Here is a 57,671-nt window from a genome sequence, read left to right as displayed (position 1 = left end):
TCTGCCGCTTCATTTCCAATTTGCATCCAAGAGCTAAGCTAATAACAACTCTCCTAATTGGCTGATCTATCAGATGGTATCACTATGTTTCTGACTTACTGAAAGACGCAGAGTTAAAAAAGAAGACAAAAAGTTGTTATGGAAAAACGAAAAAACTCAGAAAGTTTCAGCAATACATAGGCTGTTGATCATATGGAGAAGTATTGTAAAACAGGCAGTGCTAAAGAGGTTCAGGGCTTTATAGATAAACGTAGTGACAATATTCTCGATGATATTAAAGACTTTTCCGTTCGTTTAACTAGTGTTCATAAAAGTTTTAAGACTGGAGAACAAGGATGTAGGAGAAAAATATTGCGGATCTTAATAATCTGAAAAAGGTCACCCTCAGATATGTAATCGTAATCATACAGAGTTTACTAATTTCTAAACAGGAATATACTTTGAAAGTAGGAAAGTAAAAATGAATTATAATGACACATATTATTTAATGTCTCCGAATTATGAAATAGAAAACGAAGCATTTCATGTTGTGCCAACAGAAGCTACAGCACAGAGGCGATTTCACTACAGAGAGCTTGTATATGGGGAAGTATCAGTCAAATTTAATGCCAAAACTGATGATTTTCTTAGTTTAGATCCTATGATGCTTTTTTGTATTCCAAGTTTCATTGTTTCTAAAGATTTAAAAATTATAATTGATGATCATATCTATGGAGGTAAGCTTTATCCTGCCGTTGTAGAATTTCAAAACAAGTCATCAAGTGATTTTTATTTGATAAATATTTATCAAGAATTAGATTGCTGGGATAGAAACTCTTCTCTTTATAAACAAAAAGACCCTGATTATTATCCGAGAGTTTATAAGTATAAACTGGATTCTACTATTTTAGATAAAATACCTGAAAATGAAAGGTTGATATTTAAAATGGGAGGTACAGATTTATCTTCTATCTTTATACATGAAAGCCTGAAAATTAAATTGGAAAATGTATTAAAAAATATAAAGTTCCTAAAAGTTTCAGAATATGAATTTGGCGACGAATTTTAAGTTAGGCGTACTCTTTCGGCAATATCGTCAACTGCGAGAATCACTAATCAGACTTTCCCTTATAGCGATGCAAAATATTCCATGGAATAGGGCATAGGTGGTGATTCTCAGGATGGCGAGTGAGGTGGTGCTGATGCTCGTCATCGCTGGGGACAAAATTCGTCAGTGGTAATACTTCTAACGCGATTTTATCGGCATCTTCTCGTGCAGCAATAAAATGACGTGCAGCTAACAGGTGGTCGGGATGTTTACTGTATACCCCTGTGCGGTACTTCTCGCCGACATCTGGTCCTTGCTGATTGACGCTGTAAGGGTCGATGATCTCAAATAAATGCTCAATCAGTCTTTCAACGCTTAACACGTGTGAATCAAACTCAATCCGCACACATTCGGCATAGCCATCGTAGTCAGCCTGTGTCGTTTGACTTGTGCCATTGGCTCGCCCTGCTTGGGTATCCAATACGCCCGGTACGTACTTAATAAATTCTTGTACGCCCCACAAGCATCCGCCCGCGAGATAAATTTCTTGTTTCATGAAGTTGGTAGCCAGTGAAAGAAGACGCCATACTAACATGGCGTCTATCTTGTTGCATTGGAAGTAGGAAGCCTATTCGCCTTTCAACCACTGCTTTTGACTGATAACTGAGCGAACGTGCTTATTAAATTCTCGCCCTTTTTGACGCCTTTCGGCAAGGGTTGAAGTATTAAAGGCTTGCTCTCGTTGCAATTTGGCATAGTTTTCAAGTCGCCTTACATCAAGAGAACCTTGCTGTATCGCCTGTTGAACGGCGCAGCCTGGTTCCGTCTGGTGCTGACAATCACTAAATCGGCATTGTTCGCTCAACGCTTCTATATCACCAAATGCGTGCGCGAGGCTTTGCTCAGAACCGGCAAGTTGCAGCTCACGCATTCCTGGCGTATCTATCAGCAATGCGCCCATGGGCATTTTATGTATTGATCGCGCGGTGGTGGTGTGGCGACCTTTGCTATCATCCTCGCGTATGCCGCCGGTTTGCTGAGTCTCAGACGCTAATAACGTATTAATTAATGTCGATTTGCCAACACCAGATGAACCTAACAGCGCCACCGTTTGCCCAGTTTGGCACCATGCCAATAAGCCTTGCACGCTTTGTGCGTCCAGCGCATTAACCGTTTCTACCATTAAACTGACATCGAGTTTTTGCACTTGATGGCACAGGGCGTACACGTCATCGGCTAAGTCTTGCTTGGTCAGCACAATCACGGGTTGTGACTGTGAATCACGTACCAGCGTCAGGTAGCGCTCAATTCGGCTTAAATTAAAGTCATGATTGAGTGAGCTAACGATAAAGACAGTATCCACATTGGCAGCAATTAACTGTTGTTGCCGCGCGCTACCAGGGGCCTTGCGCTGAAATAGCGAGGTACGTTCTAGTAAGCGAAGAAAGCGATAGTCTGAATCCACCAATAACCAATCACCAACCGTTATTGGAGGGTATTGATGATGATGCGCCATATGAATTTCGTGTTGTGATGTGCACAGGTCGTAACCACTGCGATGATGCCCAATCACACGTGCGATAACGGCATTATCGAGTTCATCGTTGGTCAGTTGTTGCTGAAAATAGTGTTTCCATCCGAGTTCTTGCAGTGAGATCGGGTGAGTAAATAATGTGTTCATGTCGTTTGTACCTTGAACCATACGAATCATCGGCGCGATGGCGCAGAGTTCGCTAAATTCTATCAATAAAGGGTCAGGTACTTACTGAGTAAGTGCTTGCACTAGGCATAAGACCCCGGTTTTAATACCGGGCAAAAGGGAAGGGGAGTAGCTTGCTCACAAGAGCACAATGATTAACGGCTGACTTCACCTTTGCCGGTGTGTGTTACGAATACAATCATGGTCATTCCTCCAAAGGTGGTTTACGAAAGGGGCAGTGCCCGCACGTTGAGAAGATAGTAGCATCAAAGCGCAATGTGTCTACGCTTTGATGCTTGGTAATGTGTCAATTTGTGGTTTAGCGTTGATTTAAATCGCGGCTTGAGCGACTTTTTGCTCCTGCTGTTGAAGCTGATACATCGCACGATATCGTCCTTGGTCAAGAGTCATCAAATGCGGATGATCACCTTGCTCAATCAAGTGCCCCTTATCCAGCACCAAAATGCTATCGGCATGACGAATAGTCGACAGTCGATGGGCAACGACAATCATGGTGACTTTGCCGTGCAAATCGCTTAAAGCGCGCTGTACCACTTGTTCGGTTTCGCTATCAACGTTCGCCGTCGCTTCATCGAGTAATAACACTTTAGGCGAACCAGCGAGCGCCCGAGCGATGATCAATTGCTGACGCTGACCAGTGGAAAGCCTCAGTCCACCTTCACCAAGCTGCGTTTGATAGCCGTCGCTCATCTCCATAATCACATCGTGTAAATGGGCTTGTTTGGCGGCATGTTCGACTTGCTGCTGGGTTAAGCCGCGGCCCATATCGATGTTTTCAAACAGTGTGCTAGCAAGAATGAACGGCTCTTGCGGAATAAAACCAACGCCTTGGCGCAGCGTGTCATGATCAAACGCGTTGAGCGCATGGCCGTCCAAACAAATCCGCCCGGACTGCGGCTGATAAAAGTTAAGCAGTAAGCTGAGCAGCGTACTTTTTCCGCTTCCCGTATGGCCAACAATCGCAAAGAACTCACCGGATTCAATCGTTACGTTGATGTCGTGAAGCACAGGTTTATCGCTTTGGTAGCCAAACACCAAGTGTTCAATATTCAGCGCGCCGTGTTTTAGGTCCGTCACCGTACCGCTTTGGTCCTGATCGGTCGGTTCTTGCAGCAGTTCATACACGCGATCACCGGCAACAATGGCTTGTTGATAAAGGCTAAAGCGCTGAGTGATTTCAACCAGTGGCTCGGTGAAGCGGCCTAAATAGTTAAGGTAGGCATACAACACGCCCACTTCGACGTAGCCTTCCACAACTTTGATGCCAAAGAACCAAACAATCCCACATAAGATGATGATACTGAGAAAGTTAATCGCAGGGCGCAGCATCAGTGAGCCAATGGTAACCGCTTTTAAACGCGTGGTGTAATAACCGTCATTGATACCATCAAACTGCTCAAACTTGCGTTGCTGCTGATTGGTCGCTTGAATCACTGACATGCCGCTTATCGATTCGTTCATGGTGGCATTAATATCCGAGCGCAGTTGACGACTTTCGGTGACCACTTTGACACTGAATTTTTGGTAAAGGTAAATCAAGCCGACCACGGTTGGAATCAACAGCAGTGCGATAAGCATCAGTTCTACATCAAGAATTGCCATCGCAATCAAAATGCCAATTAACAAGATCACGTTGGCTAATACGTTTGATAAAAACTGGACGTAAATGTCTTTGATGGATTCGGTATCGTTGGTAATGCGACTGACCAGTTGCCCTGTACGCGCATAATCAAAATAGGCCATCGGCAAACGCAAGACATGGTTGAAAACACGTTTACGAATGTCTAACACCGCGTTGAGTGCCATGTCCAAAAAGCGCATGGTTTGCTTGTATTTGAGATAGGTGCCGAGCAGGGTTGAGATAATAAATAGTGAGATGACACCAACAATCGGCCACACTGGGTAGCGATCCGGCATGATGAATTCATCGATAAACACTTTACTGAGCATGGGGCCCAGCACATCGAACCCCGTGGCGATAACAACCAAGAGTAAGGTTTTGTAAAATAGAGGTTTATCAGCAAATACATAGCTCATTAGCAGGCGCAAAGAGCCAGACGGTTTGGTGTCTTGCGATGCGGCTTTATTTGTTTTACTGCGAGACATTAAGACGCTTCCTCCATGGCAAGTGCCATTTGTTGATACGCGGCCATGCGCGAATACCAGCCGTCACTATTGATTAATTGTTGATGGTTGCCACGTTCAATCACTTCACCATGCGCCAACACTAAAATCGTGTCCGCTTGCTCAATGGCTGACAGCCGGTGACTCACGATAATCAAGCTCTGTTCAGTGCGCTGCGCAAGATGCTCAATGATTTCTTTTTCCGTGTGAATATCGACCGCCGACAAAGCATCATCAAGAATCAAGATTGGCGCTTGGCTAATCAAGGCTCGCGCAATGGATAACCGCTGGCGTTGACCGCCAGACAACGTCACGCCACGCTCTCCAACTAATGTTTGATAGCCTTCTGGAAACTGGCGAATATCGGCATCCACCGAGGCAAGGCGAGCGGCTTCGTAGACTTCTTCATCGCAGGCATCAGGGCGACCCATGCGAATATTTTCCATGATGTTAGTACTAAACAAAAAGGCATCTTGCGGCACGTAGGCATAGTGGCTACGCAGTGTATCCAATGGAATGTGTTGAATCGCTTTACTGCCAAGCAGAATATCGCCTTCTTGGGTATCCCAGTAGCGCATCAGCAGTTGCAACAGCGTTGATTTTCCCGACCCTGTCGCCCCTGCAATACCGAGTACTTGTTGCTGCTTAAGCTCAAAAGAGACTTGGCTGAGCGCGGCTTGCTCGGTATCGGGGTAATGAAAGGTAAGATGATTGACAGTGATGTCATAGCCGTGAGTTTGCTCACGGCCGTTGTCAGCAATCGAGTCGGGTAAGTTGAGAAGCTGTTCTAATCGACCTATTGCAGCATTACCGCGCTGCAAAATATTCATCAGCCAGCCAAACGCATACATCGGCCAAATTAACTCAGAAAGATACATCGTAAAACTGGTGAGTTGGCCAACGGTTAAGTTACCCACGTGGATCTGCCAGCCTCCAGCGAGTAGGGCAATCAAGAGCGCAGAGCCAAGGCTAAGTTGAATAATAGGATCAAACATCGCTTCAGAGCGCTGTACTTTGTAGGTACTGCTGGCGGCTTTTTCGGCAATGCGATCAAATTGCTCAGATTCAATCGACTCACGGCCCATGGATTTAATCATTCGAACACCGGAAATCGCCTGTTGCGTTTGTTCATTGAGTGATGAAAAGCGATCTAAGGTGTCTTTAAACTGGTGATGAATGCGGTTCGATAAGCGATAGAAGCCATAACCCATAAATGGGAAAGGCAAAATGGCCAGTGCGGCTAATTTCCAGTCGATGAACAAAAACATCATGATCAACACCAGAATAAACGTCAGCAAGCCGTCAAACCCTGAAAGAATGCCTTCTCCAGCCGCGACTTCAACGGCATCAATATCGTTGGTCGCCCGCGCCATTAAATCGCCAGTAGAGTGGATATTGTAAAACGCTTGGCCTTGCTTCGTTAGGCGTTGATAAAAGCGCTGGCGCAAAATATTACCCAGCTTATATGACGTGCCAAACAGCATCCGTCGCCAACCGTAGCGTAGAAAATATACCGCAAGACTTGCGATGGCTAACCCGCCCAAATAGAACTCGGCTTTGGTGAGTTCGCGCGTTTCTAGCATGTGGTCTATCGCTTGGCCAATGAACCACGGCACCGCCATATTGATCCCAGCGACGAGCATCAGCATGAGCAGCGCCAGTGAGTAGGTAAACCAGTAGCGGCGGAAAAACCACCCTAGGTGTCGAAATAATTGCATTTGTTACTATCCAAAAAGAAGAGGAAGAGTTGGCCTGATTTCGGTAGTGTGACTCATCGAACTGAGTTCTCATTTGTGCGTCAGCCGACCAAAACACTACGTCAGCCAACGGCGAATATCAACCGTTATGCTACGAATAAAAGGGCGACTATACCCGCTCAACTATAGCAGGCTATGTGGTTGAAATTCATTGTTTTGTTAATCAGTTTACGGTTTGATTTTCGGCGCGGCAGATTTATGATGCTCAATCACTTGGCAAAATGTCTGATGGATTGCCATTAAAATAAGGAGTTAACCCTGTGATACGACCCATGACCCAAACGGATTTCGAGCAATTTTGGCCTCAATTTGAAGCCATCATCCGAGCGCAGCACACCTATGCGTTCGATGCCAATATGTCACGCCAAGCGGCATATAAGGTGTGGTGTGAATTACCGTTTGCAACGTTTGTGTTAGAACAAGATGGTCAGATTCTCGGCTCTTACTATATCAAACCTAACGCTCAGGGGCCGGGGAGCCATGTGTGTAATTGTGGCTATATGGTGAGTGACTTTGCTCGCGGCCAGGGCGTTGCTCGGCGTTTATGTCAGCACTCCCAACACTACGCGGTTGAACATGGGTTTAAAGCAATGCAATTTAACTCCGTTGTTTCAACCAATCAGGTTGCGGTTGCGTTGTGGCAGAAATTGGGGTTTACCACCATCGGTACCATTCCTCGCGGTTATCAGCATCCTGAACACGGATTGGTCGATTGCTTGATTATGTATAAATGGTTGGTGTAGCAACACCATGATTGTAACGTCCTAGCAAGCGCGCTAGTGTAATTGCTTCCCGATGTTGACGACTGCCGTAACGTCGTTTCGGTCTTTATCACACCCAATGTGCGCACTCACCAAATCGTTGACCGCAGAGATTTGTGTATCGACGGCTTGAATGTACTCTTGTGGCAGTTGCTTTCTCATGACGTTTAAACAGCGCACAAGATGAATCATCACATCAATATGCTTTTCTCCCGCTTGCCTTAGTTGATCGAATGCGGTGTTGAGTACGGACTCATAGGTATAAGTTCGTCTTTTTAGCCAAATATTGGTGTTGGTATTTCTCATCGCTTGAGATGGAAACTGATGTTCGGCCATCAAGATACACACTGACGTTAGCCTATCTGCGCAAGTCATCGCCGTGATCGGGTCGTTAATCCCTGGAGAGAGTGCACGTAGAGCGATTTCGACAAGCTGGGAAACGGAGAATTCAGGGTCTTGAAGTGACGTCCTTTTCTTGCCCAATACAATGCAAGATAAACAGTAGTGTTTTCTTTCATCATCGATTTGGGTTGTTGAGTGAATACGCAGCAGTGTTTCGTTCGGTACCACATGGTCGCCCGCTCTCACCAAAATATCGATGCCCTGAATACCATCTTGGTCGAGCAAATGGTGATAGTCGACGGTCTGGACATAACCACTCTCGGTGAGCGAAAGTTCAGTGATGACGGGTGAATCCACAACCGCTGATGGCTTCAAACATTGGTGGTTTTTCTTTTCATCGGTCAACGTAAATAGATGGGAGAGGCTGTGAATGCATTCGTGATAACAGCGGCTGATGATTTCATCAACCTGAATAAAACGGGCAATATGGTGGATGTAATAGATCAGTACCAGTGTATCAAAAATGCCGATGACCAATACCAATACAGCAAGGGCGGATGAGGTGATGGCATCTGTATCGCTAACGCTGACACGATGCAATGCAATGAGGCAGAACACAAACGTTGAGGTAAAGAACCCTAAAACCAGTTGAGTGCCGCGGTCATCCATAAAGGTTTGCAGCAATCGCGGACCAAATTGCGATGAGGCCATCGTCAACGCCACTAAGGTCATGGAAAACGCAATACTGGTGGCGGTGATGATCGAGGTGGCGATAGCGGAAATTAAATCACTGGCAGTGTCCGCAGGTACCGTTGGAAGGTAATCGCGAAATAACGATTCAGAAATAAAAACGGGCGTGTAATAAATGCAGGCGTAGCCTAAGCAAAACGCGATAAGCATCATACAAACAGGAACGAACCAATAGCTCGCTCTGATGCTTTGCCATTTAGCTTGAGTGAAACTCGCCACAGGTTTGATCATCTTATCACCTTGCGTGTTGACCGCAGTTTAACGATGCACAAGTTAACTATGGTCGATAAGTCTATGGTGGGCGCTAAATCGTCGGTGAAACAGTGACCCATTGCTAAAATACGAATGGAAAGTGGTCAGGTGGTGGTTCTCGACGTCTCTAGCTCGAAATAAAAAAACCGCCAAATGGCGGCTTTTTTAATTTAGATAACATTAACGACCTTGTTCAAAGTCATCAACTTCACGCTCTGCTTCTTCGCGAGACTTACCGTAGATTTGCTGAAGTTTACCAATCAACTCAGTACGGCTACCTTCAATTTTGTCTAAATCGTCATTGGTAAGGTCACCCCATTTAGTTTGTACCTTGCCTTTAAGCTCTTTCCAATTGCCTTCTAAAAGATCGCGGTTCATGGTTTTCTCCTTACACTATTAAATACTCACTTTAACAGGTGCAATGGGTATGCCACTTATGTTTATAAATTTAAGTTATTGAAATTAAAGGCTTATTAGTTTTATTGGAGTTCGGTATCAATACGCGCTGAATGTAATTTATTCTTGATAAGAAAACCAAGCCTGTAATTTTTTTATGAAGATTCAGAGCGCAAAGGGCCAACGGCTTTTGATGCCTCACAACTGGAGGATAAAAGCCGATAACCGAATCGACCTATTTCTCACTATTCATACTTTTTTCTGCGCGTTTATGCTCGTAATCTTGTTGATGTTCAATGATTTGATGAATGTTATCTTCAAGCCACACGGCGAGGCCTTGTACTCTATTTGCTACTTCAAACCCCGTTGAGGTGAGTTCATATTCAACATGGGGCGGCACAACGGGGTACACCGTGCGTAGAACAAACCCGTCTTTCTCGAGAGATTGAAGTGTTTGGGCTAACATCTTTTCACTGATGCGCAAAATACGTTTACGCAATTGACTAAAGCGTTGTTTCTCGCCGTTGAGCAGGGCCATGAGCACCAATACGCCCCAACGGCTAGTGACATGGTTAAGCACTTCGCGGCTTGGGCAACGATCTGAAAACACATCGCCTTTTTGAAACTGAGCATCGGCAAGAGATGCAAATTGGTCTTCTTTCATACTTACCTTTTAGTGCGTACTTACTTTTAGTTTGTTAGGGATCTATTATACACACATCCGGTCAAATGATCGTCGTAATTCACCGTCAATTTAAGGAGAACAATATGCTTGTCGTAACAGGTGCAACAGGTCAACTGGGTCATTTAGTGATTGATGCTTTGCTTAAATATGTCGCTGCTTCGGACATTGTTGCAGCAGTACGGAATGTCGAAAAAGCGCAAGATCTTGCAGATAAAGGCGTGCATGTTCGTTTTGCTGACTACACGCAACCTGAATCTTTAGTGACCGCTTTTGAGGGCGCCACCAAAGTATTGTTGATTTCTTCCAGTGAAGTTGGGCAACGTTTTGCTCAGCACAAAGCCGTGGTGGATGCCGCCAAAAATGTGGGTGCAGAACTGCTGGCTTACACCAGTATTCTTGATGCGACCAACTCACCGCTTGCGTTGGCGCAAGAGCATAAACAAACCGAAGCGTATATTGCTGAATCAGGTGTACCAGCGGCGATTTTGCGCAATGGTTGGTATTCTGAAAACTATGTGAATGGCATTGGCGCATCGCTTGAACATGGCGCGATGTTTGGTTGTGCGGGTGAAGGCAAAATTGCGTCGGCTCCTCGTGCTGATTACGCTGAAGCGGCAGCGCAAGTGCTGACTCAGCCAGACCAAGTGGGTAAAGTGTACGAGTTAGCCGGTGATGAAGCCTTTACGCTCGGTGAATTCGCCGATTATCTGTCTGCACTTAGTGGACAAACCGTGGTTTACAACAATGTCAGCGAAGATGAGTACGCGAATATTTTAAAACAAGTTGGCCTGCCTGCGCCGCTGGCAGAAACACTTGCCAACTCGGAAACGGGCGCTGCAAAAGGTGGCCTGTTTGATGACTCTCAAACTCTATCTAAATTGATTGGTCGTCCAACTGAAACCATTGAAACCACCTTAAAACACGCATTAGCTGCGCGTTAAGATGGTTCTATAAACAATGAAAAGGCCACTTTAAGTGGCCTTTTTTATGCGCATGATGGCATCAATTCATTTAGCTAAGCTGAGCGAGAAGCGCTTTGGCCACCGCTTCCGAGCTCGCAGGGTTTTGACCTGTAATCAGTTTGCCATCCTCGATAACAAACTCACCCCAATCTTCCCCTTTGTGGTAATCCGCGCCAATTGATTTAAATTCATCTTCAATTAAAAATGGCACAACGTCGGTCAGTTCAACACCAGCTTCTTCACCATTCGTAAATCCGGTCACTTTACGCCCCTTAATCAGAAGCTCGCCATTTTCAGCTTTTACATGACGTAGAACGGCAGGCGCATGGCAAACAAAGCTAATCGGTTTACCGCTGCGTTCAAAGCGTTCAATCAGCGCAATAGAGGTTTGTGAATTGGTGAGATCCCACAATGGGCCGTGACCACCTGGGTAAAATACCGCATCGAAATCATCCGCACTGACGGTTTCAAGCTTGACGGTATTCGCTAGGGCATTTTGTGCGCTTGGATCTTGATTAAAGCGCTCGGTTAGCTCGGTTTGAAAATCGGCCAGCGCACTTTTCGGATCCAGCGGGGGTTGACCGCCTTCTGGTGACGCAAGAGTGATCGTTGCGCCTGCATCGAGGAAGGTGTAGTAAGGGGCGGCAAATTCCTCAAGCCAGAAGCCTGTTTTCTCGCCGGTACTGCCCAGTTCATCATGCGATGTTAATACCATTAGAATATTCATATCTGTTCCTCTTGAAGCGTGAATTGATGTTTTTCATTATTGTTAGATGTGGTTTTGCTCCACATTCTAGTTGTTGGGATGTCGCTGCGGCTTTTAAACCGCAGCAACGTATTTATTGACCGAACGCTTGCTTGAGCGCATCCGCTTTGTCTTGATAAGGCGCACGTAATCGCTCGCTGGCATCGTCGCTTTGCTCATGAACCACCACGGCTTTCGCGTGAGTGAAGTTGTTAAAGCCGTGAATACCGTGGTAGGCCCCCATGCCCGATGGGCCGACACCGCCGAATGGCAAGGCATCGATGGAAGCATGGGTCATAATGTCATTAATGATCAGCGCCCCCGAGGTGGTATGCTGAGCAAAGTATTCCTGACGCTGCTCATCGTCACTAAAGTAATACGCTGCGAGTGGTCTTGGATGTTGGTTAATATAATCAATGGCTTGTTGCTCTTGCTCGTAGGTCTTAACAGGCAGCAGCGGACCAAAAATCTCTTCCTGCATGATCGCCATATCGTCATTCACATTGAGGATCAAATGCGGTGCAATCGTACGTGTCGCTTGGTCGATACTCGGTTCATTTTGAGGTGCAAGGCTAATGATGGTCGCGCCTTTTTGTTTCGCATCGTCCAATAAGCCGGTTAGGCGCTCAAAATGGCGCTGATTGATAATCGAGGTGTAATCTGGGTTATCTGCAATGGTCGCAAAGCTTTGTGCAACAAATTGCTTCGAAGCGGAAGCCCATTGCTCAAGGTGATCCTTGTGGACCAACACGTAATCGGGTGACAAGCAGATTTGCCCAACGTTAAACGTTTTGACGGTCATTGTCCGTTGCACGGCATGGGTGATATCCGCATCTGGCGCAACCAGAACTGGCGATTTACCACCGAGTTCCAATGTCACGGGGACTAAGTTTTCGGCTGCGGCGCGCATCACATGCTTACCGACGGCGGTACTTCCGGTAAAGACCAAGTGATCAAAAGGCAATTGGCTGAAGGCTTGGCCAACGTCAGCATCACCGAGCACAACGGCAAGCTCCATAGGGTCAAAATAGCGTGCCACTAACTCAGCGAGAAGCTCTGAGGTACGAGGCGTTAATTCAGATGGCTTGAGCATGGCGCTGTTGCCTGCGGCAAACACACCAGCAAGGGGGCCAAACGCTAAATTGATAGGAAAGTTCCACGGGCTAATGACACCCACCACGCCAAGAGGCTGTTGCTGAATATGTGCACTGCGATCGCCTTCAAGGCCAAACACAGGTTGCGGTTGCATCCACTGTTTGACGTTACTTTTTGCGTGCATTAAGCCGTTTACAGTGGTGACAACATCGGCCACGAGCGACTGATATTCAGCGCGGTGACCAAAGTCATCACTCATGGCTTGAGTTAACGCTTTTTGGTTATCGGTGATCAAATCAATTGCACGTTGCAGGCGATCTTGACGAAGCTCTGCACTCGCAGGCCCAGTATCGAGATGAGCCTTTTTCATTCTTTGGAGAATAGAATTTAAATCATTGAAAGACTGAGTGGTTGTCATGGTGCATCTCCTCATTGGTGAGCCAGAAGAACGCAATTGCATGCGTTTTATTGTATGAGTTGATAGTAAAGAGAATGGATTAATCGCGCCAACAAGGTTATTTTACTAAGGGTATAAATAATTTTATGGATTGTTATGTCTCTGATTCGATTAAGAACATTTGTGGAAGTTTATCGCCAGCGTTCGATTAGCTCGGCGGCGAGGGTGCTCAATTTAACTCAGCCAGCGGTCTCGCAACATGTTGCCGGATTGGAGGTGGCGATTGGGCGGCCGCTGTTCACTCGCGAAGCTCAAGGGGTTGCGCCGACGCTTGCCGCAGAAGAACTTGCCGCGGATATTGGCGATAAGCTGGATGCCGTTGAACTGGCGTTATCACAAGCCAAAGCACGTTCTCATGATGTTGAAGGAACATTGCAGATCATCGCTCACAGCGATTTTATGTCTGAGGTGCTGGCGCCGCGTCTGCTTCCATTACTTGATGCGGGCATTCGAGTACGGCTTCATTCAGGCGATGGGGAACTGGTGCACAACATGCTGGTGGAAGGCCACTGTGACTTAGGTTTTACAGGGCATCCAATCACCGATCCATCCCTAAAAAGTGAGCTCGTCATGTCTGAGCCTGTTTGTGCAGTGACATCGCCGCGTATCATGAAGCAAATCAGTGACAGCCCTAATCATTTAGCGGCGCTGATGAAGCAGCCGATGCTGACCTATGATTTAGCGTTATCGGTAATCGATGGCTGGTTAAGGCGTAACAAGCTCACGCCAGAACAAAGGCAACCGGCGTTAGTCGCTCAGGATTTACGCGCACTGCGTGGATTATTGGTGCAAGGTTTTGGCTGGACAGTCATGCCACACTATTTGTGCCAAGCGCAAATTGAGAGTGGGGAGTTGTGCCATGTTCCCGCTCCGATAGGTGACACGATACTGAACTATTACATGGCCTGGTCTCCGAGTTCTTTAAGAAGCCCGAGAATCGCTCATGCAAGACAAACGCTACTCTGGAGCTTGTCGCAGAAAGCAACTTAACGTGTGTTTGGACAATTTCGTGTTATAGATTTGACTAAATTAGTAAAAAACGGATTAGCTAACCTATGGCAAAACACCTCGTTCAAAAGGCAAAACCTGACCCTTATGTCTTCTACTATGATGAATTTGTGATGATTCACCAGATTTGACACCGTCGATGCTCAACTCATCTTATATGCTATTTTACAAGCTTCAAACTTTGAAACATAGTAAAAAGCGGCCACTTAGTGACTGGAAGGAAACGAGAAATCTATGAATGAGCATATTAAACGGGCTATCGAGTTAAGGAATAACGGTGATTTTGAGGGAAGCCGAAACTTATTGACACGCCTTCTTAGCAGCGAAGACATCGCACCTCAAGCGCACCTTCACATCGCATGGTCTTATGATAATCAAGGGCTTGAGTCAGAAGCTGTTCAGCATTATAACGCCGCACTAGCTGGTGACCTCGATGAGCAAGACCATTTTGAGGCTCTGTTTGGACTGGCTAGTACGTACAGAAGTCTTGGTAATTATCATGAAGCCGCCGCTTTGTTTGAAGAAACTCGTGTTCTTTTCCCCAATGCAAAGGAGGTGATGCCATTTTATGCAATGTGTTTGTATAACCTTGGACAGCATAAAAAATCGGTTGAGCTGTTGTTAACCCTTCTAGTTGATACAACAAGCTCAGAGGAAATTTTAACGTACAAACGAGCTATCAAGCTTTACGCGCAAGACTTAGATCGAACTTGGTAATTTTAAGGAAATAAAGCTGTGAGCATTGATACGACACATGCAGTTGATCATGTTATTAACGTCTACCTGGTTAACTCGTTTACCAAAGATGACTCTGGAGGGAATCCTGCTGGCGTTATTTTAGGCCCTCCCTCCCTCAGTGCAGAACAAAAAACATATATCGCACAACGAGTTGGTTTTTCCGAAACGGCCTTTGTATACGCCAATAATGAAACTGATTTCAAAGTGGAATTTTTTACTGCTGAAGGAGAAGTGGACTTTTGTGGTCATGCCACTTTGGCAGCATTTTTTGTCTTGGCTTCGCAGGGGTTCATTGAGCAAGGTTGTTACACACAACAAACAAAAGCAGGTATTCTCCATGTAGCCGTCGATGATGGTTTTATCATAATGGATCAAACCAAACCTCAGTTTCGTCGCGCTCCTAGCGTTGAGAAAATCGCGGATGCTCTTGGTATTCAAAGCGAGGCTATAACGAATACGGGATTGCCCATTGAAATCATCTCGACAGGTCTACCAGATGTCTTCGTTCCTTTAGTAGATGGGCATTTAGATAGTCTAAAACCTAATTTTGCTGCGATATCTAAGCTAAGCCAAGAGTTCAATACGATCGGCTTCCACGTATTTGAACTCTGTAATGAGAAGTCAACCGTTGCTCAATGCCGAAATTTTGCACCGCTGTATGGCATAATTGAGGAGTCTGCTACAGGCAGTGCGAGTGGGGCTTTAGGTTGTTATCTTGTTAAGCATGGTATCACTGATAGCTTAACATTCTCCTTAGAGCAAGGACGCGCAATGGGAGCCTTATCTTTGATTCAAGTTACCATTGATTCTAAACAAGATATCATTCGTCGGGTTAGAGTCGGAGGTCAGGCCTCGTTGGAAGGAATGAAGGAGGTGCCGATAAGTTTATCTCACATTGAAGACCTACGACTATGTGAAGCTTGGCGTCGTTATTTTTCGGTGCGCCCTATGCCATCAAAGGCGTAGTACTTCAGTCTGATTCCTCCTAACACTAGGCTGTGCTGGAATGGCAGTAAAACAGAGTTAACTACTGCATTCGGCTATCCTCGACTAGAACAGCAGTCAGTTTTAAGATTATACCTAGTGATATGAATATGCTCAGTCACCCATGGTATATTGAGCTATTTGGAGATCCTCTTTGATCTAATGGCCATTATTTTGTTTTGGAGGAAGACACGCAGATTATCGTACCAAGCACTGACGATCCTATTAAGTGAAAACTGTTCTGCGGGCGCGAGAGGGTATACTTTGCCTAGTTGTCGCAATCCGTTGGGCGCTTTTGCTTGGCTATCGTCTTATGTCAAGGAAGTGTCGGCGCTGACGCCATTTTGTATCCTTCAAACACATCGGTAATCAGTCCTTAACTTGCAGCGACTTTCAGTAGTTTGAAAGGGACTGGATTTGGCTGCGTAGCTGCTTCGGAGTTACGATCTGCTCTGTACACTACAGTTAATGACGAAAGTGTTAACGTATTTACGAGCCTTCCATCACAAGGAACCTACGTCCAGTAGTCAACCTTACGTGAGGTCAGCACACCTAAGGGCATAAAGCGCTCCAGCGTTGCACTTGAGTTGTTTGAGTAATAAAGCAGTCATTTCGATTTACCCCACAAAGTTCTTCCCATGGAGATATAGTATCCGAGTGATGGAAAATATAGCACTGGTACACGACTCTATTTCCGACAGTATAAGAGTTTGCCCAGGATGCGATGCAATCGCTGTCTGCCAAACAATTGTTGTAACACCTTGAATTCTGAAGTTCGTCTAGCCCATCTATAATTTTATTGCTAGCAATAAAACCACCTTCAACAACCCAATAGTAATGATTATTTATCTCTTTTATACTAACTGGCCCATTGCTTGAAGGTGGTTGATTGCAACTATAATCAGTGCCCATGCCATCATCGAACCAAGATGTTGAAGTGAGTTCTGTTAATGTACCCGTAGGAGGGGTATGCGTATTTGATGGACACCCTGATGGGTACTCCCCTAAATTGGCAAAAGCTTCACATAAATGTTGATGATTAAAAGCCACCTCGGCATTCTGAGCGGCGATGCTAGCTCCTCGACAGTCATTTACATCCCATACGCCATCATTATTAATGTCTTCATCAGGGTCATTTAATCGATTTTGATTCAAATCCCAGCAATTAATGCCAGTACCGCCAGTATCTCCTTCGATAGGGCAACCAGCAAGATTTATCACGAGAGCTAGCACCGTAAGTAACCTAAAAGTTTCCATAGCAACATTTCCTTTTGTAGTCATGGACTTAATAACAATAGTATCTTCGAGATATATCTTCAACTCGCCTACATACAGGGCTTAACGCTTATTAAACTGAATTTTCCGTGCTGATACACAGTTTATGTTGATTCTATTTATTATACAACTATATCCATATCAATCTGTAATGTGAACAATTAGAGAGTTTCGGTGCTGAACTACTGAAAACTCCATCTAATAAACCCAAAATACGGATTAGATTAATTTGGTCTATTACAATACTCGCTAGATATTTCGTGCTGTCAACCTAAGAAGTTTTGGGGCATAAACGTGCTAGCGATAATCCGTTCATATAACCTCTGGTAAGTGCATTGATGAGCGAGCGAACCACAAATCCTCTAACTTAGTGACTGCGTTCACTTATCTGCTACTTTAGACCAAAAATTAACTATACTTTTTGTCTAAGTGTTGATGAGGAAAGTTACTGTGTTTTTAGAAGGTTCGAACCGCAATATGCCTCTGGCAGAACTGGTTTCTTCACTGACAGTCGCATTAGACATGACTGAGGGACAGCCTCAAGAACACAGTATGCGTTGCTGCTGGATTGGTATGCATATTGGTGAGCGAATGAACCTCTCATCATCAGATCTTCATGACCTGTATTTTACGCTACTTCTCAAAGATGCTGGCTGCAGCAGCAATGCGGCTCGTATTTGTGAGCTTTACGCTACCGATGATCTCACTTTTAAACAACGTTATAAGACGGTCGGCACCAGCCTGACGAGCGCGATTAATTTTGTGTTACGAAACGCAGGAGCGGGAGAGCATTGGCGAAAGCGGATCGCGACCACCATTGATATTTTGAAAAATGGCACAGATTACGCACAAGAACTGATCCAAACGCGTTGTACGCAAGGTTCAGAAGTGGCTCGTGAACTCTTATTCAGTGAAAATGTGGCGCTAGGAATACAACATTTGGATGAGCACTGGGATGGGTCAGGACGTCCTGATGGGTTGAAGCATGACCAAATCCCATTATTTTCAAGAATCGCCCTTCTTGCTCAAGTGATGGATGTTTTTCAATATGAACATAATTTGTCGAGTGCATTTTCTGAACTAGCAAGCCGCTCTGGTAATTGGTTGGACCCACACTTAGTGGCCATATCTAAGCCGTTACTGGGCTCACCTGACTTCATCAAGGCGCTCAACGCGCCATCCATAGCCCCTTTTGTGCTTTCTATGTCACCCGCACAAGCGATGATGCCGTTAGATGACGATTATTTCGACCGAATCGTCACGGCCTTTGGAAAAATCGTCGATGCCAAAAGTCCTTTTACCGCCGGACACAGTTCCAGAGTAGCTGTTTTTAGTATGCTCATTGCTGAAGAGCTCGAAATCGACCGAGAAGATCAACTATGGCTGAAAAGAGCAGCACTGTTGCATGATATCGGTAAACTAGGGGTAAGTAACACTATCTTGGATAAACCGGGAAAATTAGATGAGGATGAGTGGAAACAAATACAAAATCACGCGATGTTTACGAGAGAGATTATCGAAAAGATATCGCCACTCAAACACTTTGCCAAAATGGCTGCTGCTCATCATGAAAAGTTAGATGGAACAGGCTATCCCGATAAACTGGCTGCCAATGAAATTTCTATGATGACACGGATTATCACCACCGCAGATATTTTTGATGCGATTACGGCTGAGCGCCCTTATCGAGAGGCGATTCCTATTCCAAAAACGTTAGAAATCATGGCAGAAAATGTTGGTACTGCCATCGACCCGTTGTGTTTTGATGCCCTAAAAATGGCGCTAAGCAAACTACCTGAAAAGTATATGAAAGATATTGGTATGAGTGAGGTGCCCCCTTCACCGATGATCTAGATAAATTTACAAAAGTAATGATGGGCGAAGTTTATCTTTTCACAAGGTCAATGACTCATCTATTTACGGCTACTTTTTTAGGTATTTCTGTTGTCATGTTTTCCACCATCCACCCACATAACCTCTGCTAAAGAAACAAAGAGCACATCAGTGACAACATTGGTGTAAGCCCAGTCACTAACTGGGCATTCATCAATAGTGGTACTGAATAGACACCAGTGAAAACAATCTGTGTGTAGTGATTACCTTGATGAAAGGAAATCTGTTAACACTGCTGCGAGTTGCTGAGGGCTTTCCTCTGGCAGATAATGTCCAGCACCTTGAATCACGTCTCCCCGAAGATCCGCGCACAGTGGCGATAACGTATTATAAAGTAGGTCAGAGACACCGTATTGCGCACCAATCGCGCATACTGGCATTGGCAATGTTTGTTCTGCTCGCAGTTTGTTTATGGCGATATCTTGCTTGGAGAAGGCATTTTTATAATAACTTAATGCACTGCGCAGCGCGCCGGGAAGACGGTTAACACGCACATACTCCGCTAACGCTTTTTCATCAATCATCCACCCCATTTCAGCTTTGCTTGAAAACAGCCATCGTAAGAAAGGTTCTTCACGGTCTTTGAGCAAAATTTCAGGAAGATCAGTCAGCCTGTTAAAGGCAAAATGCCAAGTCCGCGTCACTTGTTCATCAGTGAGTTCATCACTGGGTAGTGCGCTTAGCCCAGGAATGGCGGCATCGATCAATACCAGCTTTTTGACACAGTCAGGGTGATCTGCGGCGAGTGCATAACCCATCCAAGCTCCCACATCATGCGCGATAATTTCAATCCCTTCTTTTTCTTCTGGGGCGAGGCTTTGAATGACCCAACGTAATGTCAGCGCAATTGTGGTTGAATCGTACCCTTTAGTTGGATGGTCGGAGTCTCCCATTCCGGGAAGATCGAGGGCGATCACGCGTTTACCTGAATTCGCGAGTGCGGGCATCATATAACGCCATGCATACCAACTTTGAGGCCATCCAGGTAACAGTAATACCGTCGGGCCGTGTCCACCGGATACATAGTGCAGCCTACCCATGTCAGTTCTTACGATGCCGTGAGAAAATTGCTGCCAAAACTGTTGCTCGTCAAAATGAATCGTTTGCATACCACACCTTATTATGGAAATGATTGTTTCCTAATTGAATAAAAATTTTGGCTAAACCATAAATTAGTTAGCCAATTGAACGTGAAAAATAATTTCGAGTACTTCGTGACTTAATTAAGCAAACTCATGGATGTCGAAACGATGTTTTCTAAGTGACTTTTGTCTACATTGACTTTGCCAATCACCCGCATGCCTTGAGTGAGGCTATGTATTGTCTGAGCCATTTTATTTGGGTCAATATTCGTCGAAATTGAGCCATCTTGTTGGCCAAGAACGATTAATTCACGAATCGTTTTGATTCCGGAATCAAATAAGGCATGAATTTTATGCTGTATTTCATGGTCTTCACTAGAGAGCTCTACCGCGGTAGCAACCACCATACAACCGACTCGGCCACTCTCTCCTAAACTATCTTGTGCGTATCCTTCAAGTAGTTGACGTATTTTATCCTTGCCTGATTCGACGTGAGCGATGCGAGCCTGAATTAACTTATATCGCTGATCTTTATAGTAATCTAACGTTTGCATGAACAACGTTCGTTTATCTTTAAACGCTTTATATATACTTCCAGCGGTAAGGTTGAGTGCATCAGACAAATCTTTAATCGAGGTACCGTTGTAACCCTTGGCACTAAAAACGTCGATCGCATTTGCCAATGCAATCTCGGTATCAAACATTCTTGGTCTTCCTGGTGATGCAGACATGAAACCAATTCCAAATAAAATTTCACACATAATAGGAAATGATCATTTCCTATTCAAGTAAATACGAACACTTGTTCGTAAAACTTCGCAGCGCATTGTTGCGCTGCGGCAGTAATGGTTCAGTCTTAGACGCTGAAAGAATTAGTAAAAATGTCGGATTTTGTTGATGGGGCTATGCGCAATACTCAATGGCAATGGCTGAAGCAAGTTTGGCGTTATTGAGCACTAACTGAATGTTGCTATCGAGACTGTCTCCTCCTGTTAACTCACATACTCGAGCAAGAAGAAACGGGGTTGAGGCTTTACCATGAATGCCTTGTTGATCGGCCTCGTTGAGTGCTTGTTCAATCGCACTGTCGATAACTTGCTTTGGCATCGCATGTTGCTCAGGAATCGGGTTCGCGATCACCGCGCCACCTTGTAAATTGAGTGCTTGCTTGGCTTTGAGTACTTGTGCAATTTGCTTGGGTGAATCAAGGCAATAATCGACCTCGAAATCGCTGGTGCGAGTATAAAACGCTGGCAAACTTTGAGTTTGATAACCGATAACGGGTACGCCATGGGTTTCTAAATACTCAAGCGTCAATCCTAAATCCAAAATGGACTTTGCTCCTGCGCATACGACCGCAACAGACGTTTGTGCGAGTTCTTGGAGATCGGCAGAGACATCAAAACTGGTTTGTGCGCCGCGATGAACACCGCCAATCCCTCCGGTGGCAAACACGCGTACTCCAGCCATATCGGCAAGAATCATTGTCGCCGCTACCGTGGTCGCTCCGTGCTCTGCGCTAGCAACCACAAATGGAATATCCCGACGGCTGACTTTCGTGACGCTTTGCCCGGCTTTGCCCAGCAGTTCAATCTCCTCGGCAGACAACCCGACTTTGAGTCGCCCATTGATGATGGCGATGGTCGCTGGTGTGGCGCCGGCTTCACGCACGGTGTTAGAGACCATCAGTGCCGTCTCAACATTTTGTGGATAGGGCATTCCATGAGAAATAATGGTCGATTCAAGGGCAACGACAGGCTGATTGTTATCAAGCGCTGCTTGAACTTCAGGGTGGATATCTAGGTAATCATTTAACATGGGTTGTCTCCATAAAGCGCTGAACCGCGCGTTCCGAGATGCGCGGATTGATAGTGTTAGAGGATTGAGTGGCCATGGCGGCGCAGGCAAAAGCAAATTCAATGCTTTGTGGCCAAGACCAAGTGTGTAAATCGGCGTGAGCTAGCCCAGCCATCAACGCGTCACCGGCCCCGGTTACGTTATTGACGTTTTCGGTATTGGGCATAAAACGCAGTGTGTCTTGCTGATTACTGGCGTAGATTCCCGAGGCGCCGAGACTAAGAACGAGGTTTTTAACCCCTAAGGCATGTAAGGCATCACCAATACGAGGAAGATCGGCATCGGTTTTATAACGAATACCACTGAGTAGCTCCGCCTCCATTAAATTTGGTTTGAGCAATTCAATTTGTGATAAATACGGTTTGAGTTTACGTGCCTTATTGGCGGAAACTGGGTCCACATAAATACGAGCTTGGGTGAGGCAGTTAAATACGTAACCAAGCGCATCCTCACTCAGATTGGCGTCAATGACGACCAAATCACTGTGATCGATCAATGATTTGTGTTTGGCCAGTTGCTCGGCGTTAAGCTCTTCGAGCACACGCATGTCATTGAGTGCCATCTGCATTTCGCCGTTGCTATCATGAATGGATAGATAGGTCGCGGTGCGGCCATGTTGACTACGTAACAAGTGTGCGACGCCAACGCCTGCTTCTTGACACGCTGAGATTAACTGGTCGCCCCATTGGTCACAGCCAATACTGCTGATGAGCTCGACTTTACTACCAAGACGCGCCAGATTATCGGCAATATTCCGCGCCACGCCGCCAGGGCTATGATTGACAGTGCCTGGATTTGAATCGCCATTGAGTAGCGGTACGGAGGCTTTGCCGCATAAGTCCATATTCGCACCACCAATAACCACGGCCGAGCGCTGCGACGTTAAAATATACCCTTTGCCTTTTATTAATCCTTTATTGGTTAAATTCATAATATGCCCAGCCACCGCACTGCGACTAATTGCCAGTAGGTCGGCGAGCTCTTGCTGCTGAATCATCGGATTTTGACGAAGCACAGCGAGAATTTCCTGTTCTCTTGGTGTCACAAACAAATGTCCATATTCCAAACGTTTGTTTATATTGCCATCAAAATATGTGCATTATTTGTTCGTTAGTTGACTGTCTTATAATTAATCTCATTGCTCATTTATTGCTCGAAAATATGTGAGCTGAGTGATTTTTATACAGGAGTGTGTCGGGTTATTTGACGATGATGCCGGCAGGGGTTATCAAGCGCTTGATTGCTTGCTATTCTCAATTAGGCTTGCTCCGAGCTGCCAGTCCGCGGAAAGGTTTTGACCGGGAGAGTTTTGTTCGTCAATGGTTGACCTACAATGTTATTTACCTTCTTTTCTGGAGGCGGGCACAGAGTGATGAAAGAATGGTGAATCAATGCGTGTATCGAATCCTTTTGAGCTTCGTATCGAACCTCTCAAAACGGCCGCTAAGCGACGTCTAAAACAGCTTAAAGCCAACGATGACAGTGAATGGCAGCGCTATCGGCACATGTTGTCTGACGAGAAAAAAACACCGGAAACCATAAAACTTGCTGATGTCCAGTGGTTGATTGCTCGCGAATTAGGTGTGAGCAGTTGGGCGAAATTAAAAGCGCACATTGAAGAACAACAAGTGCACTTGCAGCACATCGAGCAGGGAAGTGTCCCTCTCGATAATGACTATCGTACCCTGCATATTCGCTGCGGACATGATTTACAATCCGTGTTGCCACAAGCGGGTTTTCGAGGGGATTTTCTGCCTTGGATTGACCCTTATTGTGTCGGCCCTTTGGCGCAAGATGCCTCAATGCAGCTTCAAGAGCGTGCGCAATTTATCGCTGAGCATTATCTCGCTGAAGTCGACACTCAAACGCCGCCAAGCGAGTTAGTGCAGAGGATCATTGCCGATGATGCGCGCAATCGAGCGTGCTTGAATGATGCCCAATATCAGCGCCGAGTTATTTGGGTGGAGCATGATAATTACGATCAACTGATGTTGATTTACTTGCTGGTACATTTACCGTCAGCGTTAATTGAAAGCACGCAAGTCATTGAAATAGATCGTTTTCCTGGCCATGCGCGTTATATTGGTCTCGGGCAACTGCCACCCCAAGCGTTACGCAGCTGTTGGCAAAAGCGAAAGGCTGTCACACCAGAGATGATCATCACGGCTCAGCGGGTGTGGCGTGCTCTGTGTTGTGAGTCACCACGAGAGGTTGCCTTATTGCTCAGTACGCCACTTGACGAGCAGTTTGCTCATTTGCCTCATGTATTGCGTCGTCACCTTCAGCAACTTCCTCACTGCGACACCGGATTATCGATGACCCAGCAATTCGCCGTGAAGCTCTTACTGGCGCACTCGAAGCCAATGTCTGTTGAAGCGCTGTTTGCGCGTTATCAAGAGCGTGAACCTTTACCTTTTCTTGGTGATTTGATGTTTTGGGCACATATCAAGCCACTCACCATGGGACAATACCCACTTATCGAGCGAATGAAAGACAACGACAGCTTTTCCAAAACGCTGCTCAAAGTGACACCGCATGGTGAGCAGTGCATAGCCGGGCATCAACGGTATTTGGGTAAAGAGTGTGTGGGCGGCGTTCGCGTATCTCCAATCTCAGGTTGGCAATGGGATCACCATGATCTTGAAACGCTCACACCGTTTGATTTTCGCAATTAAGCGACATCGACGACCGATACCCAGGCGGGCATCGCTTGGCAAGGAGCACGGTCTTGTTGGCTTAATTGACCCGTTTGCGCATCAATGTGATACAGCGCGATATGATCAGCCAGTTCACCGCTCGCCAATAAGTACTGGCCATCCGGTGTCAGTGCGAAACTGCGTGGCTGGGTAACCACATGGTCATACCCGGCATAGTGTGGAACTGGATCGCCCGGCATGATCTCTAAGCGGCTAATGATGCTGGTGGTACGCTCCGACACGTATAAAAACCGCCCATCCTTTGATAAGTGAATATCTGCTGCCCAAGCACGCGGAACATCAGGTGTGACACGTTTAGCGGGTGGTAATCCTTTCTCGAGCCCTAGAGCCTCAAGTGGCGCAGCTTCAACTTCATCGATCAGCGCCATAGAGCCTGTCTCGTTATCAAATGCGAACACATTCACCGAGGCACTCATTTCACAAAGCACATAAACAAATTGGCCGCATTTGGAGAAGACTAAGTGGCGAGGGCCAGATTCTCGCACAAAAAAATACTGATGCACTAATGCTGCTTCATGGTTATTGGCACTTAAATGACGATAAACATTGACGCGATCTTGGCCAAATTCTGTGGCGACTAGCCACTGATTATCGGGGCTGACATTAAACGCGTGGCAGTGTCCATCGAGTTGAATTTCCAGTGCATGCTGACTAAGGCAGCCATCTTCTTCAAGACGATTAAGCGTTGCCACGTTGTGGTTGAAAGACGCACTCAATAACCATTGATTGCTATGGTCAATATCTAAGTTGACCATGCTCGCGGGCTGCTGAGTTCGATCTTGTTCTGTTAGCTCGCCAGTGAACGGGTCTATTGCCAAGCGCACGATGCAATAGGGAGCCTCGCGCAGCGCCGCGTACAAGAAGCGATTATCTCGACTGACGACCATTGGCATGACCAAGTTTCCAACGTCGGTGTTTCCTAAATGAATCAACTGCTCGTCTTGTTGCTGATAGCGGGAGATGGTGCCGGACTCTGCATTGGAGAGATAGATAAAGCGTTTCATGTCAGCCTCTTGCTCGGTTAATTGCGCCTTGAGAAGTCATCCTTATTGAACGTCCCAATGTATAACAGGCCATCTCAAGATAACAGTGTGTTTTAGTTTGATTTTTTGTTTTCTATTCATTCGTTTGGCTGACGTTAATCTATGTTGGCTTGGCAATGTTGAGCAATCAATTTACAGAGCGTTGCCAATTGCTCGGGGTCGTAACCCCAACCGATATTCAGTCGTAAACAGTCTCGATACCGCTCAGACGCGGTAAAGAAATGCCCGGGTCGAATCGCGATTCTCTTTTGCTCTGCAAGATGAAGAAAGCTCACGGAATCAAAGTTGGGCAGTTGCAACCACAGCACGAGCCCACCATCGGGATTGGTAATTCGTGTACCTTGAGGTAGCGCTGAGGCTAAGTGGTGCAAGTAGCTCTGCTTATCGAGCTTAAGCTGAGTGCGAGCTCGTTTAAGGTGTTTGCTATAGTGGCCACTGGCGATAAAGTCTGCGATGGCATATTGCAAAGGGATTGAGAGCCCAAAATCGGTGGCAATCAACTGGTCACGATAACGTCGAGAGTAACACCATCCTAGACGATAACTGGGGGAGAGTGTTTTCGATACCGAACCACACCAAATCATATACCCACTGGTGTCGTAATCGCTGGCGGGAAGTGGCGTGAGGTCTGAATGCGCAAGCTCAATGTAAACATCGTCTTCGATTATGGGCGTTTGGTATTTTGCCGCTAACCGAGCCAGTCGCTGCTTTTGTTTGACCGACATAGTGATCCCTTGCGGATTCATATGAGTGGTGCAAAATAGCCCAGCTTGAATCTGCCCCGAGTCTAACTGCGCCTCAAGTTGGTCAAGGTCAATGCCATCGCTGCGTGAAGGAATTTCGACGATATTACGCTCTAATTGAGCCAGCAAGCTTAATAAGCCATTGTAGCAAGGAGAACTTATTGCAACGCAATCTCCTTTATTGGTTGTGGCTAACAGCGCTTTTTTTACCGCGTCTAAGCAGCCATGGGTTATCACCAGTTGCTCGGCATCAAGCGAAATTCCAGATTGGGCAAAGTGATTGGCGAGGGCGTGCCGTAGTCGCGGTTCCCCTTGTGGATGCGGATAATACCCTAAACGCTGCTGAGAGATACGAAGCCCAGTACGAAAGCTTTTTTGCAGAGGCTCGATCGTTGACGGATCAAGCCGTAACCGGGATATTCCAAATGGGCCATCGAGTTCTTGAAGCGGAGGCAATTGTATCGACGGAGCACTTTGGCTCGTAAAAGCAGCCCATTCTGGCTCGTTGATTGGTGCGTGCGAGGTAATAAAAAAGCCTGCTTGTGGGCGTGATTCCAACCAGCCGAGAGATTCCATTTCCTGATAACAATTGACCGCTGTGGTCATGCTAATCTGGTGCAACTGCGCCAATTTGCGCAGTGACGGCATTTTGCTACCTGCTTGCAATTTGCCTTGGTGAATATCCTCGATAAAGCGTTCAGCAAGGGTTCGGTATTTGCTCATAACGGTAAACTGTACTGGTAAAATATACAAAAATTGTATCTGTACTCTTTGTGTGCTGCAAGCGAGACTAGCGACATAATAAACCTCACAAGGAGAACAGGATGACAGGACGAGATTTACTACTTACACTGTCGGTGATGGCTATCTGGGGCGTCAACTTTTCGATGATCAAATTGGGGGTGACCGAGACTGATCCACTGTTGGTCGCCGCGATGCGCTTTTTCTGCGCCACTTTCCCCATTATCTTCTTTATTCGTAAACCCGATGTTCCATGGCGTAATTTGCTGGCCTACGGGTTGGTGTTTGGTACCGGAATTTGGGGAATGGCGTCGTGTGCGATCACCTACGGATTATCATCAGGAATGGCATCTGTACTGCTGCAAACCGATGTATTAACCACGGTATTGGTGGGGATGTGGCTCTACAAAGAGCGGCTAACGCGCCAACAAAAGGTGGGTATCGGTATTGCGCTGATCGGTTTGATCATCTCTATTGTGTACACCAACGGTAATGTCACCGTTGCTGGTGTGGTGCTCATCTTCATTTCGGCAATTTGTTGGCCGCTGGCTGGCGTTATCATGAAGCAATCAAAGGCCCCGAACACATTTGCATTTAACATTTGGGGCATGCTGTTTGCGCCTGTACCGCTTGTCATATTAAGTGTGATGGTGTCTGGCGTTGACGTGCTGCAAGCCACTTATCAAAACTGGACCATGAACAGCTGGTTCTCGGTGCTGTTTCAAGCCTATCCAACCACGCTATTTGGTTATTGGGTATGGAATAAAATGTTAGTGAAGTATCCGATGAGCCAAGTGGCGCCAATGACATTGCTGGTGACCGTTTTTGCTTTGCTTAGCGGCTATTGGATGTACGGTGAACAGTTATCGGCATCCCAATGGGTATCGTGCAGTGCGTTTTTGATGGGCATTATTTTAGTGTTGTATAAAGGGCGGGTGAAGTCAGTGGCTAACGTTGCAACAGCGAATTGATTCAGACGCTTAATAGAAAAAAGCCCGCGAGTGCGGGCTTTATATCGTATTCACTACTTCTTCGTAGGCAATTTAGGATTGATAAGGCGATCTGGATTGCGCAACCAATAAACCAGTGTGCAACTGCATGCGAGCACGATCAGCGTCGCCGGCAAACCACCCAGGTTGGATAGCTGTTTCACGCCGTCAATACCCACGGTGCTGACCATAATCCAGGCCACCAGACCTATGGTCGTACCCCACAGAATTTTAATCGGCAATGACGTGCCATCGTCTGATTCTGAAGTGAAGTCTTTGGTACATAGGTCGCCAATCGCATCGGTACTTGAATCGGCTGCGGTGACATACGAGATAAACGCTACCAACACTAAGAAGAAAGAGGTCACAGCGCTCAGTGGCAAGTTGCCCATGATGTGGTATAGCAGTTGCTCAATACCGCCATTATTCAGGACTTCATTGAGCGCACCGTTGGACTCTAAGTCCATAAATACAGCGGTACCAGAGAACACAGAGACCCAAAATAGAATAAACACACTTGGATAAATGACGTTGATTTGAATGAACTCTTTCACCGTGTAACCGCGAGCAATTTTACCAAGGAACATCGCAGTAATCGGTGCCCACGCAAACCATACTGCCCAGTAAAAGACACTCCAGTATTGTGGCCATGGGTCATTCGCGGCTTGCCCTGTAAATAGGCTTAGACGGAAGAAGTTATCCAAATAGGCGCCAAGTCCTTCAACACCGACAGCCAAAATATAAATGGTTGGGCCAAAGATCAGAGTGAAAACAAACAACGCAATCAACATCCAAAAGTTCACTTTAGATAAGCGCGCGATACCTTTATTTAATCCACTGGCTGCTGAAATCACAAAGGTGATAACAATCAGTGCGATGAAAATACCAAGAGTAACGGCGTTGCGTTCAATATCGATAAACTGACTGGCACCGCCAAGCAGTGTCAGCGCGCCTGTCCCTAGCGATGACGCCATGCCCACCACCAATGAGTAAAGAGCCAATGCATCAATAACGTCAGCGACTTTGCCATTACTGAAGCGACCAAATAGCGGACGCAGCGGGCTGGTGATTGAAAATGGCAGTTTCAAGTTGTAAAACGCGAGTGCAAAAATCAGCGCTGGCACGGCATAAATCGCGTAAGGCGTCGGTCCCCAGTGAAGGAACATCGCGGAGAACGCAAACAGTACCGCGTTGGCACTACCCGGCTCGATGCCGAGACTCTCAGGTGGCGTATGCAGATGATAAATAGGCTCTGCGGTTGTCCAGAACAGCACGCCTACGGCGAGAGTGGTACACAGTACAATCATAAACCAGCGTGGTTTGGTGACACGCGGTGTACTGTTTTCGCCGCCGATACGAACGTTGCCGATTTTTGAGAAGTAGGTAAAACCAATCAGTATAAGTAGATAAAAACTGCCTAAGCTAAATAGCCAAGAAAAATGGCTCAAAATGAAGCTATTGGCGGCACCGGTAAATTGTGTAAATGCCTCCAAGTCCACCAAACTGAGCACTAAAGCGCCCAGTAAGATGAGAAACGTGGGATAAAACACCAAAGGGCGTATTGATTTAAACATGAATTCGTCCTTGATTCTGATTACATAAAGTTGCGCTTGATGGTTTGTTTAAATGGCTTTTCAAATATGACCTCATTGTCATGTAAAGCCTTCCAACGAGCGTTGATGTAAAAATGGTCATGATCACAATGCATTGAATACTCACATTCAATACCTGTTCGCCAACCATCACGTCCCATATCCACTTTGAGCTGAATGTCATTTTTCGCGCTCAACGGATCATTGGGGTGAATTTGGAATTGCTGGTGGATGGTAAAGTCAATGTCACTCTGACTTGATTCAAAGAACTGACGACCAAAATCTTCCAACGTTTCTAAAGTGACCAAGCCGGTTTTATAGTCGCGATGGACTATACGTTTGCTGTCCGCACCACGCAGCGTTTTACCATTAAACGTGACAGGCTCATCGTATTCTGGCACTAGGTTCGACGGTGTCGGTGTTTGGTTTAATGGTAGTATCAGTTGGCAATGTTGTGGGTTGATGGTCAGCGTTGCATCATCGGCACTTGGCCAAATCAGTGGCCAGTAGGCCGTTGAAATCGCTACCCGCAATTTGTGCCCTTTCGCCACAACGTAAGACATATGGTTAATCAACACATCAACATCGTACTCTTTGCCCGGTTCTAAAGGCTCAGGGAACTCGTGGCTATTGCGATGAGAGAGGTTGAGAATACCGTGGCTAATTTTCGTGATTTGACCATCCGGATGGACATCGGAAATACGTACTGTGATATTCGCTTGTGGCGTGTCACTTGCCAAGCGCAGTTTGGTCACTACCTGTCCACCAATTGGCAAAGAGTGCTCAAGTACGTCAGTGTCAAATGTCAGTGAGCCAGCATCTTCTAGGCGCTGATCGGATGGGTGTTCCATGTCAAGGCGAATGCCTGCGCACCAGCGTCCACCATCAAGCCCAACGGTTTGAGGAGAGCGAATCGCAACTTTATTTGATGTGCTCTGTGGATCGCGAAGTAAGCCTTGGTCACCAAAGTACCAAGTTTGGTCGATAGTATGAGGTGACGGCCATGTTGGCTCGCTAACCCATTGACCAGGACGCGCATCGTAATCGGTGGCGGGCTCGACACCTTCTTGCATGAAATAGTTGAGCATTGGTTCGTTCTCAATGCCATTTTCAATGCCTTTCAACCAGCGATCCCACCAACGGACAGACTCTTTTACGTAGTCCATCTTGGGGTTGGGAAAGGCAATGTTGGGGTATTTGTGTGCCCATGGGCCGACCAACCCTTTACGCGGTGACTGCAAATTTTCCAACAGGCTAAACACGGTATTACGATACCCGTCTGCCCAGCCACCCATAGCGTATACGGGAACGGTGATATTTGAGTAGTCTTCACAGACTGACCCGTGTTTCCAGTAGTCGTTACGCGTCTGCTCCCTGAGCCAAGGTGTGGCTAAAAACGGCATGTTTTCTAAGCGCTCGAGCCAAATGGATTTCCAGTCATCACCAATGAGTTTCTGATCGGGCGCTCGACCCTGAGCATAAGCCCAGAAAAAGGCAGCCCAGTCCATATTGTCGTTGAGTAAGCAGCCACCAGTGAAGTGGATATCATCGCGGTAACGGTCGTCGGTTGAACATTGGGTAATGATCGCTTTGAGTGCTGGTGGTCTTAACGCGGCAACTTGCAGTGAGTTGAAGCCGCCCCACGAAATACCGACCATACCCAGATTGCCATCACACCAAGGCTGGTCAGCGATCCATGCAATGACATCACACGCATCTTGCAGCTCTTGGGCAGTATATTCATCGGTCATGAAACCTTCGGATTCGCCACAGCCGCGCAAGTCGACACGTACACAAGCATAACCCTGTGCTGCGGTTTGTGGCATGGTGATTTCATCACGGATGACGGTACCGTCATTTTTACGATAGGGTAGGAATTCTAAAATGGCAGGAACGGGATTTTGACCGGCGTCTTCGGGCATCCAAGCGCGAAAAGCTAAACGTGTGCCATCGGGTAAGGTGAGCCAATCATGGTGGATTTCTCTCACTTTATGCATGTAAACCTCATTGATAGTGAATATAAAGTTTATGATAGAGGGGTTAAATTGTAGGTAAATCGCTTTTTTGTTAAGGTATTCTGAACTAAAAGTTTATGATAAGGCGGCGCAATGCCCATCGTTCATCGTAATATTCCCAGTTTAAGTAGTCTGATTACCTTTGAGTCTGCTGCGCGCTTAGGCAACCTGACGCGCGCTGCGGATGAACTGTGTGTTTCCCCGACAGCGGCGAGTAAACAGATAAAAAAGTTGGAAGAATTTTTGAATACTCAGCTGTTTATACGCAGCAAGCAGGGCGTAACGCTCACGGCAAAGGGAGAAGAGTACCTAGGTTATGTGACTGAGGCGCTTGAACTGCTCTCAGCGACCAGTAGCAAAATGGACGATAGCCATGATGTTGTTCCTTTGAATGTCGAGATTGGCAGTTGTTTTTCCCACTTTTGGCTGTTGCCTCGCCTTGATGATTTTCGTAACCGTCATCCTGATATTCTGCTTAATTTAGTAACCAACAATGAACGCCATGTGGGGGATAACAGTGATTATGACGTGGCTTTCTTTTATTCCTCAATGGATTCAGTGAATAAGAATAACCATTTGATGTTTGCTGAACGGATAGTCTTAGTGTGCAGCCCGGCCTTTGAGAAAAAGTACCCTCACTGCTCGGATGTTAATCAGTTATGGCAATTACCGATTTTACAATTGAAAGAACCGTTGTCATTTTGGGAAGGATGGGAAACATGGGCGACATTATATGGTGTTGAACTGCAAACGCCCGAGAACGTCATTCAAGTCGAAGACCAAGTGTCAGTGATTCATGCGGCAGTGAACGATGCAGGGATCGCTTTAGCTTGGGATTGGCAAGTGAGAGACTTACTGGAAAGCGGCCAGTTAGTGGCGATTACTGAGCCTGTCGATTTCAATAAAAATGCGTTTTTCTTGTCTATCTCTGAGCAGAGCCAACACCCAGCGTCTCAGTTATTTGTTGACTGGGTGATTGGTGCAGAGCGCCGTTTTACTCACGGCGTTTGAGTTCAACTCATCAACTGCTGTTTGAAGAACGAAAGGGTACGCTGCCAAGCCAGTTCAGCTTCTTTTTCAGCGTAGCGTGCGGTTGAATCGTTATGAAAACCGTGGTTTACCTCGGGATAGGTGTAGGCGATATAATTCACTTTGTTGGCTTTTAACGTATCTTCATAATCTGGCCAAGTGCTGTTGACTCGCTTATCTAAACCCGCAAATTGCAGCATCAGTGGGCCTTTGACATTATCACGCAGTGATTCTGCCGCTGGTGTGCCATAAAAAGGGACGCCGGCATTGAGTTGGTCAGGTAGTTTTGCCGCGAGCATATTGACGATATAACCGCCAAAGCAAAACCCGACAGCCCCTAACTTTCCGTTACCACTTGGGTGGTTTTTCAAATACATCGCAGCTGCGACAAAATCGGCCTCGATTTTGGCTCGCTCTAAGTCTTTTTGCATCGCTCGGCCTTGATCATCGTTCCCGGGATAGCCACCAACCGGGTATAACGCATCGGGGGCAAATGCGATAAATCCTTGTTTGGCAACGCGTCGGGCGACATCTTTGATGTAAGGATTAAGCCCACGATTTTCATGAATGACTAGGACAACAGGTGCCGGCTGAGTCATTTTTTTTGGCATCACGAGATAGCCTTGCCCTTCACCATGCCCATCTGGCGAAGCGAATTTTTGGTAGGTCGCGTTGATGTCTGGGTCATTAAAAGAGACTTGTTCGGCTTGTGCATAGTTAGGGAGTAACGCGGAAGATATGGCGGTAACACTGAATCCGAGGACGGCTAACCCTGCCAGGCGGCTCAAAAACTCTCGGCGGTCAATCAAGCCGTGGGCATATTCGTCGTACCAATCAAAGGCCTCTTGGGGAATATCATTTAAGTTTGGTGTGGCCGGGGTTTGAGGTGTTTTTTCTTGCATTCACAACTCCTTGTGCTGAATTTTTCACTCTGCCTTAGAAACCGTAGCTCAAATTGCTGAGAATGCGATTTATCGCGATTTTGAAGATGTAAATGAGTTTGTCTCGGGATAAAAAAACATCAGTCCAGTGGCCGTTTTGGACTCGAGTTAACGTCTTGACTTAAAGAACGGTGAATGAGTGTCCAATAGTGAGAAATATTACCGCTGGTTTGCACAATTTCGACTACTCTCGAAGAAGACACGTGTACTAGCGTGCGATGACAAAGTGAGGAGTGAATTCATGCAATTGAGTTTAAAGAGGAAAATGGTTTTCTCTGTGGTTATCGCGATTGCACTGACGGCGGCTATTTTGGTCGCTGCCGGGTATCAAGCGTTTAAGCAAGAGAGCTGGCTTGCGATTGAAAGCGAAAGTCGCAATACATTGATGGCCCATGCAAAAGGCATCGGCGATTGGATGTACACCAAACAACAATCAATCAAAGGACTAAAACAAGAAATAGAGCAAGATCCTGAGCTTAATATCGTCCCCCATTTAAGACAAACTTTTCAGTCGGGCTCATTTGGGCTGAGTTATTATGGTAACGAAAAGGGAGAGATGTACCGCCAAGACCCATCGTTAAATAAAGCGGGTTACGATCCGCGAGTCCGCGGTTGGTATAAGCAAGCAAAAGCAGCGGGAGAAGCCATTACCACTGACCCTTATGTCAGTGTCACCATGCAAACTCTGGTCGTGACGCTGGCTGACCCTGTGTTTGTTGATGGCCAGTTTACTGGGGTTGCGGCTTCAAACTTGGCGTTGGATAAACTGATCAAAGATGTCCTAGCGATTAAAGTTCCCGGTAAAGGCTACGCGATTTTGGTGAACCAAAAGGGCACGATTGTGGCTCACCCCAATAAGGAATTAAATCTTAAAACCACGGAAGAGATGGCGCCCGATCTCACTATTACTCGCTTAAATCAAACCGCCAAATCCCTTTCACCGTTGGAAACCGAAATTGAGGGTAAAGATAAGGTTTTGATGGCGCAAAGTATCGACAATACTGACTGGATGCTGGTGATGGTGATGGACAAATCGGTATTGGAACAACCGATTCATCAACTTTTGATTACCCAAGCTTCGATAGGGCTGGTGATTCTGGTAATGATGGCCTTGCTTACGGCATGGTTTGTCGCGCGTCAACTACGTGAACTTGGCAATATTGCAAATGCCCTTGCTGACATTGCAGAAGGGGATGGGGATTTAACCCGTCGTCTTAGTGTTCGCAGCCAAGATGAAGTGGGTATGCTCGCCGATAAATTCAACAAGTTCATTGACCGTTTACACGTGATGGTCAAAAACGTTCAAGAAGTGACCGTATCACTGAATGGTCGTGCTAATGATGCGGCATCCGCCGCCAAAGAGCGTAGTGAACGAATTGGTCAGCAGCAAGATGAGATCACCATGGTAGCAACCGCAGTCACCGAGATGGCATCAGCTACATCGGAAATTGCTGGTAATGCAGAAAATACAGCGAAGAATGCCAATCAGTCGGTTGAGTTGGGAGCTCAAGGCTACCAGCAAATGCAGCAAAGTAAGAGCTCTATTGATCAATTGGCTAAAGAGCTGAGTAACGCGGTAAGCATTATTGGTGAGTTAGAGGTCCACGCTAATGACATCTCGACCATCCTGTCGACGATTCGTGATATTGCTGAACAAACCAACTTACTGGCTCTCAATGCTGCGATCGAAGCAGCTCGAGCAGGCGATCAAGGCCGTGGCTTTGCCGTTGTCGCTGATGAAGTGCGGGTGCTATCACAACGTACTCATGCTTCGACAGAAGAAATTCAGACCAAGATTTCTGGGTTGCAAACGGTAACAGGAAACGCAGTCACGGTGATGACGGAAAGCCATCAGTTGGTTGAAACCAGTGTGGAAGATGTCAATCAAACGGCTGAAAGCCTTAACCGTATCAGTGAAGCGATCAAACAAATCAGCGATATGGCGACGCAAATTGCCTCGGCCGCTGAAGAGCAATCACTGGTTACGTCGGATATCAGCAACAACAGTGAATCCGTGCGTGAAGTGAGTGATCATCTTGCCCACGATGCTGAGAGCGCAGTTCAGCAAGCTCAAGAGCTCCATCGATTGGCCAATGAGTTAGGCAAAGAGATCGCTCGATTTAAACTGTAATCGTCAGATTTAACGAATAATCCCCGCCATTGTGTGGGGATTATTTTTTAGAGCGTTTTACCTATTTACATTAGGTTATGGAATCTTATTCTTATTATTTATGAGTATTAAATATATTATTATTAATAGATAAATTGATAGTTTTGTTTATTATTTGATCAGTTTTGAAAACTTATATTTATATATTATCTATATTTTTTATTTAATATTTATTCGTTTTAATCGTATAGAGGCCGAAATACGACGTATCCTTAATCAAATTCGCCATTTTTCAATTCATTTCTATTATTCTCTATTTTAGGTATTGCTAAAGTTATGAATACAGTGAACTTTTTATGTAGACTCGTATAAATAGCTCGACTAGACTAAAATCGATTTTTTCTAATAAAAACCAACTAAAAATAATTGAGAAAGACTACAGTAGAGGCCTCTATGCACTTCTCTTTAAAAAACTTGTCTATTCGAACGCAAGTCTTAGTACCAGTGCTATTTACCGCTCTGGTTTTATTAATATCTTTATGGATGACGAAAAATAGCTTAGAAGATGAACAAAAGGTGATGTCAAAAAACACCAGTGAACTTATTTTCTACAAAGATACGATTGCTGATGTCGTGAGCAAAGTTTTCCCACTTCGTATCAGTGCGGTTTACGCGATATATGATTCGAGTCGTCGAGATACGTTTGCTACACAACTCACCTCTGGCATGGCTGACATGCAACAAGACCTTAAAGCGATTGCGGAAAAGGGCTTATTCAAAGATGAGATCAAACGTGTGAACGATACGATCAATCTGTATATCGATTTTTCCCATCGTTCCATTGATTTATTTAATCGTGCTGACCAAGGTCTGGTCTCGTCTTCAGAGCGTAATCAATTTATTACTGGTTACCGAAATGCCGGCAATGACATGGTGGCGGCGATCAATAACTTGTCACTTAAAGTGAATGAGAACGTTGAACAGGCGATCAAACGCAGTACCGAGCACAGTAAAGAAGTGACAACAGTGGCCACATTATGTGTGCTCGCCGTTTTGGTCATCTCTTTAATGGTTGGATGGTTTTTATCAGGCCTGATTGTTGAACCGATTAAGCAGCTGCAAAATGTCATGAAAGAGGTGGCTCGAGGCAACCTTTCAATACGCTCGAAAGTGTCGGGTGACAGTGAAATTGGTTTGCTTAGTCGTGATGTGAATACGACGGTTGAACAATTGCATACCACTGTGGAGTCTTTAACTCGAATCAGTGAAGATGTCGCGGCGGCGGCTACAGAGCTTGCCGCAGTGATGACTCAATCCGAGCAAAACGCCCAACAAGAACGCGCTGAGATTGAGCAAGTGGCGTCGGCGGTTAACGAGTTGGCCAGTACGGCGCACAACGTTAGCGATAACGCCTCCATTGCCGATAGTACCGCTCGTGAAGCGGATCAGTTAGCGCAATCAGGATTATCTATCTTTGAAGAAAGCCATCAGGCGAGCGAGCAAGTCAACAATGCACTTGCAAAGGCCGCTGACGTCGTAATGCAGCTTAAAAATCAATCTGAGCAAATTAATGATGTCGTGGAAGTGATTCGCGGCGTATCAGAGCAAACAAACTTGCTGGCTTTGAATGCGGCGATCGAAGCGGCGCGTGCAGGTGAGTCAGGGCGAGGATTCGCGGTTGTCGCTGATGAAGTGAGAATGCTGGCTGCGAGAACGCAAGACTCGACAGTCGAAATCCAAACCATTATTGAGCAGTTGCAAACTCAATCTGGCCTCGCTAACGAGAGTATGCAGCAAAGTTTGGATATGCTGGCGAAAAATAATCAGCTTACTCAACAAGCCAACGATGCTCTGCAGGGGATTACGGGGGCAGTGATGAGTATCAATGACGCCAACGCGCAAGTTGCGACTGCTGCGGAAGAGCAGTCACAGGTGACGGCTGACATCAACCGCAACGTTGTCAATATGTCGGAATTGGTTAGCCAAAATGTCGCGGGTATCAGCCAAAGCGCAGCATCAAGTGCTGAACTTTCAAAATTGGCTGAGCAACAAAAGGCGCAACTGGCGTTTTTCCAAGTCTAATGCTTTAACACAAATTGTGCTGACCAAAGAACTTGGATGCCCGTTACAATTTCACAAAGCCCACACGATGTGGGCTTTTTTATGTGTAAAATTAAGTTTATGGATTGTTGATAGGTTTCAGGCAGATACTCATGAATAAGTTTACTCGTCATTGGCTGACGTTGCCTTTGCTGGTGTTGCCAATTTCTGCAGCGGCAAAAATAGACACGACGCCAGTTGTTGGCGGCGTATTTAATGCCAGTGAAGTACTTAAAAATCAGATTGTTTCGGGTTTAACTTACTCTACGCGATTTGCAAGGGATATGACGCTATTTACGATTGGCGGCATGACTCTGGATGCATTTATCCTTACTTTACCCTTAGACTCAGCGACGAAAAAACGCGTCATTACGCAACTTTCCAATCCTGATTATGCCATTCCTTTAGGGTACTTCTTGTATCAATATTATGAGCGATACACAGGCGTTAGCGATGAGGATGAATTCAAACGTTATGTGTTATCGGTTTATGATAAGCAGGCCGTCATCCCTTTTCAGCACTCTCTGTTTCAACTTCAAGAAGGTGAGCAGACGCCACCTCATCAAGCCGATCATAAAGATCAAGGCCACCAGCCGGGCATTGAACTGAACCAAGAATTTTATGCAGCGATGGTCACGATTTACGATGCACTGGTTGAGATTGGAGACTGGCAACAGCAAAACACGCTGCCTGATCGTTATCAATACTTATCACACTCACCACAAGACCAAGCGCTGATTAAAAAAATTCAACCGATTGTTGTCGGAGTACTTCAACAGCTCTCACAGGGAATGGAAGCGGGAGAGATGAAACATGCGCTGCAAGGCATTATTGCCGACAATGATGAATCACAAATGGACAAGGTCAACAATCGTGCTGAGGCGATCACCATTACACTCATCGATTTTGTACGTTTAAATGTGCTCAAAGCCTATCGTCAGTTTGTTTATCAAGATGAGCGTCAGCAGAAGGTGGCAAACTGGCTGGATGAACACATCCAAACGCAACCCCAGGCGGTTATCGATTTTTTACGCGCTCGTCAGCATCGCCGTTTAGCAGTGCAAATTACCGTAGATGGACTTCAACAAGGCCTCGTTGAAGGGCTCGTCACCCCCAATTCTCGGTTTATTGGCCAGGTATATCAGCGTTATCAGCAGCGCCAGCAACTCACGCCAAGTACGAGTTATCAAACGCCAGAGCATCAGCCAAGTATGCGTTTTGCTCAAATTCTTGCTCAGCAGCCATATCGCGACCCGTATTACTTGCCGTTTTTCAAACGTTTGTACGCTGAGCATCGACCGTCGATTGCAGAGGTGGGCATATCATCCACGCCCACCATTAGCGTACGTAACTTACCGATTATAAAAACGGGAGCGAAGGTATCCGGGCAGGGCGGTACCGGTATTCCTAATTTTCACTTTGTCGATCGAAAGCAAGATCGAGCCTATTACTTCTACGGCAATGATGCGTTGCAACTGGACCGGTTGATGAATGAACATGGTGCAAAGACCATGTTTGACCGCCTCAACTACCTCAATACCATGAACTGTAATGCGCAATATGATTGGAACGCGCATGTGAGCTTTGACAGTTTGGTCAACCTCGGCGCAGGTGAAAGCCTGCGCGACTTTGGTGAAAAGCGTTGTGTCAAAGAATTAAACTGGCGAGCGCGAGTCGAGACTCGGCTCACTGAAATGCGTGCTGCGCTGATTCGCCAAATTGAAGGCTATCAGCAACTGCCATTTTGGGCGATCGTGACACGTTATACCCAACAATGGAAAATCGAAGATAACCTTGAGCGCTATGCGGCGCTTGAACATCAAGGCATGCCGGATTATCTACTCGTATACAACCCGTGGCCGGATCATTTTGCCCACTTTGTTGGTCCGTTCAGTGATGAAATTATCATGCCCAGTGGCGAGTTGAATCGACTCGATTTTTGGATTCGCCAGCTAGAGTCCGCTTATCACAGTGCTGGTGTTTACGGGCAAACCTTATGGGGCATGGCGGGTGATCATGGCTTGGCCCCCGTTTATTACACCTTAAATCCTGAGAAGGTGGTGTTTGACTCCTTGCAAGACACACTCGATTATCCGCTGGTGGTGAAAAAGATCTCCTCAGACGAAGGGGAAGGTCCAAAGCTGACGAATGCGTTGAATTATCCAAGTAATAAAGAGGTGGATGTGGTTGTTGCCTCTACCGCTGGCGGGAACTTTATGCTCGATTTCTTTAACGCCAAAGCGGGCTGGCAAGCCCAGCCAAACTATCAAGAGTTGGTCAATTGGGAACCATATCATAGTCAGGGCAAAGGGTTGAATATTATTGATTACACCCTAAATCAACTCAAAGATACGCTCGACTATTTGGTGGTTCGCGATGGTGAATGTAGTGCCAAGCAGTGCCGAATTCGATTAGTCGCAACTCGGAATGGACAGCGGGTTGATGAATGGATTGAGCGCCAAGGCGACCGCTATTTCTATCAGCCCTATTCGACTGAGGCGTCGCTACTGGGGATTGAAACCTTAAACCCTTACCGCCAAGCGCCTACGTTATCACAGCGCTCTGAATGGCGAGCGCTACGCCATCATTGTTTACATCCGGATGAGGTGAAAGATAGCGATACGTGGTGCAACGCTGCCGAGTGGCGGGAAGTGAGTCGCTTGAGCCTGCGTCCTGATGCTATTGCACAATTAGCGGCATTGTATGAAGAGCCTCGAGCAGGCACGGTTAACTTATTTCCTCGTCAAGGTATTGGTTATAACACGAAGGTACCGGGAAGACACGCGGGTGAAAGTTACCTTGAGAAAGACGCATTTCTTGGTTTTTGGGGCGCGCAAGTTGGACGCGGTGCCGATCCTTTGTTGATTGAAGAAAACGGTTCCTTAGCACCGACGTTATACGAATATCTTACTGGAAATCCTGTTCAAGTGGGTCAAGATGGATGGGGGTACCCATCATTACTCAATCGACTGGATATTAAAACCCACTAATGATTTTGGTGATTAAAGTGATCGTGGCGAATAAAATGATCGATCTGGTCTGCGACATCATGACGATAGATAAGGCTGGTATGGGTATTGCGAGTTTTAATATGATCGGTCATCCCTTCGATTTGGGTTTCTTTAACGGTGACGGTACCATCTGATATCAAGCCACGACCAAGCAGTAGTGGGCGCAAACCAATCGGCAGCGTGCCAGCGATACTGCCGAGTTTTTGCGGATGCTGCCACTGGTCTTGATGGTAGTTAAGACCAAATTGTGGTGAATTTCCCAAAATGACACCAAGGCCAATTTTCTTCAGCTGTTCGGCGATGGATGAGCCTGTCAGTGGAGAACCGATCGCGACCACATGAGAAATCGTCTCGCTTGACGGGCGACGAGCGGCTAAGTAGTGCTTAATCATTAAGCCGCCTAAGCTGTGACCCACTAAAATATTGGGTTGATGGTCACTAAGTGCAGTATCAATGGCGTTAAATACACGTTGGCTGTTGATGGCGACGGTATTGTAGCTAATAACCTGAGTTTGGTAGCCCATTTTGCGCAGCCTTTGACTCAAGGGCCTCATAACCACGCCATGCATATACAGCCCATGCACAATGATGATATTCATTTGCTTACGCTCATCTCAAAAAGAAGATAACTATAACCAAAAATCGTCAGGCGCGCCAAACGAAGCCGCGATTAACTTTAGAGCCAAAAGAGCGACTTAGCGTATTTCGTGCGTATTTAGGGGCTTGTTGTTACTTTTGTTTTTGTTGCTTCATCCACTAAATAAAGAATCGATTGATAACAAATACCGCTATGATGCGAAAGGCCCAGTTCGCAGGTTAAACTGTTGCTAAATCCGCGAGTGACTTGCTTTGGGATTTGGTGTTTAAGCGGTGAAAGCGCCGCGGCATTCAGTTCTGGTGTTATCAATCCTTTATCGCCTGCCCAGCCACAACAGGTGATATGCTCGGGAATAATCACCTCTTGAGCACAGCGTTTTGCCAGTGCAAGCATGCTGGTTTCTAACCCCATCTTCTGGCTGCTACAAGTCACATGTAGCATCACGGTTTCTTCAATTGGCTCAATGTCCAAAAGAGGGAGTAAGTACTCACACGTAAATTGGGTCGGCTCATAAATTTTCATCGATTTAGAAAACTGTTCGAGGCTGTGTTTCACACATGGACTGGTGTCGATCAGCACCGGATATTCACCTTGGCGACTCGCTTGCCACAACGCTTTTTGTAACTGCTGGGCTTTGTCGCTGGCTAAGTCCTGCTTGCCTTTACTATCAAAGGGCATGCCGCAACAAAGTTGGTCAACATCGCGTGGAATAATCACATCGAACCCCGCTTTTTTTAGTACAGAGAGGGTGACTTCGGTTAACGATCGCGTGTCTTTTTGCTGGCGATGATTTCCCATCACACGGCTGCTGCACGAGGGCATATACACCACTTTCCGATGAGTGGAATTGGCAGGGGTTTCAGGTTCACTGACCAGAGCAAAGTGATTGCCCTTCGGTAAGTCAGCGAACCAGATAGGGGTTTGGTCCTGAGTACGTTTACGAAGCGCTAAGCTCCACTTGTACAGCGTTTGATCGGAGCCCCATTTGTTGATTTGATACTGCGTACTCAAGCCTATCTTCGCCAACCGAGTAACCGCTGAGAAATGTTTGGCGCTCCAACGCGCAATTACGCCATTTTTCGGCGCAGTTTGAGCACGCAGTTGTTTGATTAAATCACCGGTATTGATGTTTACTGGGCAGCGCTCGGCACATAATCCAGTTGCTGCGCAAGTATCGATACCTTGATATTGAAACAGTGCATCGAGATCTTGAACGCTTTGTTGCATGTGCACACGATGCTGGCGCTCGCGGTGCAGAACAATACGCTGACGAGGCGACAAGCTGAGTGTCCGCGAGGGACACACGGGTTCACAAAAACCGCATTCAATGCAGGCATCTATCAGCGGGTTGGCGGGGGGAATGGGTTTTAAGTGTTTTAGGTGACACGTTGGGTCGGCGTTTATCAATACTCCAGGGTTAAGAATCCCCTTGGGATCGAACAGCGTTTTGATTTTTTGCATCAAGGCGTAACCTTGAGGCCCCCACTCCAGCTCGACATAAGGTGCCATATTGCGCCCAGTACCATGCTCGGCTTTAAGCGACCCTTGGTATTTGACGGCGACTAATTGGCTTAGGTCTGTCATAAATGCATTGTAGCGCTCGACTTCAGACGCCAAGGCAAAACTCTGCGTAAACACAAAATGCAAGTTTCCATCCAATGCATGACCAAAAATGATTGCCTCATCGTAGCCATGTTGAGTGAGCAGTTGCTGAAGCTCGCGCGTGCCTTGCGCCAGTTTGTCGACCGGAAAAGCGACATCTTCGATGATCACCGTGGTGCCTGTGTCTCGCACTGCGCCGACCGCTGGGAATAAGCCTTTGCGAATATTCCATAAATGTTGAATGACGTCAGCATCTTGGGTAAAGGGCACTGAGGCTTTAAGTTCAAAGGCCTGTAATGCTTTGGTTACCTTGTCACAGTGTTGAGTGAGTTCATCACAATTGCTACCTTGCACATCGATAAGTAAAGCGCAGGCATCGATATCCAGTGAGGCGATAAACTCTGGCATATTCGGTTGATGGGCAATCGAACGCAGTGATCGACCGTCCATTAATTCAACCGCAGAAATCGGGGTCGAAGCGAGCGCGGTCACGGCTTGGCTCGCGGTTTCAATATCGTTAAATACCATCAGGCTCGTCGCTTTGTGCGGACAGTCTTCGATAGTGTTATAGGTGATCTCTGCAATAAACCCGAGCGTGCCCTCAGAGCCGACCATCAAATGCTCGATCACTTCAATTGGGGTTTGGTAGTCAACTAAGGCGTTCAGCGCGTAGCCTGTGGTATTTTTAAGGCGATATTTATGAAAAATACGCTGGCACAGCTCTGGATCGTCCAAGGTCTCATCACAAAGCGTTTCAAGTTGCTCGATAAAGTGTGGATGTTGCTGCTTGAAGTCGAGAATACTCTCGCTATCTCCAGTATCCAGTAAACTGCCATCACTGAATACGATTTTCATGCTCTCTACGGTCTTATACGTGTTATGTGCCGTCCCACAACACATGCCGCTAGCATTATTGGCAGCAATTCCGCCAATCTTGCAACTGTTGATCGAAGCCGGATCTGGGCCTATTTTCCGCTGATAAGGCGCTAAATAGCGATTGGCATCAGCACCGATGACACCCGGCTGTAAGCGTATTTTACGGCCTTGTTCCAGAACACGGTGTTCTCGCCAATCGTCAGTGAGCGTTATAAGAACCGAGTCGGAGATTGCTTGCCCTGACAAACTGGTTCCTGCCGCGCGAAAGGTAACCGCGACGTTAAGTTGGTGGCATGATTTCAAGCAAAATATGACTTCCTGAATGTTTTTTAGCCGTACGACCATTTTAGGGATCAAACGATAAAAACTGGCGTCGGTCCCGTAAGCAAGGCATAAATCAGGGTTGGTAATGATGCGAGAGGGAGCGATGACACTGAGTAATTGTTGGTGAAGCTGTTGGTAAGGACGGGGGGCTTCATGATGCGACATTGTGGTTTCCTTATCGTCCGTCGCCATTATCAGGATGTTGGCGTACGGCAGCTAGGTATTTGGTTTCACTTAATATTAGTCTTAGCACATCGACAAAAGAGTGAAGGTCAAGCTCACGAACTTGTGATGTGTCTCCATGCTTAGCTCAAGAGATCAAGAATAGTGCTCGCTTTTACGCTAACAGTGGTCAGTCAATCGTGTAAGCGGCAAAATTTATCGAACCAGTGTGTGAATAACAGGTGGTCGTCGGCCATTTGTCGAAAAGCCTAAGAAGAGAGCATGTTCGCTCAGCGTTTGTTTTTTGATGTTGGAATCAGATTGGCTTTTTTATGCCTTGTTGATTGTCGCCATTTTTTATGCACTTAGAATTTATGCTTTGACTGAGAACGCATCTTAAACTTGCTATGAGTGAGTTGGGGCATTTAATTGAATTTGCAGTGGGAGAGCAGGGTGCCAAAATACATTGGATTGATCGTATCGTTAATCAGTGGTAGCGCGGCTGCCGAATCACTCAATGTGCTTCTTTATCACCATGTGGCGGATGACACGCCATTTTCCACCTCGACCACGGTGGCTGATTTTACCGCTCAGCTTGATGATTTTGTCGAGAAGGGCTATCAAATCGTCAATCTAGAACAGGCGGTTGCGAATATCCGCGCAGGAAAACCGTTAGCCCAAAAAAGCCTGGCTCTGACGTTTGATGATGGCTTTTCTTCCGTATGTAACAATGCCTATCCCGAGCTTAAAAAACGCGGTATGCCGTTTACTGTCTTTGTGACGACTGACCCGATCGATCATCATTACCCAAGTTATTGCACCTGGTCGCAACTAAAAGAGATGGCACAAAATGGTGCGACCATTGCGAATCATACCCGCGATCACGCGCATTTGGTGCGTGGTGCGTTGGGTGAAGTACCTTGGCTAACACGGGCGCAAGATAATATTTCTCAAGCTCAGCAACGAATTGAAAACAAAATTGGTCAGACGTCGACGCTGTTTGCTTACCCTTATGGAGAATATAATAACACCTTAAAACAGTGGCTTGATGAGCAAGGGTATATTGCTTTTGGTCAGCAATCTGGCTCGATAGGTACTACCAGTGATTGGCAAGCACTACCTCGGTTTAATGCCGCTGGGCATTACGCAACGCCAAAAGCGCTTAAACTCAAAATTACGGCCTCTCCGCTCCCCGTTGATTACCAGCAATTGCCAGATCCTTTAACGCAAAATACGCAACCAGACTTATTGGTCAAAGTGTTGCCTTCTAAGCGTGTTTATTACCCTCATTTACAATGTTTTCTTAATGGTCAGGCAATTGATGTGGTTTGGAACTCAGCACAAACTCAGTTCTCAGCAACACCGCCTAAGCCGCTTACCCAAGGACGGCATCGTTTAAATTGCACGGCGCCGCACCGTCAAGGGATGCCATATTACTGGCTATCTCAGCAATGGATTGTAGTGCCTGAGGCACTTGAAGGTAATAAACCAACACCAACGGGTTAATCGGTTTTCCTTCGTTGACGGAATGTTTTCAGCCACCGATCGGTGGCTTTTTTATTGGTAAGTGATTCCACGGCGAAATATGACAGCGTGCAGGCAGTTTGTTAAGGTCTTAATAAATAACAAGCGGGCAAAAAGGTGTTTGATCCCGCCAACAACAAAGCGAGAATGGAATGAGAAGAATTGGCATATTGGCTGTTGGAGAGCTCACTGAAAAAATCATTATCGGTATTTTTAATCACAATCCGATGGCACGTATTTATCTATCGCCAAGAAACTTTGTTAAAGCTCAAAGCCTTGCGAGCCAGTATCCTTGTGAAATCATGCCAGACAACCAAGCGGTCGTGGATAAATCGGATGTGGTGATCATTGGTGTGCGCCCAGAGTCGGTGGCGACGCTCGCGTCGGAAGTCACCTTGCAGCCTGAGCAAACGTTGGTATCGTTAGTTGCCGGTATGCCGATCTCTAAAATTCAGACTCTGTTTTCCCACTCGCAGTGCATTCGAGCGATGTTGACCTATGCCGCAGAGCACAACAGTACAACCGTGGTGGTGGCGCCAAGAAATGACGATGTGGAAGCACTGTTTGCGCCGCTAGGCGAGTTGGTTTCTTTGCAAACCGAGGCAGAGTTTGAATTGGCTACTGTTAGTATGTGTATGAATGGTTGGTATTATTTCCTCGCCAATGAAATGCAGCAGTGGCTTGAGAGCAACGGCTTAAAGCCTGAGCACGCACGTGCTCTGGTTGTCGGTAATCTGCGTGATTGCGCCGCCTACGCTACGCAAAATGCGCCGCATTCGTTGAAATCGCTTGGTGAGTCCATCGCGACCTCGGGAACGTATACTGACCAAGGGAGGATAATGCTTGAACAATCGGGAGCGTTTGAGGCGTGGAAGCAGGCCAGTGAGCGTATTTTAAGCCAGCTCAAAGCACAAAAATAGCGGTTCAAATGACGAAAAGGCGAGTCTCTGACTCGCCTTTTTTACTGTGGAAAGGGCAATTGTTAGCTTAAAAGCTGGTGTTGATGCCGAAAGGTTAAAGATTCTCGGGAAAATCTTTGGGCAATTCACTGGCTGGGCAGTTGATGACCTCTTCGTTATTTTGGCCACAATCTCGTACAAAGGTAATGGTGGCAAATTCATCAATCACTTCTGTTGGGTACGCTGGGCCCGCATCGCGATAAGCTTGCATTTGAGGAATAAAGTCATTTTGGAAACATACCGTTTTTTCTGGGTTGTTGATTATCCAGCGTGGGAAGAAAATGGTGCCGTGGAACACCTTATCCGCTAAGTTAATGATTAAGCTCACATCGGTACCGGTTGGCTCTGTCCAAGAAATTTTATACACATCGCTGGCCACGCGAACTAAAAACATGTCTTGATGTTTTACCCAGCGGTTACCGACAATCCCGCTGTGGATACGATAATCCATCGTATGGTCATTTTTGACGTAGATTTCATAATTCCAGCCATTGTCGTATGTGTAGACTAGGTGTTTGCCAACAATCCCGCTCAAATCAGTTTTATCAAACATAGTGGACCCCTTATTCTTGTCAGTTTTTCGTCTGCGTTTGTTTTCGAACTGTATTTACTTTACCTCGATATTTTTTATATAAAAGTCGCTATTTTTGATGTTAAATATAAAAATATTTAATGTTATTGGAGGCGGGATGTTATCGACAACGCTTGAACAGTGGCAATTGCTGCGCACGGTGATTGAAGAAGGCAGCATTGCCAAAGCAGCCAAGAAATCGTTTCGCAGCCAGCCTGCAATCAGTTATCAATTAAATCAGCTCCAGCAACGGCTAGGGATCGAGGTGCTCGAGTTACAAGGCCGTAAACTGGTACTTACCCTCGCAGGTAAGCAATTACTCGACCAAGCCTGCTTGCTACTTGATGGGTGGCAAGACCTCGAATCAAAAGCGATGTCATTGCAAAAAGGGGAGCGGGCTGTGATTAACTTAGTCGTCGATAGCTTGTTTTCGAAGTCACGTCTATTTGAGGCGTTGAAGCGCTTTAATCAGGAACACCCCAATACGCATATTCACTTAAAAGAAACGGTGCGTGATGAAGGGCATATTTTACTGAGCCAGAATGAAGATGATGTGTATGTCATCAGCCTAAAAGATCAGCGGGAGGGCGAGCGAATTCCGGTTGCTGAAGTGACATTTATGCTGGTAGCGCACCATCAGCATCCTATTTTTGAGGTGTCAGAGGCGCTTCGAGAGAGTCAGCTGAAACGTTTTCCAATGATCCAAGTGGTGGATCGCTACCATCAACAAACGGCAAACCAGCGTCAGTATCAAGAATCATGGTTTTTTACCTCTTTGCCGTCAGCGATCGATGCAGTGGTGAACAATTTAGGTTGCGGCTGGTTGCCACAAAGTGAAATTGAATCTCATCTTGCTGACGGCACGTTGAAAGTCATTAGTCGAGAACCCCGCTTTACTCGGGCAACATCACTCTACTTAATTAAAAGTGAACAGGTTCGCTACGATATCTGCGTTCAGGCTTTAGCGGATGCTTTACAATTTCCTGAAGTATAAGGGTTTAAAATTAATTCGGCTTTTTGATAAAGTGGAATGATTCATCGATTTAGGAGTACTAGAATGACAAAGAAACTCGCATCGACACGCCGATTGCTCCAAGGATTGGTGATTGGGTTAGGTGTGCTACTGAGTGGCTGTACTCAAAGTGATTGGCGAAATGCAAGCAGGGAACCGGCCGGTATTGCGCCTGATCCCAGTGTCGATAAGCAAGCTGTGATTGAGTTTTATGCCGCGGATGCATTCAGTTGGCGTGGATGGTTTGCAGTGCATACTTGGCTCGCTATCAAACCCGAAAATGCCGATGAATACACGGTTTATGAAGTCGTCGGCTGGCGAGTGGACCGCGGCCAACCCGCACTTCATCATTACACTACGCCAACCCCTGATCGCTACTGGTATGGTGCGAAACCAGAAAAAGTACTCTCGATTCAAGGCGACAAAGCGGCCAACTTGATACCGAAGGTTCAGAGTGTAATTGAAGAGTACCCATGGGCGAACGAATATACACTGTTCCCCGGGCCCAACAGTAATACATTCCCTGCTTGGGTCGGGCAACAAGTGCCAGAGCTTGGTTTAGACATGCCATTTCGTGCGATTGGGAGTGGCTACGCTGATTAACCATGAAGGCGGCATCATGTGCCGCCTTCATTTTTTCGTCAATCTTGCATTAACTCCGTGGTATTGGTATTGAGGTCGTTGGGGTTAACAACGGGCCAACCATCTTGCCAATCGACATGCAAAATACGCAGTTTTTGGGTGCCATTATCTGCTGTTTCATACGCATGGAATACCATGTAATCTTCACCATCAAAGCTATAGACGGCATTGTGCCCCAATCCTGCCCAGTCTTGATCGCCTTCTAGAACTAGTGAGCCGCCCCCTTCAAGCATCGACTTGCCGTTTTTATCGTAATAGGGGCCTTGCAACGTTTCACTGCGCCCGACCATCAACTTATATGTGCTGTTGGTGCCTTGACAGCAAAAATCAAATGATGCGAAAAGATAATAATAATCGCCTTTTTTGAAGATATAAGGTGCTTCAATCGGGTTGTAGGTGACACTAGGGCGTGTAGCTAGGTCATACCATTGGACAGGTTCTGCAAGACTTACGAGATCATCATTCAACTTAACCAGTTTCAACCCGCCCCAGAAAGAGCCAAAACTCATCCAAGGCTGACCTTTCTCGTCTTCAATAATCGCCGGATCGATTGCATTCCAATTGTCTTTATCAGGGTGCGATTGAATCACAATCCCTTGGTCTTGCCAGTGATAATTCGAGGCTTCGGGATTTAACGTCTCATTGGTCGTGACACCAATTGCTGACGTATTTTTTCCGAATGCAGAGACGGAGTAGTAAAGGTAGAACTTCCCGTCTTTTTGATAGATATCAGGCGCCCAGATATGACCGTCAAATTCAGGAGCGACAGAGCGAACCCATTTTGGTTCGCTGCTGAAAATTCGGTCAGCGTAATGCCAATGTTCTTTGTCTGTTGATGAGTACATGGTAATGCCAGGCCCGGTGCTGAATACGTAATAGGTTCCGTCTTCCCGAGCCATGACAGGGTCGTGCGCTTCAACTTGCGCAGCAGAAGCGGTGAATGTCATTAGTCCCAAACCAAATAGCAGCGCGAGTGATGCGTGTCGTCTTGTTGTCATTCTTAACCTTATGATTTTATTGGATTGCAAAGCCTTACAAAGCAACGAATATAGAAAACATGATGACGATTTACTCGGAGCGAACTCGATAAATTAAGCACAAACGATGACAGGATTATCAATGTCTCGTTTTGAGGACGAGTCACATAGATACAAAAGGACGGTGTGATGATTATCGAATAAACATAAAATAAACAAATGTTATTTCAACAATTACTAGTGCGTTATTCTGTCTTTAAAGGGCACTTTTGTTTGTTTTAAGTTAAATAAACTGATGTTGTGTTGGTTTTCTATCATTGCGGTTTGTTTTGTTATGAAAAGTCGAGTGAATTGGCTCGATATTTGTGTTTTAAATGAAAATTTAAATATTTAAATTCTTTTAAAAACATATATTTATGTTTTTTATTTGATGATATCTCGCAATTGACATTTAGTGTACGAATCTTCTCTGGTTTACTTTTGTTTTTAAGCGGCTACAATGCCGCCTCTTGTCTAAAAAAACATCATTATCAACGTTATTAAGAGAGAGTTATGCCATGCGTTTAGCGAACGTGATGGCGGCGTTAGCTTTTGTATTTTGGGGATTGACGCCGCTTTATTACCAGTTTCTCGCGCAGCCCGCTATGGATGAGCTATTGGCTTTGCGTATCATTGCTTCTGTACCTTTATGTGCGTTGGTTGCGCTGATATTGACACGAGTGAAGCCACGTCTTTCAGCGATTTTAGCTGACCTTCGTTCGCTGCTGTTTAGCGTGACTGGCGCAGTAATCATCAATGCGTCTTCGTACATTTTTATCTGGGCGGTGGTGAACCATCAAACGTCCGATGCCAGTTTAGGCTATTTTATCAGTCCTTTGCTGTTTGCCGTGATTGGCTTGATCATGACTCGTGATAGGCTATCTTCAGGCATGGTCGTGTCTTTACTGCTTGGTCTCGGTGGCGTGCTATTTTTGACCCTAGACTATGGGCATATTCCTTATGTTGCGTTAGGGCTAGCGGTGTTATTTATCTCCTACAGTTGGTGCAAAAAAAGCATCAGTTATGAGTGGCCGACGGCATTGTTGGTAGAAGCGTTAGCCATGCTGCCTATTGCGCTGGGTTATATGGTGTATAAATCGCAAACAGTGGGTAGCGAAGCGTTCAGTCACGGATACGCCGAATTGGCTCTGTACGTTGGCGCCGCGCCCGTGACGCTTCTCCCATTGCTGTTTTATTCGCTGGCTGTGCGACGTGCCAAAATGACCACCATTGGCGTGATGCAGTACATCGAACCGAGTCTGCAATTTTTGATTGCAACCTACGTGCTTGGGGAGGCGTTTTCAAACGTCAAAATGATAAGTTTTGGTATGATTTGGCTCGGGCTTGTCTTTATCATTGCTGAGCAGATGATTCGTCGTTATCCCGCTTTGTCTGCGTTAAACCTGTCAAGTTACGAATCGTCAGGTGCCCATCTTGGCTTACCGACCGTCGCGATGATGCGCGAACAGTCTGCGATGGTGAAACATTAATTGCTGTATCCAAATCAAAAGCGAGCCAAATGGCTCGCTTTTTTCATTGCATAACAAGTTATGCTTATTGATAGTTTTCAATACTTGGACAAGAGCAAATCAAGTTGCGATCGCCGTAAACATTGTCCACACGGTTAACCGTTGGCCAGTATTTCCAAGCTTTCGTTGCCGGTGATGGGAAACAGCCCAGTTCACGTGAATAAGGGCGTTCCCAGCTTTGTTCTGCTAAATCGGCCTGAGTATGCGGCGCATTGACGAGCGGATTGTTGTCCAGTGGCCACTCTCCGGCTTCAACTTTCGCCATTTCTTGGCGAATGGCAATCATCGCATCACAGAAACGATCCAGCTCTTGAAGATCCTCTGATTCGGTCGGTTCTACCATTAACGTTCCTGCCACCGGGAAAGACATCGTCGGCGCATGGAAGCCGTAATCCATTAAACGCTTGGCAATGTCTTCTTCACTGATGCCGGTCTGCTCTTTGAGTGGACGAATATCGATGATGCATTCGTGCGCAACGCGACCTTGGGTTCCACGGTACAGCACAGGGTAGTGTGGGCGTAAACGCTCCATAACATAGTTAGCATTGAGAATCGCGACTTTGGTGGCGTCGGTTAGTCCCTGAGCCCCCATCATCGCAATGTAAGCCCATGAGATTGGTAAAATAGAAGCGCTACCAAAATCTGCGGCAGCCACGGCGTAGTCATTGCCTTCAATGCCATTTTCGATATGGCCTGGTAAGAAAGGCGCAAGGTGCGATTTGACACCAATTGGCCCCATGCCCGGGCCGCCGCCGCCATGTGGAATACAGAAAGTTTTGTGTAAGTTGAGGTGTGAAACGTCAGAGCCGATAAAACCCGGTGATGTTAGACCTACCTGAGCGTTAAGGTTGGCACCATCAAGGTACACTTGGCCACCCGCAGCATGCACCATCTCGCACACTTCTTTCACTTGTTCTTCGTAAACACCGTGAGTAGAAGGGTAGGTGATCATGATGCTTGAAAGTTGGTCTTTGTGTTTTTCTATTTTTTCGGCGAGATCATTGATATCAATGTTGCCGTTTTGGTCACACTTAACGACCACCACTTTCATTGACACCATCGATGCCGTTGCAGGGTTGGTGCCGTGGGCGGAGCTTGGAATCAAACATACGTTACGATGGCCTTCGCCACGACTTTGGTGGTAGCGCTGGATGGCGATAAGCCCGGCATATTCACCTGACGCCCCTGAGTTTGGTTGTAGCGAGAAGTCATCGTAGCCAGTGATTTCACACAGTTTTTGTTTTAAATCTGCGGCCAGTGCGGCATAGCCTGCGGCTTGTTCACTGGGTACAAAGGGATGCAGAGCGCCAAATTCAGGCCAAGTGATCGGCAGCATTTCCGCTGCAGCATTGAGCTTCATGGTACAACTGCCGAGTGGAATCATACCGTGGGTTAGCGAAAAGTCTTTATTTTCCAGCTGTTTTAGGTAGCGCATCATTTGCGTTTCACTGTGGTGCGTATTAAACACCGGGTGAGTCAGATACGCGCTAGTCCGACGACATGTTTCTGGAATAGCAGCCAATTCATTGGCGGCGATATCCGCTGAGAGTTCACTGATTTCTGCCGAGACACCAAATACGCTAGACAGTGCACTAATATCATCAGTGGTGGTGGTTTCATCTAGGCTGATACCCAGCTGACCCTTAAGTTTACGCAGGTTGATGTCCGCCTGCTGCGCTTTTTGATATAGGGACTCGGTATTCTCACCGCTATTGATGGTGAGCGTATCGAAGAAACTGTTATGCGCCAATTCATAGCCAGCTTTGGTGAGCCCTGCCGCGAGAATAGCTGTCATATGATGGGTGCGACGCGCGATGGTGCGTAAGCCTTCTGCGCCATGATAAACCGCAAAAAACGAGGCCATATTGGCCAGCAACGCCTGCGCGGTACAGATATTAGAGGTCGCTTTTTCGCGGCGAATATGCTGCTCGCGAGTTTGCATCGCCATGCGCAGCGCTTGGTTGCCTTTAGTATCAATCGATACGCCAATGACGCGACCTGGCATGGTGCGCTTGTGTTTATCACGAGTGGCCATAAATGCGGCATGTGGGCCGCCATATCCCATCGGTACGCCAAAACGCTGGGCGCTACCAATCACTACATCGGCACCCATTTCTCCCGCAGGTTTGAGCAATGCGCAAGCAAGAAGATCAGATGCCACCGCCACTAAGGTTTTGTTTGCTTGCGCTTTGGCAATTAAGTCGGTTAAGTCGCGAACTTCACCTGTGGTCGTTGGGTATTGCAGTAGCGCGCCAAATACATCTTGCTCCGGCAGTGAATCACTGTCTCCAATCATGACGTCAAAGCCGATAAATTCGGCGCGAGTTTTTATCACTTCTATGGTTTGCGGGTGGACATCATTAGCGACAAAGAACACGTTGCTCTTGCTTTTGCCTGCACGTTTACACAGCGTCATCGCTTCTGCTGCAGCGGTGGCTTCATCAAGTAGCGAGGCGTTGGCGATATCCATACCTGTCAGATCCATCACCATTTGCTGGAAATTAAGTAATGCCTCTAAACGGCCTTGAGAAATTTCCGGCTGATATGGCGTGTAAGCGGTGTACCAACCTGGATTTTCCAGCACATTACGCAAGATAACGTTGGGCGTGAACGTGTTGTAATAGCCTTGACCAATGAATGTACGCTTCACTTGGTTTTGTGAAGCAAACTGTTTCATGGCAATCAGCATATCGGCTTCGCTTTTAGCTTCAGCCAGTGTCATCGGGCTTTCAAGGCGAATTTGCGCCGGTACGGTTTGATCAATCAATTGATCCAAACTGGTGGCGTTAATGGTGTTGAGCATGGTTTGCTGGTCATCTGCATTGGGGCCATTGTGACGAGCAACGAATTCAGTTTGGGTGCTGAGGCTTTGAAGTAATTGTGTCATGATATCCTGTACCTTCTCGCAGCGCATTGCGCACTTAGAGGGCTAACTGTTCTTTACATCGGTGTGAGTGTCACCACTCAAATCAAAAAAGCTGCCCAGTTTAAAGGCAGCTTATGTTTCAATGACTTATTCGTCTTCAATTGACGCGCTGTACTCTTCAGCGTCTTTTAAGTTATCGAGTTCGCTTGGGTCAGACAGTTTGACTTTCACGATCCAACCACCTTCATAAGGTTCTTCATTGATAAGCTCTGGGCTATCTTCAAGCTCTTCGTTGATTTCGATGATCTCGCCTGTTACTGGGGCGTAGATATCAGAGGCTGCTTTGACAGACTCAACGAGAGAAAAGTTTTCACCGGCTTCGATTTCCGCTTCAACTTCAGGTAAATCGACAAATACGACGTCTCCAAGCATTTCTTGAGCGTGTTCAGAAATACCGATAGTTACGGTGCCGTCGCCATTATCACGAACCCACTCGTGGCTATCTGTAAACTTCAGTGTATTGTCCATTGTGTTATCTCCAAAAATACATAAGTGAGGAATTATTGGTAAAGCGGAAAACGGCGACACAGGTCTTGCACTTGTTTACGAACTTGTTGTTCTATCTGTGCATTGCCTTGTGGGTGAGTGGTTAACCCATCCAACACATCTCCAATCCAGTTACCGATAAGTTTAAATTCTTCTAAGCCAAAGCCGCGAGTTGTACCCGCGGGGGTGCCCAAACGGATCCCAGAAGTAATCATAGGTTTTTCTGAGTCAAATGGGATGCCATTTTTATTACAGGTGATGCCAGCGCGCTCTAGCGCTTGCTCTACTTGGTTGCCTTTTAATCCTTTGGGGCGCAAATCAACCAACATGAGGTGGGTATCGGTCCCACCGGTGACGATGTCACAGCCACGCGCTTGCAAGACTTCAGCGAGTACTTTGGCATTGCTGACGACACCATCAATATAGCGCTTAAACTCTGGCCCTAATGCTTCACCAAAGGCAACGGCTTTAGCTGCGATGACATGCATCAATGGGCCGCCTTGTAAGCCAGGGAAAACTGCGGAATTGATTTTCTTCGCGATGGATTCATCATTGGTCAGAATCATTCCGCCGCGCGGCCCGCGCAGTGTCTTGTGTGTCGTTGTAGTAACTACATCCGCATGAGGCAGTGGGCTCGGGTGAGCGCCAGTGGCGACCAAACCGGCAATGTGCGCCATATCGACCATCAGCAGTGCGCCCACTTCATCGGCAATTCGACGAAACTGAGCAAAATCAATTTGGCGTGGAATCGCCGAGCCACCAGCGATGATCATTTTAGGCTGATGCTCGATAGCCAGTTCACGGACTTGTTGGTAATCGATTTCTAAAGTGTCTGGCTGCACGCCATATTGGATGGCATTGAACCATTTACCAGAGAGAGCAGGACGCGCACCGTGAGTAAGGTGGCCGCCTGCATCCAGTGACATGCCTAAAATAGTATCACCGGGGGAAAGTAACGCTAATTTTACCGCGCCATTCGCTTGAGCGCCGGAGTGAGGTTGAACGTTTGCGTAACCACACTGAAAAAGTTGTTTAGCGCGTTCGATGGCGATGCTCTCGATACTATCGACATGCTCGCAGCCACCATAGTAGCGACGAGATGGGTACCCTTCCGCATATTTATTGGTTAAGCAGGTGCCTTGGGCTTGCATAACCGCTTTAGAGACGATGTTTTCTGAGGCGATCAATTCAATTTGATCATTTTGGCGAGTTAATTCTGCTTGAATGCCTGCGAATACCGCATCGTCCGTTGCGGTTAACGACGTGGAGAAGAAGTGCTCAAGGTGATAATTTGAATATGCGTGATTCATTGATAACCTTCCATTCCTTGGTTTTATCGCTATGGTCAAAAAGGTGAATCGACCACACGTCCTGCTCAATAAAAGCGAATTTACTTAACCTTTTTATTCTCTACATCATGTCGTGAATTATGATGTTTTCGTCTTAAGAGAACCATCATCAGGCTAACATGCTGGTAACATAGCTTGCCTGATACCAACAATCAACCAAAAATTTCCTATAGGAAACATGGTTTCTGTTTTTGTTAACAAGAGCACGGTATATTTATCCTCTTTGACTATCTTCACCTGAGGGTATGGTGCACAATGAAACGTTCAGCAGCCGTTCCTGCAATAAGTTAAAAAATAATGAGGGGATTATGTCCACTGATATTCACGATGAATACCCATCCCTAACACTCGAAAAACAATCGCTTGAGCAAGCTATTGAGCCTTTAAAGTTAGGTCAGCGACTCAAAGAAATTCGTAGTCGTTTAGGATTAACGCTGGAAGAGGCCAGTCAGCGCACAGGACTTGCTCGTTCGACGTTGAGTAAAATCGAAAATGAGCAAATTTCACCGACGTTTCAGGCGATGCAAAAACTGGCTAATGGTCTGCAGATAGACATGCCCCAACTCTTTGAGCCGCCGAGAAAAAAGGTTGCCACAGGGCGTCGCGATCTGACTCGAAATGAGCAAGGAAAACCCCATCCGACTCAGACCTACGAGCATGAGTTGCTCGCGACTCAACTTTCTAATAAGAAAATGATGCCATTCAAGAGCCGAATTCGCGCTCGCGCGTTCGAAGAATACAGTGATTGGGTTCGTCATGATGGGGAAGAGTTTTTATTGATCTTGTCTGGGCAAGTGATGTTCTATTCGGAGTTTTATGAACCTGTGGTTATGGAGCTAGGAGATAGCGTTTATTACGATGCCAATATGGGGCATATGTTGGTATCGGTGAGCGAGGAGGATGCGCAAATTCTCTGGGTGACGGCGAAATAATCACCGATTAGTAAAGTTTCCTATAGTGAAAGCAAACGTTTGCCATAGTGTAAACGTCGAGGTATAAGCGTCATTTGGAAGAGATGATCTTCGAAATGGCGCTTTTCTTTGCTAACTACCTTGCGTTGCTAAATTGTTAAAGGTCACGTTTTCAGGCTTTGACTGCTTGTTTATCGATGTAAAGCGCGGCATCCTGTTTATTATAGGAAACAAGCACCATGC

The 57,671-nt window shown here is 46.4% G+C and carries 45 protein-coding genes; 19 read left to right on the top strand and 26 right to left on the bottom strand.

The window, feature by feature from the left end:
* The first annotated feature begins 460 nt into the window (after positions 1–460).
* On the top strand, positions 461–1,048 hold the full coding sequence (locus M1D72_RS06310; protein ID WP_456294955.1) for an imm11 family protein: 588 nt from the start codon (positions 461–463) through the stop codon (positions 1,046–1,048).
* Positions 1,049–1,091: 43 nt separating this feature from the next.
* On the opposite strand, the gene M1D72_RS06305 is transcribed toward M1D72_RS06310, so the two are convergent.
* The 4 genes from M1D72_RS06305 to M1D72_RS06290 all read right to left on the bottom strand — a co-directional run bounded on the left by M1D72_RS06305 (position 1,092) and on the right by M1D72_RS06290 (position 6,589).
* Positions 1,092–1,622, bottom strand: a complete 531-nt coding sequence (locus M1D72_RS06305) for a peptide-methionine (S)-S-oxide reductase (protein WP_456294954.1) — start codon at positions 1,620–1,622, stop codon at positions 1,092–1,094.
* Positions 1,623–1,655: 33 nt separating this feature from the next.
* The gene (gene rsgA / locus M1D72_RS06300) at positions 1,656–2,708 is read right to left on the bottom strand and encodes a ribosome small subunit-dependent GTPase A (protein WP_456294953.1); all 1,053 of its coding nucleotides are present in this window, start codon (positions 2,706–2,708) and stop codon (positions 1,656–1,658) included.
* 348 nt (positions 2,709–3,056) lie between these two features.
* Positions 3,057–4,853, bottom strand: a complete 1,797-nt coding sequence (locus M1D72_RS06295; RefSeq protein WP_390192142.1) for an ABC transporter ATP-binding protein — start codon at positions 4,851–4,853, stop codon at positions 3,057–3,059.
* Positions 4,853–6,589: an ABC transporter ATP-binding protein gene (locus M1D72_RS06290; RefSeq protein ID WP_456294952.1), complete on the bottom strand. Its 1,737-nt coding sequence runs from the start codon at positions 6,587–6,589 to the stop codon at positions 4,853–4,855. The genes M1D72_RS06295 and M1D72_RS06290 overlap by 1 nt, the downstream gene beginning before the upstream one ends.
* Positions 6,590–6,888: 299 nt before the next feature.
* Here M1D72_RS06290 and M1D72_RS06285 point away from each other — a divergent pair, with 299 nt between their 5' ends.
* Positions 6,889–7,371: an N-acetyltransferase family protein gene (locus tag M1D72_RS06285; protein WP_456294951.1), complete on the top strand. Its 483-nt coding sequence runs from the start codon at positions 6,889–6,891 to the stop codon at positions 7,369–7,371.
* A 33-nt stretch (positions 7,372–7,404) separates the two neighbouring features.
* Here the strand turns inward: M1D72_RS06285 and M1D72_RS06280 are convergent, their stop codons facing one another.
* The 3 genes from M1D72_RS06280 to M1D72_RS06270 all read right to left on the bottom strand — a co-directional run bounded on the left by M1D72_RS06280 (position 7,405) and on the right by M1D72_RS06270 (position 9,793).
* Positions 7,405–8,712, bottom strand: coding sequence for a DUF2254 domain-containing protein (locus M1D72_RS06280; RefSeq protein WP_456294950.1), 1,308 nt, complete (start codon positions 8,710–8,712; stop codon positions 7,405–7,407).
* A gap of 201 nt (positions 8,713–8,913) precedes the next feature.
* Positions 8,914–9,111, bottom strand: coding sequence for a CsbD family protein (locus M1D72_RS06275; RefSeq protein ID WP_390192133.1), 198 nt, complete (start codon positions 9,109–9,111; stop codon positions 8,914–8,916).
* 253 nt (positions 9,112–9,364) lie between these two features.
* Positions 9,365–9,793, bottom strand: a complete 429-nt coding sequence (locus tag M1D72_RS06270) for a winged helix-turn-helix transcriptional regulator (protein WP_390192131.1) — start codon at positions 9,791–9,793, stop codon at positions 9,365–9,367.
* Between the two features lie 104 nt (positions 9,794–9,897).
* Here M1D72_RS06270 and M1D72_RS06265 point away from each other — a divergent pair, with 104 nt between their 5' ends.
* Positions 9,898–10,755: an SDR family oxidoreductase gene (locus tag M1D72_RS06265; protein ID WP_390192129.1), complete on the top strand. Its 858-nt coding sequence runs from the start codon at positions 9,898–9,900 to the stop codon at positions 10,753–10,755.
* Between the two features lie 70 nt (positions 10,756–10,825).
* On the opposite strand, the gene M1D72_RS06260 is transcribed toward M1D72_RS06265, so the two are convergent.
* Together M1D72_RS06260 and M1D72_RS06255 are read right to left on the bottom strand one after the other, a co-directional pair.
* Complete coding sequence (locus tag M1D72_RS06260) at positions 10,826–11,503, bottom strand: type 1 glutamine amidotransferase domain-containing protein (protein WP_390192126.1); 678 nt, start codon at positions 11,501–11,503, stop codon at positions 10,826–10,828.
* A gap of 112 nt (positions 11,504–11,615) precedes the next feature.
* Positions 11,616–13,034 (bottom strand): coniferyl aldehyde dehydrogenase, encoded by a 1,419-nt coding sequence (locus M1D72_RS06255; protein WP_456294949.1) that lies wholly within the window; start codon positions 13,032–13,034, stop codon positions 11,616–11,618.
* Between the two features lie 135 nt (positions 13,035–13,169).
* Here M1D72_RS06255 and M1D72_RS06250 point away from each other — a divergent pair, with 135 nt between their 5' ends.
* The 3 genes from M1D72_RS06250 (at position 13,170) to M1D72_RS06240 (ending at position 15,785) form a co-directional block, all read left to right on the top strand.
* Positions 13,170–14,063 (top strand): LysR family transcriptional regulator, encoded by an 894-nt coding sequence (locus tag M1D72_RS06250; protein WP_456294948.1) that lies wholly within the window; start codon positions 13,170–13,172, stop codon positions 14,061–14,063.
* A 252-nt stretch (positions 14,064–14,315) separates the two neighbouring features.
* Positions 14,316–14,798, top strand: coding sequence for a tetratricopeptide repeat protein (locus tag M1D72_RS06245; RefSeq protein WP_456294947.1), 483 nt, complete (start codon positions 14,316–14,318; stop codon positions 14,796–14,798).
* An 18-nt stretch (positions 14,799–14,816) separates the two neighbouring features.
* Complete coding sequence (locus M1D72_RS06240) at positions 14,817–15,785, top strand: PhzF family phenazine biosynthesis protein (protein ID WP_456294946.1); 969 nt, start codon at positions 14,817–14,819, stop codon at positions 15,783–15,785.
* 570 nt (positions 15,786–16,355) lie between these two features.
* Here the strand turns inward: M1D72_RS06240 and M1D72_RS06235 are convergent.
* Complete coding sequence (locus M1D72_RS06235) at positions 16,356–17,060, bottom strand: hypothetical protein (RefSeq protein ID WP_456294945.1); 705 nt, start codon at positions 17,058–17,060, stop codon at positions 16,356–16,358.
* Positions 17,061–17,555: 495 nt separating this feature from the next.
* Between M1D72_RS06235 and M1D72_RS06230 the strand changes: the two genes are divergently transcribed.
* Positions 17,556–18,932: an HD-GYP domain-containing protein gene (locus M1D72_RS06230; protein WP_456295612.1), complete on the top strand. Its 1,377-nt coding sequence runs from the start codon at positions 17,556–17,558 to the stop codon at positions 18,930–18,932.
* Between the two features lie 242 nt (positions 18,933–19,174).
* On the opposite strand, the gene M1D72_RS06225 is transcribed toward M1D72_RS06230, so the two are convergent.
* The 4 genes from M1D72_RS06225 to M1D72_RS06210 all read right to left on the bottom strand — a co-directional run bounded on the left by M1D72_RS06225 (position 19,175) and on the right by M1D72_RS06210 (position 22,955).
* Positions 19,175–20,080, bottom strand: a complete 906-nt coding sequence (locus tag M1D72_RS06225; protein ID WP_456294944.1) for an alpha/beta fold hydrolase — start codon at positions 20,078–20,080, stop codon at positions 19,175–19,177.
* Positions 20,081–20,190: 110 nt separating this feature from the next.
* Positions 20,191–20,784 carry a TetR/AcrR family transcriptional regulator gene (locus tag M1D72_RS06220; protein ID WP_456294943.1) on the bottom strand — a complete coding sequence of 198 codons (594 nt, stop codon included), beginning with the start codon at positions 20,782–20,784 and terminating at the stop codon, positions 20,191–20,193.
* 172 nt (positions 20,785–20,956) lie between these two features.
* The gene (locus tag M1D72_RS06215) at positions 20,957–21,871 is read right to left on the bottom strand and encodes a pseudouridine-5'-phosphate glycosidase (RefSeq protein WP_456294942.1); all 915 of its coding nucleotides are present in this window, start codon (positions 21,869–21,871) and stop codon (positions 20,957–20,959) included.
* Positions 21,861–22,955 carry a PfkB family carbohydrate kinase gene (locus M1D72_RS06210; RefSeq protein ID WP_456294941.1) on the bottom strand — a complete coding sequence of 365 codons (1,095 nt, stop codon included), beginning with the start codon at positions 22,953–22,955 and terminating at the stop codon, positions 21,861–21,863. Before M1D72_RS06210 ends, M1D72_RS06215 begins: the two co-directional genes overlap by 11 nt.
* A 346-nt stretch (positions 22,956–23,301) precedes the next feature.
* On the opposite strand from M1D72_RS06210, the gene M1D72_RS06205 reads away from it, so the two are divergent.
* Positions 23,302–24,585 carry a DUF1835 domain-containing protein gene (locus tag M1D72_RS06205; RefSeq protein ID WP_456294940.1) on the top strand — a complete coding sequence of 428 codons (1,284 nt, stop codon included), beginning with the start codon at positions 23,302–23,304 and terminating at the stop codon, positions 24,583–24,585.
* Here the strand turns inward: M1D72_RS06205 and M1D72_RS06200 are convergent.
* Together M1D72_RS06200 and M1D72_RS06195 are read right to left on the bottom strand one after the other, a co-directional pair.
* Positions 24,582–25,631: a lactonase family protein gene (locus M1D72_RS06200; protein ID WP_456294939.1), complete on the bottom strand. Its 1,050-nt coding sequence runs from the start codon at positions 25,629–25,631 to the stop codon at positions 24,582–24,584. The genes M1D72_RS06205 and M1D72_RS06200 overlap by 4 nt on opposite strands.
* A 134-nt stretch (positions 25,632–25,765) precedes the next feature.
* Complete coding sequence (locus tag M1D72_RS06195; protein ID WP_456294938.1) at positions 25,766–27,136, bottom strand: aminotransferase-like domain-containing protein; 1,371 nt, start codon at positions 27,134–27,136, stop codon at positions 25,766–25,768.
* 101 nt (positions 27,137–27,237) lie between these two features.
* On the opposite strand from M1D72_RS06195, the gene M1D72_RS06190 reads away from it, so the two are divergent.
* Entirely contained in the window at positions 27,238–28,125 is an 888-nt protein-coding gene (locus tag M1D72_RS06190) for an EamA family transporter (RefSeq protein WP_456294937.1), read from the top strand.
* A gap of 53 nt (positions 28,126–28,178) precedes the next feature.
* Here the strand turns inward: M1D72_RS06190 and M1D72_RS06185 are convergent, their stop codons facing one another.
* Positions 28,179–29,717: a BCCT family transporter gene (locus M1D72_RS06185; protein WP_456294936.1), complete on the bottom strand. Its 1,539-nt coding sequence runs from the start codon at positions 29,715–29,717 to the stop codon at positions 28,179–28,181.
* Between the two features lie 20 nt (positions 29,718–29,737).
* Positions 29,738–31,732: a CocE/NonD family hydrolase gene (locus tag M1D72_RS06180; protein WP_456294935.1), complete on the bottom strand. Its 1,995-nt coding sequence runs from the start codon at positions 31,730–31,732 to the stop codon at positions 29,738–29,740.
* 111 nt (positions 31,733–31,843) lie between these two features.
* Between M1D72_RS06180 and M1D72_RS06175 the strand changes: the two genes are divergently transcribed.
* Complete coding sequence (locus M1D72_RS06175; RefSeq protein ID WP_390192035.1) at positions 31,844–32,761, top strand: LysR substrate-binding domain-containing protein; 918 nt, start codon at positions 31,844–31,846, stop codon at positions 32,759–32,761.
* 2 nt (positions 32,762–32,763) lie between these two features.
* On the opposite strand, the gene M1D72_RS06170 is transcribed toward M1D72_RS06175, so the two are convergent.
* Positions 32,764–33,681, bottom strand: a complete 918-nt coding sequence (locus M1D72_RS06170; RefSeq protein ID WP_456294934.1) for a dienelactone hydrolase family protein — start codon at positions 33,679–33,681, stop codon at positions 32,764–32,766.
* Between the two features lie 280 nt (positions 33,682–33,961).
* Between M1D72_RS06170 and M1D72_RS06165 the strand changes: the two genes are divergently transcribed.
* The 3 genes from M1D72_RS06165 to M1D72_RS06155 all read left to right on the top strand — a co-directional run bounded on the left by M1D72_RS06165 (position 33,962) and on the right by M1D72_RS06155 (position 40,920).
* A complete protein-coding gene (locus M1D72_RS06165; protein WP_456294933.1) occupies positions 33,962–35,851 on the top strand; it encodes a methyl-accepting chemotaxis protein in 1,890 nt (629 codons plus the stop codon).
* Between the two features lie 432 nt (positions 35,852–36,283).
* Complete coding sequence (locus tag M1D72_RS06160) at positions 36,284–37,912, top strand: methyl-accepting chemotaxis protein (RefSeq protein WP_390192027.1); 1,629 nt, start codon at positions 36,284–36,286, stop codon at positions 37,910–37,912.
* 131 nt (positions 37,913–38,043) lie between these two features.
* Positions 38,044–40,920 (top strand): alkaline phosphatase family protein, encoded by a 2,877-nt coding sequence (locus tag M1D72_RS06155; RefSeq protein WP_456294932.1) that lies wholly within the window; start codon positions 38,044–38,046, stop codon positions 40,918–40,920.
* Here the strand turns inward: M1D72_RS06155 and M1D72_RS06150 are convergent.
* Positions 40,917–41,540: an esterase/lipase family protein gene (locus M1D72_RS06150; RefSeq protein WP_456294931.1), complete on the bottom strand. Its 624-nt coding sequence runs from the start codon at positions 41,538–41,540 to the stop codon at positions 40,917–40,919. The genes M1D72_RS06155 and M1D72_RS06150 overlap by 4 nt on opposite strands.
* Positions 41,541–41,656: 116 nt before the next feature.
* Positions 41,657–44,533, bottom strand: a complete 2,877-nt coding sequence (locus M1D72_RS06145) for an FAD-binding and (Fe-S)-binding domain-containing protein (protein WP_456294930.1) — start codon at positions 44,531–44,533, stop codon at positions 41,657–41,659.
* A 423-nt stretch (positions 44,534–44,956) separates the two neighbouring features.
* Between M1D72_RS06145 and M1D72_RS06140 the strand changes: the two genes are divergently transcribed.
* Both M1D72_RS06140 and M1D72_RS06135 read left to right on the top strand, forming a co-directional pair.
* Positions 44,957–46,009 (top strand): polysaccharide deacetylase family protein, encoded by a 1,053-nt coding sequence (locus M1D72_RS06140; protein ID WP_456294929.1) that lies wholly within the window; start codon positions 44,957–44,959, stop codon positions 46,007–46,009.
* A gap of 170 nt (positions 46,010–46,179) precedes the next feature.
* Positions 46,180–46,947 (top strand): NAD(P)-binding domain-containing protein, encoded by a 768-nt coding sequence (locus tag M1D72_RS06135; protein WP_456294928.1) that lies wholly within the window; start codon positions 46,180–46,182, stop codon positions 46,945–46,947.
* Positions 46,948–47,041: 94 nt separating this feature from the next.
* Here the strand turns inward: M1D72_RS06135 and M1D72_RS06130 are convergent, their stop codons facing one another.
* Positions 47,042–47,539 (bottom strand): phenolic acid decarboxylase, encoded by a 498-nt coding sequence (locus tag M1D72_RS06130; RefSeq protein ID WP_390192015.1) that lies wholly within the window; start codon positions 47,537–47,539, stop codon positions 47,042–47,044.
* Between the two features lie 136 nt (positions 47,540–47,675).
* On the opposite strand from M1D72_RS06130, the gene M1D72_RS06125 reads away from it, so the two are divergent.
* Both M1D72_RS06125 and M1D72_RS06120 read left to right on the top strand, forming a co-directional pair.
* Complete coding sequence (locus M1D72_RS06125; RefSeq protein ID WP_456294927.1) at positions 47,676–48,551, top strand: LysR family transcriptional regulator; 876 nt, start codon at positions 47,676–47,678, stop codon at positions 48,549–48,551.
* A gap of 63 nt (positions 48,552–48,614) precedes the next feature.
* Positions 48,615–49,172 carry a DUF3750 domain-containing protein gene (locus M1D72_RS06120; RefSeq protein WP_456294926.1) on the top strand — a complete coding sequence of 186 codons (558 nt, stop codon included), beginning with the start codon at positions 48,615–48,617 and terminating at the stop codon, positions 49,170–49,172.
* Positions 49,173–49,210: 38 nt separating this feature from the next.
* On the opposite strand, the gene M1D72_RS06115 is transcribed toward M1D72_RS06120, so the two are convergent.
* Complete coding sequence (locus M1D72_RS06115) at positions 49,211–50,209, bottom strand: family 43 glycosylhydrolase (protein WP_456294925.1); 999 nt, start codon at positions 50,207–50,209, stop codon at positions 49,211–49,213.
* A 536-nt stretch (positions 50,210–50,745) separates the two neighbouring features.
* On the opposite strand from M1D72_RS06115, the gene rarD reads away from it, so the two are divergent.
* A complete protein-coding gene (rarD, locus tag M1D72_RS06110; protein ID WP_456294924.1) occupies positions 50,746–51,717 on the top strand; it encodes an EamA family transporter RarD in 972 nt (323 codons plus the stop codon).
* Positions 51,718–51,781: 64 nt separating this feature from the next.
* Here the strand turns inward: rarD and gcvP are convergent, their stop codons facing one another.
* From gcvP to M1D72_RS06095, 3 genes are all read right to left on the bottom strand, one after another.
* Positions 51,782–54,643, bottom strand: coding sequence for an aminomethyl-transferring glycine dehydrogenase (gcvP, locus tag M1D72_RS06105; protein WP_456294923.1), 2,862 nt, complete (start codon positions 54,641–54,643; stop codon positions 51,782–51,784).
* Positions 54,644–54,769: 126 nt separating this feature from the next.
* A complete protein-coding gene (gene gcvH / locus M1D72_RS06100) occupies positions 54,770–55,150 on the bottom strand; it encodes a glycine cleavage system protein GcvH (RefSeq protein ID WP_390192002.1) in 381 nt (126 codons plus the stop codon).
* 32 nt (positions 55,151–55,182) lie between these two features.
* The gene (locus tag M1D72_RS06095) at positions 55,183–56,478 is read right to left on the bottom strand and encodes a serine hydroxymethyltransferase (protein WP_390192001.1); all 1,296 of its coding nucleotides are present in this window, start codon (positions 56,476–56,478) and stop codon (positions 55,183–55,185) included.
* Between the two features lie 347 nt (positions 56,479–56,825).
* Between M1D72_RS06095 and M1D72_RS06090 the strand changes: the two genes are divergently transcribed.
* The gene (locus M1D72_RS06090) at positions 56,826–57,449 is read left to right on the top strand and encodes a helix-turn-helix domain-containing protein (RefSeq protein ID WP_390191999.1); all 624 of its coding nucleotides are present in this window, start codon (positions 56,826–56,828) and stop codon (positions 57,447–57,449) included.
* Positions 57,450–57,671: the final 222 nt, after the last annotated feature.

It is taken from the genome of Vibrio sp. AK197, assembly GCF_053903115.1.
Note: the sequence above shows the minus strand (reverse complement) of the source record. Positions and strands in the feature narration are given on the sequence as shown.

Excerpts from the sequence above, each read along its gene's own strand:
- M1D72_RS06310 (WP_456294955.1), top strand. The coding sequence starts at position 461 with ATGAATTATAATGACACATATTATTTAATGTCTCCGAATTATGAAATA.
- M1D72_RS06305 (WP_456294954.1), bottom strand. The coding sequence starts at position 1,622 with ATGTTAGTATGGCGTCTTCTTTCACTGGCTACCAACTTCATGAAACAA.
- rsgA (WP_456294953.1), bottom strand. The coding sequence starts at position 2,708 with ATGAACACATTATTTACTCACCCGATCTCACTGCAAGAACTCGGATGG.
- M1D72_RS06295 (WP_390192142.1), bottom strand. The coding sequence starts at position 4,853 with ATGTCTCGCAGTAAAACAAATAAAGCCGCATCGCAAGACACCAAACCG.
- M1D72_RS06290 (WP_456294952.1), bottom strand. The coding sequence starts at position 6,589 with ATGCAATTATTTCGACACCTAGGGTGGTTTTTCCGCCGCTACTGGTTT.
- M1D72_RS06280 (WP_456294950.1), bottom strand. The coding sequence starts at position 8,712 with ATGATCAAACCTGTGGCGAGTTTCACTCAAGCTAAATGGCAAAGCATC.
- M1D72_RS06275 (WP_390192133.1), bottom strand. The coding sequence starts at position 9,111 with ATGAACCGCGATCTTTTAGAAGGCAATTGGAAAGAGCTTAAAGGCAAG.
- M1D72_RS06270 (WP_390192131.1), bottom strand. The coding sequence starts at position 9,793 with ATGAAAGAAGACCAATTTGCATCTCTTGCCGATGCTCAGTTTCAAAAA.
- M1D72_RS06265 (WP_390192129.1), top strand. The coding sequence starts at position 9,898 with ATGCTTGTCGTAACAGGTGCAACAGGTCAACTGGGTCATTTAGTGATT.
- M1D72_RS06260 (WP_390192126.1), bottom strand. The coding sequence starts at position 11,503 with ATGAATATTCTAATGGTATTAACATCGCATGATGAACTGGGCAGTACC.
- M1D72_RS06255 (WP_456294949.1), bottom strand. The coding sequence starts at position 13,034 with ATGACAACCACTCAGTCTTTCAATGATTTAAATTCTATTCTCCAAAGA.
- M1D72_RS06250 (WP_456294948.1), top strand. The coding sequence starts at position 13,170 with ATGTCTCTGATTCGATTAAGAACATTTGTGGAAGTTTATCGCCAGCGT.
- M1D72_RS06245 (WP_456294947.1), top strand. The coding sequence starts at position 14,316 with ATGAATGAGCATATTAAACGGGCTATCGAGTTAAGGAATAACGGTGAT.
- M1D72_RS06235 (WP_456294945.1), bottom strand. The coding sequence starts at position 17,060 with ATGGAAACTTTTAGGTTACTTACGGTGCTAGCTCTCGTGATAAATCTT.
- M1D72_RS06230 (WP_456295612.1), top strand. The coding sequence starts at position 17,556 with ATGCCTCTGGCAGAACTGGTTTCTTCACTGACAGTCGCATTAGACATG.
- M1D72_RS06225 (WP_456294944.1), bottom strand. The coding sequence starts at position 20,080 with ATGCAAACGATTCATTTTGACGAGCAACAGTTTTGGCAGCAATTTTCT.
- M1D72_RS06220 (WP_456294943.1), bottom strand. The coding sequence starts at position 20,784 with ATGTCTGCATCACCAGGAAGACCAAGAATGTTTGATACCGAGATTGCA.
- M1D72_RS06215 (WP_456294942.1), bottom strand. The coding sequence starts at position 21,871 with ATGTTAAATGATTACCTAGATATCCACCCTGAAGTTCAAGCAGCGCTT.
- M1D72_RS06205 (WP_456294940.1), top strand. The coding sequence starts at position 23,302 with ATGCGTGTATCGAATCCTTTTGAGCTTCGTATCGAACCTCTCAAAACG.
- M1D72_RS06200 (WP_456294939.1), bottom strand. The coding sequence starts at position 25,631 with ATGAAACGCTTTATCTATCTCTCCAATGCAGAGTCCGGCACCATCTCC.
- M1D72_RS06195 (WP_456294938.1), bottom strand. The coding sequence starts at position 27,136 with ATGAGCAAATACCGAACCCTTGCTGAACGCTTTATCGAGGATATTCAC.
- M1D72_RS06190 (WP_456294937.1), top strand. The coding sequence starts at position 27,238 with ATGACAGGACGAGATTTACTACTTACACTGTCGGTGATGGCTATCTGG.
- M1D72_RS06185 (WP_456294936.1), bottom strand. The coding sequence starts at position 29,717 with ATGTTTAAATCAATACGCCCTTTGGTGTTTTATCCCACGTTTCTCATC.
- M1D72_RS06180 (WP_456294935.1), bottom strand. The coding sequence starts at position 31,732 with ATGCATAAAGTGAGAGAAATCCACCATGATTGGCTCACCTTACCCGAT.
- M1D72_RS06175 (WP_390192035.1), top strand. The coding sequence starts at position 31,844 with ATGCCCATCGTTCATCGTAATATTCCCAGTTTAAGTAGTCTGATTACC.
- M1D72_RS06170 (WP_456294934.1), bottom strand. The coding sequence starts at position 33,681 with ATGCAAGAAAAAACACCTCAAACCCCGGCCACACCAAACTTAAATGAT.
- M1D72_RS06165 (WP_456294933.1), top strand. The coding sequence starts at position 33,962 with ATGCAATTGAGTTTAAAGAGGAAAATGGTTTTCTCTGTGGTTATCGCG.
- M1D72_RS06160 (WP_390192027.1), top strand. The coding sequence starts at position 36,284 with ATGCACTTCTCTTTAAAAAACTTGTCTATTCGAACGCAAGTCTTAGTA.
- M1D72_RS06155 (WP_456294932.1), top strand. The coding sequence starts at position 38,044 with ATGAATAAGTTTACTCGTCATTGGCTGACGTTGCCTTTGCTGGTGTTG.
- M1D72_RS06150 (WP_456294931.1), bottom strand. The coding sequence starts at position 41,540 with ATGAATATCATCATTGTGCATGGGCTGTATATGCATGGCGTGGTTATG.
- M1D72_RS06145 (WP_456294930.1), bottom strand. The coding sequence starts at position 44,533 with ATGGCGACGGACGATAAGGAAACCACAATGTCGCATCATGAAGCCCCC.
- M1D72_RS06135 (WP_456294928.1), top strand. The coding sequence starts at position 46,180 with ATGAGAAGAATTGGCATATTGGCTGTTGGAGAGCTCACTGAAAAAATC.
- M1D72_RS06130 (WP_390192015.1), bottom strand. The coding sequence starts at position 47,539 with ATGTTTGATAAAACTGATTTGAGCGGGATTGTTGGCAAACACCTAGTC.
- M1D72_RS06125 (WP_456294927.1), top strand. The coding sequence starts at position 47,676 with ATGTTATCGACAACGCTTGAACAGTGGCAATTGCTGCGCACGGTGATT.
- M1D72_RS06120 (WP_456294926.1), top strand. The coding sequence starts at position 48,615 with ATGACAAAGAAACTCGCATCGACACGCCGATTGCTCCAAGGATTGGTG.
- M1D72_RS06115 (WP_456294925.1), bottom strand. The coding sequence starts at position 50,209 with ATGACAACAAGACGACACGCATCACTCGCGCTGCTATTTGGTTTGGGA.
- rarD (WP_456294924.1), top strand. The coding sequence starts at position 50,746 with ATGCGTTTAGCGAACGTGATGGCGGCGTTAGCTTTTGTATTTTGGGGA.
- gcvP (WP_456294923.1), bottom strand. The coding sequence starts at position 54,643 with ATGACACAATTACTTCAAAGCCTCAGCACCCAAACTGAATTCGTTGCT.
- gcvH (WP_390192002.1), bottom strand. The coding sequence starts at position 55,150 with ATGGACAATACACTGAAGTTTACAGATAGCCACGAGTGGGTTCGTGAT.
- M1D72_RS06095 (WP_390192001.1), bottom strand. The coding sequence starts at position 56,478 with ATGAATCACGCATATTCAAATTATCACCTTGAGCACTTCTTCTCCACG.
- M1D72_RS06090 (WP_390191999.1), top strand. The coding sequence starts at position 56,826 with ATGTCCACTGATATTCACGATGAATACCCATCCCTAACACTCGAAAAA.